This is a genomic window from Hyphomicrobium sp. (assembly GCF_019744875.1).
GTDB lineage: Bacteria > Pseudomonadota > Alphaproteobacteria > Rhizobiales > Hyphomicrobiaceae > Hyphomicrobium_C.
This window is the reverse complement of the sequence record NZ_JAIETU010000002.1, coordinates 1,130,272-1,185,786: the sequence shown is the minus strand read 5'-3', so window position 1 is coordinate 1,185,786 and position 55,515 is coordinate 1,130,272. Positions and strand designations below refer to the sequence as shown.

At 65.2% G+C, this 55,515-nt stretch carries 54 protein-coding genes and 1 other RNA gene (2 of these 55 cut by a window edge); 32 read left to right on the top strand and 23 right to left on the bottom strand.

Annotation, left to right across the window (positions count from 1 at the left end; all coding sequences use genetic code 11):
* A protein-coding gene (gene hflK, locus K2Y42_RS05620; RefSeq protein ID WP_291149508.1) for an FtsH protease activity modulator HflK crosses the window boundary here: on the bottom strand, window positions 1–94 show its 5' portion. 1,034 nt of this gene lie to the left of the window's left edge; 94 of the gene's 1,128 nt are visible here — the first part of the coding sequence; its start codon is at window positions 92–94; its stop codon lies off the left edge, out of view.
* 199 nt (window positions 95–293) lie between these two features.
* Entirely contained in the window at window positions 294–797 is a 504-nt protein-coding gene (locus K2Y42_RS05615) for a dihydrofolate reductase (protein ID WP_291149505.1), read from the bottom strand.
* Window positions 798–934: 137 nt separating this feature from the next.
* On the opposite strand from K2Y42_RS05615, the gene K2Y42_RS05610 reads away from it, so the two are divergent.
* Window positions 935–1,327: a hypothetical protein gene (locus K2Y42_RS05610; protein ID WP_291149502.1), complete on the top strand. Its 393-nt coding sequence runs from the start codon at window positions 935–937 to the stop codon at window positions 1,325–1,327.
* A gap of 2 nt (window positions 1,328–1,329) precedes the next feature.
* Here K2Y42_RS05610 and K2Y42_RS05605 read toward each other — a convergent pair whose 3' ends face one another.
* On the bottom strand, window positions 1,330–2,148 hold the full coding sequence (locus tag K2Y42_RS05605; RefSeq protein ID WP_291149499.1) for a thymidylate synthase: 819 nt from the start codon (window positions 2,146–2,148) through the stop codon (window positions 1,330–1,332).
* 59 nt (window positions 2,149–2,207) lie between these two features.
* The gene (locus K2Y42_RS05600; protein ID WP_291149495.1) at window positions 2,208–2,969 is read right to left on the bottom strand and encodes a CPBP family intramembrane glutamic endopeptidase; all 762 of its coding nucleotides are present in this window, start codon (window positions 2,967–2,969) and stop codon (window positions 2,208–2,210) included.
* 82 nt (window positions 2,970–3,051) lie between these two features.
* On the opposite strand from K2Y42_RS05600, the gene ssrA reads away from it, so the two are divergent.
* The 3 genes from ssrA to K2Y42_RS05585 all read left to right on the top strand — a co-directional run bounded on the left by ssrA (window position 3,052) and on the right by K2Y42_RS05585 (window position 4,601).
* Window positions 3,052–3,441: a transfer-messenger RNA gene (gene ssrA / locus K2Y42_RS05595) on the top strand.
* Window positions 3,442–3,492: 51 nt separating this feature from the next.
* On the top strand, window positions 3,493–4,203 hold the full coding sequence (locus tag K2Y42_RS05590; protein ID WP_291149491.1) for a ClpXP protease specificity-enhancing factor SspB: 711 nt from the start codon (window positions 3,493–3,495) through the stop codon (window positions 4,201–4,203).
* 104 nt (window positions 4,204–4,307) lie between these two features.
* Window positions 4,308–4,601: a hypothetical protein gene (locus K2Y42_RS05585; RefSeq protein WP_291149488.1), complete on the top strand. Its 294-nt coding sequence runs from the start codon at window positions 4,308–4,310 to the stop codon at window positions 4,599–4,601.
* A gap of 38 nt (window positions 4,602–4,639) precedes the next feature.
* On the opposite strand, the gene K2Y42_RS05580 is transcribed toward K2Y42_RS05585, so the two are convergent.
* Window positions 4,640–5,053 (bottom strand): hypothetical protein, encoded by a 414-nt coding sequence (locus tag K2Y42_RS05580; RefSeq protein ID WP_291149485.1) that lies wholly within the window; start codon window positions 5,051–5,053, stop codon window positions 4,640–4,642.
* A 266-nt stretch (window positions 5,054–5,319) separates the two neighbouring features.
* On the opposite strand from K2Y42_RS05580, the gene K2Y42_RS05575 reads away from it, so the two are divergent.
* Window positions 5,320–5,628: a hypothetical protein gene (locus K2Y42_RS05575; RefSeq protein WP_291149482.1), complete on the top strand. Its 309-nt coding sequence runs from the start codon at window positions 5,320–5,322 to the stop codon at window positions 5,626–5,628.
* A gap of 110 nt (window positions 5,629–5,738) precedes the next feature.
* Here the strand turns inward: K2Y42_RS05575 and K2Y42_RS05570 are convergent, their stop codons facing one another.
* Window positions 5,739–7,304: an EAL domain-containing protein gene (locus K2Y42_RS05570; protein ID WP_291149479.1), complete on the bottom strand. Its 1,566-nt coding sequence runs from the start codon at window positions 7,302–7,304 to the stop codon at window positions 5,739–5,741.
* A gap of 224 nt (window positions 7,305–7,528) precedes the next feature.
* Between K2Y42_RS05570 and fumC the strand changes: the two genes are divergently transcribed.
* Window positions 7,529–8,944: a class II fumarate hydratase gene (gene fumC / locus K2Y42_RS05565; protein WP_291149477.1), complete on the top strand. Its 1,416-nt coding sequence runs from the start codon at window positions 7,529–7,531 to the stop codon at window positions 8,942–8,944.
* Between the two features lie 98 nt (window positions 8,945–9,042).
* On the opposite strand, the gene K2Y42_RS05560 is transcribed toward fumC, so the two are convergent.
* Entirely contained in the window at window positions 9,043–10,068 is a 1,026-nt protein-coding gene (locus K2Y42_RS05560) for an aldo/keto reductase (protein WP_291149475.1), read from the bottom strand.
* Between the two features lie 180 nt (window positions 10,069–10,248).
* On the opposite strand from K2Y42_RS05560, the gene K2Y42_RS05555 reads away from it, so the two are divergent.
* A complete protein-coding gene (locus K2Y42_RS05555; RefSeq protein ID WP_291149472.1) occupies window positions 10,249–10,470 on the top strand; it encodes a DUF4169 family protein in 222 nt (73 codons plus the stop codon).
* Window positions 10,467–10,715 (top strand): ribbon-helix-helix domain-containing protein, encoded by a 249-nt coding sequence (locus K2Y42_RS05550; protein ID WP_291149468.1) that lies wholly within the window; start codon window positions 10,467–10,469, stop codon window positions 10,713–10,715. The genes K2Y42_RS05555 and K2Y42_RS05550 overlap by 4 nt, the downstream gene beginning before the upstream one ends.
* Window positions 10,716–10,721: 6 nt before the next feature.
* On the opposite strand, the gene K2Y42_RS05545 is transcribed toward K2Y42_RS05550, so the two are convergent.
* Complete coding sequence (locus K2Y42_RS05545) at window positions 10,722–14,840, bottom strand: AsmA family protein (protein ID WP_291149465.1); 4,119 nt, start codon at window positions 14,838–14,840, stop codon at window positions 10,722–10,724.
* A 349-nt stretch (window positions 14,841–15,189) separates the two neighbouring features.
* Here K2Y42_RS05545 and K2Y42_RS05540 point away from each other — a divergent pair, with 349 nt between their 5' ends.
* Complete coding sequence (locus K2Y42_RS05540) at window positions 15,190–17,733, top strand: UvrD-helicase domain-containing protein (RefSeq protein WP_291149463.1); 2,544 nt, start codon at window positions 15,190–15,192, stop codon at window positions 17,731–17,733.
* Window positions 17,734–17,785: 52 nt separating this feature from the next.
* Here K2Y42_RS05540 and K2Y42_RS05535 read toward each other — a convergent pair whose 3' ends face one another.
* Both K2Y42_RS05535 and K2Y42_RS05530 read right to left on the bottom strand, forming a co-directional pair.
* The gene (locus K2Y42_RS05535; RefSeq protein WP_291149461.1) at window positions 17,786–18,001 is read right to left on the bottom strand and encodes a hypothetical protein; all 216 of its coding nucleotides are present in this window, start codon (window positions 17,999–18,001) and stop codon (window positions 17,786–17,788) included.
* Between the two features lie 108 nt (window positions 18,002–18,109).
* Entirely contained in the window at window positions 18,110–18,856 is a 747-nt protein-coding gene (locus K2Y42_RS05530; RefSeq protein WP_291149459.1) for a protein-L-isoaspartate(D-aspartate) O-methyltransferase, read from the bottom strand.
* Window positions 18,857–19,092: 236 nt separating this feature from the next.
* Here K2Y42_RS05530 and K2Y42_RS05525 point away from each other — a divergent pair, with 236 nt between their 5' ends.
* The 5 genes from K2Y42_RS05525 (at window position 19,093) to K2Y42_RS05505 (ending at window position 22,918) form a co-directional block, all read left to right on the top strand.
* On the top strand, window positions 19,093–19,647 hold the full coding sequence (locus tag K2Y42_RS05525; RefSeq protein WP_291149456.1) for a polymer-forming cytoskeletal protein: 555 nt from the start codon (window positions 19,093–19,095) through the stop codon (window positions 19,645–19,647).
* Between the two features lie 114 nt (window positions 19,648–19,761).
* Window positions 19,762–20,619: a 23S rRNA (adenine(2030)-N(6))-methyltransferase RlmJ gene (gene rlmJ, locus K2Y42_RS05520; protein ID WP_291149454.1), complete on the top strand. Its 858-nt coding sequence runs from the start codon at window positions 19,762–19,764 to the stop codon at window positions 20,617–20,619.
* A 341-nt stretch (window positions 20,620–20,960) separates the two neighbouring features.
* Window positions 20,961–21,176 carry a cold-shock protein gene (locus K2Y42_RS05515; RefSeq protein WP_291149452.1) on the top strand — a complete coding sequence of 72 codons (216 nt, stop codon included), beginning with the start codon at window positions 20,961–20,963 and terminating at the stop codon, window positions 21,174–21,176.
* Between the two features lie 185 nt (window positions 21,177–21,361).
* Window positions 21,362–21,688, top strand: coding sequence for a hypothetical protein (locus K2Y42_RS05510; RefSeq protein ID WP_291149449.1), 327 nt, complete (start codon window positions 21,362–21,364; stop codon window positions 21,686–21,688).
* Window positions 21,689–21,964: 276 nt separating this feature from the next.
* On the top strand, window positions 21,965–22,918 hold the full coding sequence (locus K2Y42_RS05505) for a hypothetical protein (protein WP_291149446.1): 954 nt from the start codon (window positions 21,965–21,967) through the stop codon (window positions 22,916–22,918).
* A gap of 120 nt (window positions 22,919–23,038) precedes the next feature.
* On the opposite strand, the gene K2Y42_RS05500 is transcribed toward K2Y42_RS05505, so the two are convergent.
* The 4 genes from K2Y42_RS05500 to chpT all read right to left on the bottom strand — a co-directional run bounded on the left by K2Y42_RS05500 (window position 23,039) and on the right by chpT (window position 25,909).
* Window positions 23,039–23,836, bottom strand: coding sequence for an ABC transporter permease (locus tag K2Y42_RS05500; protein WP_291149443.1), 798 nt, complete (start codon window positions 23,834–23,836; stop codon window positions 23,039–23,041).
* A complete protein-coding gene (locus K2Y42_RS05495) occupies window positions 23,833–24,456 on the bottom strand; it encodes an ATP-binding cassette domain-containing protein (RefSeq protein ID WP_291149440.1) in 624 nt (207 codons plus the stop codon). Before K2Y42_RS05495 ends, K2Y42_RS05500 begins: the two co-directional genes overlap by 4 nt.
* A gap of 120 nt (window positions 24,457–24,576) precedes the next feature.
* The gene (locus tag K2Y42_RS05490; protein WP_291149438.1) at window positions 24,577–25,038 is read right to left on the bottom strand and encodes a response regulator; all 462 of its coding nucleotides are present in this window, start codon (window positions 25,036–25,038) and stop codon (window positions 24,577–24,579) included.
* 232 nt (window positions 25,039–25,270) lie between these two features.
* Window positions 25,271–25,909, bottom strand: a complete 639-nt coding sequence (gene chpT, locus K2Y42_RS05485) for a histidine phosphotransferase ChpT (RefSeq protein ID WP_291149435.1) — start codon at window positions 25,907–25,909, stop codon at window positions 25,271–25,273.
* A 258-nt stretch (window positions 25,910–26,167) separates the two neighbouring features.
* Between chpT and cysQ the strand changes: the two genes are divergently transcribed.
* From cysQ to K2Y42_RS05465, 4 genes are all read left to right on the top strand, one after another.
* A complete protein-coding gene (gene cysQ, locus K2Y42_RS05480; protein ID WP_291149433.1) occupies window positions 26,168–27,010 on the top strand; it encodes a 3'(2'),5'-bisphosphate nucleotidase CysQ in 843 nt (280 codons plus the stop codon).
* Between the two features lie 178 nt (window positions 27,011–27,188).
* Entirely contained in the window at window positions 27,189–28,199 is a 1,011-nt protein-coding gene (locus K2Y42_RS05475; protein ID WP_291149430.1) for an EipA family protein, read from the top strand.
* 208 nt (window positions 28,200–28,407) lie between these two features.
* Entirely contained in the window at window positions 28,408–29,898 is a 1,491-nt protein-coding gene (locus K2Y42_RS05470) for a hypothetical protein (protein ID WP_291149427.1), read from the top strand.
* 305 nt (window positions 29,899–30,203) lie between these two features.
* Window positions 30,204–31,502: a nucleotide sugar dehydrogenase gene (locus K2Y42_RS05465; RefSeq protein ID WP_291149426.1), complete on the top strand. Its 1,299-nt coding sequence runs from the start codon at window positions 30,204–30,206 to the stop codon at window positions 31,500–31,502.
* A gap of 94 nt (window positions 31,503–31,596) precedes the next feature.
* Here K2Y42_RS05465 and K2Y42_RS05460 read toward each other — a convergent pair whose 3' ends face one another.
* From K2Y42_RS05460 to K2Y42_RS05445, 4 genes are all read right to left on the bottom strand, one after another.
* Window positions 31,597–32,838, bottom strand: a complete 1,242-nt coding sequence (locus tag K2Y42_RS05460) for a hypothetical protein (protein ID WP_291149425.1) — start codon at window positions 32,836–32,838, stop codon at window positions 31,597–31,599.
* Window positions 32,839–33,098: 260 nt separating this feature from the next.
* Complete coding sequence (locus K2Y42_RS05455; protein ID WP_291149421.1) at window positions 33,099–34,268, bottom strand: DegT/DnrJ/EryC1/StrS family aminotransferase; 1,170 nt, start codon at window positions 34,266–34,268, stop codon at window positions 33,099–33,101.
* 95 nt (window positions 34,269–34,363) lie between these two features.
* On the bottom strand, window positions 34,364–34,948 hold the full coding sequence (locus K2Y42_RS05450) for an acyltransferase (protein ID WP_291149417.1): 585 nt from the start codon (window positions 34,946–34,948) through the stop codon (window positions 34,364–34,366).
* Window positions 34,949–34,953: 5 nt separating this feature from the next.
* Window positions 34,954–36,003: a Gfo/Idh/MocA family oxidoreductase gene (locus K2Y42_RS05445; protein ID WP_291149414.1), complete on the bottom strand. Its 1,050-nt coding sequence runs from the start codon at window positions 36,001–36,003 to the stop codon at window positions 34,954–34,956.
* A gap of 423 nt (window positions 36,004–36,426) precedes the next feature.
* On the opposite strand from K2Y42_RS05445, the gene K2Y42_RS05440 reads away from it, so the two are divergent.
* Window positions 36,427–36,852: a sodium/substrate symporter small subunit gene (locus tag K2Y42_RS05440; RefSeq protein WP_291149411.1), complete on the top strand. Its 426-nt coding sequence runs from the start codon at window positions 36,427–36,429 to the stop codon at window positions 36,850–36,852.
* Entirely contained in the window at window positions 36,849–38,774 is a 1,926-nt protein-coding gene (locus tag K2Y42_RS05435; RefSeq protein ID WP_291149406.1) for a hypothetical protein, read from the top strand. The genes K2Y42_RS05440 and K2Y42_RS05435 overlap by 4 nt, the downstream gene beginning before the upstream one ends.
* Before the next feature lie 25 nt (window positions 38,775–38,799).
* On the opposite strand, the gene K2Y42_RS05430 is transcribed toward K2Y42_RS05435, so the two are convergent.
* Together K2Y42_RS05430 and K2Y42_RS05425 are read right to left on the bottom strand one after the other, a co-directional pair.
* Window positions 38,800–39,723 carry an alpha/beta hydrolase gene (locus K2Y42_RS05430; RefSeq protein ID WP_291149403.1) on the bottom strand — a complete coding sequence of 308 codons (924 nt, stop codon included), beginning with the start codon at window positions 39,721–39,723 and terminating at the stop codon, window positions 38,800–38,802.
* A gap of 99 nt (window positions 39,724–39,822) precedes the next feature.
* Window positions 39,823–42,003, bottom strand: coding sequence for a lytic transglycosylase domain-containing protein (locus tag K2Y42_RS05425; protein ID WP_291149400.1), 2,181 nt, complete (start codon window positions 42,001–42,003; stop codon window positions 39,823–39,825).
* 498 nt (window positions 42,004–42,501) lie between these two features.
* Between K2Y42_RS05425 and dapA the strand changes: the two genes are divergently transcribed.
* The 4 genes from dapA to K2Y42_RS05405 are packed head-to-tail and all read left to right on the top strand — an operon-like array spanning window position 42,502 to window position 45,007.
* Complete coding sequence (gene dapA, locus K2Y42_RS05420; protein ID WP_291149398.1) at window positions 42,502–43,392, top strand: 4-hydroxy-tetrahydrodipicolinate synthase; 891 nt, start codon at window positions 42,502–42,504, stop codon at window positions 43,390–43,392.
* A 21-nt stretch (window positions 43,393–43,413) separates the two neighbouring features.
* Window positions 43,414–43,893: an SsrA-binding protein SmpB gene (gene smpB / locus K2Y42_RS05415; RefSeq protein ID WP_291149395.1), complete on the top strand. Its 480-nt coding sequence runs from the start codon at window positions 43,414–43,416 to the stop codon at window positions 43,891–43,893.
* Window positions 43,894–43,898: 5 nt separating this feature from the next.
* Window positions 43,899–44,474, top strand: a complete 576-nt coding sequence (locus tag K2Y42_RS05410; RefSeq protein WP_291149392.1) for a peroxiredoxin — start codon at window positions 43,899–43,901, stop codon at window positions 44,472–44,474.
* Window positions 44,471–45,007: a peroxiredoxin gene (locus tag K2Y42_RS05405; RefSeq protein ID WP_291149390.1), complete on the top strand. Its 537-nt coding sequence runs from the start codon at window positions 44,471–44,473 to the stop codon at window positions 45,005–45,007. The genes K2Y42_RS05410 and K2Y42_RS05405 overlap by 4 nt, the downstream gene beginning before the upstream one ends.
* Before the next feature lie 40 nt (window positions 45,008–45,047).
* Here K2Y42_RS05405 and K2Y42_RS05400 read toward each other — a convergent pair whose 3' ends face one another.
* The 3 genes from K2Y42_RS05400 to K2Y42_RS05390 all read right to left on the bottom strand — a co-directional run bounded on the left by K2Y42_RS05400 (window position 45,048) and on the right by K2Y42_RS05390 (window position 46,991).
* The gene (locus K2Y42_RS05400; RefSeq protein ID WP_291149387.1) at window positions 45,048–45,464 is read right to left on the bottom strand and encodes a DUF3775 domain-containing protein; all 417 of its coding nucleotides are present in this window, start codon (window positions 45,462–45,464) and stop codon (window positions 45,048–45,050) included.
* Window positions 45,465–45,574: 110 nt separating this feature from the next.
* Window positions 45,575–46,270, bottom strand: a complete 696-nt coding sequence (locus tag K2Y42_RS05395) for a uracil-DNA glycosylase (RefSeq protein WP_291149384.1) — start codon at window positions 46,268–46,270, stop codon at window positions 45,575–45,577.
* Between the two features lie 109 nt (window positions 46,271–46,379).
* Window positions 46,380–46,991: an NYN domain-containing protein gene (locus tag K2Y42_RS05390; RefSeq protein ID WP_291149382.1), complete on the bottom strand. Its 612-nt coding sequence runs from the start codon at window positions 46,989–46,991 to the stop codon at window positions 46,380–46,382.
* Window positions 46,992–47,445: 454 nt separating this feature from the next.
* Between K2Y42_RS05390 and rpoZ the strand changes: the two genes are divergently transcribed.
* The 8 genes from rpoZ to K2Y42_RS05350 form a co-directional block, all read left to right on the top strand.
* Window positions 47,446–47,874, top strand: coding sequence for a DNA-directed RNA polymerase subunit omega (rpoZ, locus tag K2Y42_RS05385; RefSeq protein WP_291149380.1), 429 nt, complete (start codon window positions 47,446–47,448; stop codon window positions 47,872–47,874).
* A 118-nt stretch (window positions 47,875–47,992) separates the two neighbouring features.
* Entirely contained in the window at window positions 47,993–50,248 is a 2,256-nt protein-coding gene (locus K2Y42_RS05380) for a bifunctional (p)ppGpp synthetase/guanosine-3',5'-bis(diphosphate) 3'-pyrophosphohydrolase (protein ID WP_291149378.1), read from the top strand.
* A 33-nt stretch (window positions 50,249–50,281) separates the two neighbouring features.
* Entirely contained in the window at window positions 50,282–51,058 is a 777-nt protein-coding gene (locus K2Y42_RS05375) for a pyridoxine 5'-phosphate synthase (RefSeq protein ID WP_291149369.1), read from the top strand.
* 302 nt (window positions 51,059–51,360) lie between these two features.
* Window positions 51,361–52,140, top strand: a complete 780-nt coding sequence (gene lepB / locus K2Y42_RS05370; RefSeq protein ID WP_291149367.1) for a signal peptidase I — start codon at window positions 51,361–51,363, stop codon at window positions 52,138–52,140.
* Between the two features lie 39 nt (window positions 52,141–52,179).
* Window positions 52,180–52,887, top strand: coding sequence for a ribonuclease III (rnc, locus tag K2Y42_RS05365; protein ID WP_291149365.1), 708 nt, complete (start codon window positions 52,180–52,182; stop codon window positions 52,885–52,887).
* Complete coding sequence (era, locus tag K2Y42_RS05360) at window positions 52,880–53,821, top strand: GTPase Era (RefSeq protein WP_291149363.1); 942 nt, start codon at window positions 52,880–52,882, stop codon at window positions 53,819–53,821. Before rnc ends, era begins: the two co-directional genes overlap by 8 nt.
* A 2-nt stretch (window positions 53,822–53,823) precedes the next feature.
* Window positions 53,824–54,189 carry a hypothetical protein gene (locus K2Y42_RS05355; protein ID WP_291149361.1) on the top strand — a complete coding sequence of 122 codons (366 nt, stop codon included), beginning with the start codon at window positions 53,824–53,826 and terminating at the stop codon, window positions 54,187–54,189.
* Window positions 54,190–54,338: 149 nt separating this feature from the next.
* Window positions 54,339–55,515 carry the 5' portion of an inorganic phosphate transporter gene (locus K2Y42_RS05350; protein WP_291149354.1) on the top strand. Its footprint extends 428 nt past the window's final position, so 1,177 of the gene's 1,605 nt are visible here — the first part of the coding sequence; the start codon lies at window positions 54,339–54,341; its stop codon lies beyond the right edge, outside the window.

Genomic DNA, 55,515 nt, shown 5'->3' with positions numbered 1-55,515 from the left:
CGGGCCCCTGGCCCCACGGTCCGCCGCCCCCGCCGCCGCCTTTCCAGCCGCCTCCGTTGCCGCTGCCGCCGCCGCTTTGATTGCTCCAAGGCATAGGATCTCAGCCCTTCGATTGTGGATGATGGCCGGAATGGCGGCCTCTCTCCCGGAGAGGCACAGCATCAGGTTCCGGATGGAAGACAGAGCCTCGCTTATAGGGGAGGTCCCCGAACGAAGCAAACCCGCCCCATGAGATTGGTTTTCGGGCGGTATCCGTCAAGGCGCTGAGGGGCTCGGGCCGCCAAAATCCCGCGCTATGGCCGATCGAGCACCTTAAGGGTTGCGGTGACATCGTCCTTCTCGCCGCGTGCGAGCGCCGCGCGCTCCACCTCCACCCATTCGGAAAGGTCCGCCTCGGGAAAGGAGACGTCGCCGTCCGGGCTTGCGTGGACCTCGGTCCAGTAGATGCGATCCGCGACCGGCAGTGCCGCGCGGAAAACGGCGGCGCCTCCGATAACCATGATCTCGTCTGCGCCGCGCGTCAGGGCGAGCGTGCGCGCGAGCGTCATGGCGTCGGCGAAGCTTTCGACGACCGTGGCCCCCTCAGGCTCGAACATGGGGTCCGTCGACAGCACAATGTTGTCGCGCCCGTCGAGCGGCTTCTTGAGAGACTGAAACGTCTTGCGGCCCATGATGACGGGCTTGCCCATCGTGAGGCGGCGGAACGTCTTGAGGTCCGACGAAAGCCGCCACGGCAGTTGGCCACCCCGGCCGATGATGCCGTTCTCGGCGACAGCAACGATGAGCGATGTTTTCAAGTCGAAATCATCCTTGGGCTTACTCAGGCGAATTGAGCGTCTTGAGACTATCTGTGTTGAGAACTATTCGATTGGCATGGTGGCAACGAGAGAATCAATGCGTGCTCATGATGCAATTCTAAACACGGTAGCCTCAGATGCGCGATTTCAAGCTATGCCTCATTGCCGGTTCGATCATGCTGATTTCGGCTTGCGCGAAATCCCCCGAAAGTATCGCTCCGGCCTACATTAGCGAAGTCAACTATCAGCATTGGAGCTGTGCGCAGCTAGGAGAAGAGAGCGGGCGACTGAGCCAGGCGCTTGCACAGGCGTCAACTCAGCAAGAGAACGCACGCACTAACGATACAGTCGGCATTATCCTGATCGGATTGCCCGTTTCCAGCCTGTCCGGAGACAACATCGCTCCTGAAATTGCACGGTTAAAAGGTGAGACAGAAGCGGTCCGCAAAGTTTCGATCAGCAAAGGATGTGCAGGCGCAGGCTTGAGTAATACAGCCGCTTCCAACATCATCACATCCAGCACGCGATAGGTTCAAACCGCCACCGGCGCGGCGATGTGGGGGTGGGGATCGTAGTCTTCGAGCGTGAAGTCCTCATAGCGGAAGGCGAAGATCGAGCGCACGTCGGGGTTGATCGTCATGCGCGGCAGCGGGCGCGGCGCGCGGGAAAGCTGCAGGTCCGCCTGCTCGATGTGGTTGGTGTAGAGGTGCGCGTCGCCGAACGTATGCACGAAATCACCCGGCTTGAGGTCCGTCACCTGAGCCATCATCATCGTCAGCAGCGCATAGCTCGCGATGTTGAACGGCACGCCGAGGAAGATGTCTGCCGAGCGCTGATAGAGCTGGCACGAGAGCTTCCCATCCGCGACATAGAACTGGAACAGACAGTGGCACGGCGCGAGCGCCATGTCCGGGATGTCAGCCGGATTCCAGGCCGAGACGATGATGCGCCGGCTGTCCGGATTGGTCTTGAGCGTGTGCACGGCGTCGCTGATCTGGTCGATCGTGCGTCCGTGTCCTGACGGAGACGGGCCACAATCAGGAACCGCCCAGCTCCGCCACTGCTTGCCGTAGACCGGCCCGAGGCTGCCGTCGGCGCGCGCCCACTCGTCCCAGATGCGCACGCCGTTGGCTTGGAGATATCCGACGTTGGTGTCGCCCGCGAGAAACCAGATCAGCTCGTGGATGATCGATTTGAGATGCAGCTTTTTGGTCGTGACGAGCGGGAAGCCCTCCGACAGGTCGAAGCGCATCTGATGGCCGAACACGGAGAGCGTGCCGGTCCCCGTCCTGTCGGACTTGGCCGTGCCTTCGGTGCGCACGCGGCGCAAAAGGTCGAGGTACTGCTGCATTCAAAACCTCCTAGCCCGATTCCGGACCAAGATCACTGTGGCACCCTTGGTCATCTGGCTCACGGCGCAAAAAGCGCAATGACCGTAAGCGAAAACGCGTTGATGACCCCGTGCGCCACAATCACCGCGCGCAAGGATCCGGTGCGCTGCATGATCCAGGACAGCCCGATTCCGGCCAGGAACACGCTGGCAAGCCCGGGCCACGTATAGCCCCAGTGCAAAAACGTCCACAGCAGCGACGAGATCGTGGCCGCCGGCCAGAACCCGAGCCGCGTCTTCGCCAGCGCCGACAAGAGAAAGCCCCGGAAGGTCACTTCCTCCCACAGCGGCGCAAGCACGACGGCGATGATCACCACGCCCCACCAGAGCGGCGACCTCAGGCCTTCGAGCAGCCAGGCGCTGTCGCTGAACAGCCCGATCCCGGCTAGTCGGTAGAACAGGATTTCGAGCGGGAGAATCAGCACCACCAGCATGAGCCCAAGCCCCGCCGCCGTGGCAAAGCCGGTCTGCGGAGCCGCAAGCTGAAGCGCGGACCGCCGCGCCCCCTTCCAGCCCGCAGCCGCCCAGACGACGGCGAACGAGAGGATCTGCCCGAGCATCATCTGCGCCATCATGAGCGGCGACGAGAGCGGCGGCAGCCCCTCCGCGGACGTTGGTTCGGGCGCCGCGGCAATCCCCATGCTCTCGGCGATAGGCCCCAGCACCCAGAGCACGAGCGGCGCGAAACTGGCCAGCATGGCCACCAGCAGCGCAGGGCCGGGGTGCCAGGGCGTCGCCGGCCGATAGGCCGAGCCGGGAGCGGGGTCGGACGTCGCCGTCATGAGAGGTGTTCCCTGCAGCGGTGGAGAGTGTCACGGGTGCTGAAAGCGGGAGCGAGGATGCCTTGAGACTCCGTGGTCGCAGGCACTTTCAATTCAAATGCTCCCAGCCTATATTTGGTCTGCCGGATTCGTCCGGCTATGGCGATAAATGGACGTCGTAATAAGCCGTTCGGACCCGGGGGCGGTACCCGGCGCCTCCACCAATAGCTCACTCCCCCGCATGTACGGTACCCGTCATGTGACCAGTGAGCTACTGATGGGGGCGAACTAGGATCGACGAGGGTGTAAAGGGCGCGCTTTTGCTCGGCATGATACCGCCGTCATCGGGTCATTCAGAATAGTTGCCAATGACAACTATGCTGAGGCTGCTCTCGCTGCGTAATGCGGCGCGAAATGCCTAACTACTAAAGTCCTCGCTCCTAGCCGAGCAAGGCGCGGTCAGGGGAGCACCGGGCAACAGAAGCTCCCCACTCATTCAGCGTCGCTGGACTATTGAGGCGCGATCGGGACGAAACGGCACGGCATGACGGTTGAGTCTACGATCGACTACGAAGGACTTGCGCAGGAAGCGATGCGCGGCGTCGTGCGCCAGGTTCTGGTGCGCACCGCCAAGTCCGGTTTGGCTGGCGACCATCATTTCTACATCTCCTTCGACACGGAGGCTCCTGGCGCGTCGCTCTCGAAGCGGCTCAAGGAGAAGTATCCGCGCGAGATGACAATCGTGCTTCAGCACCGCTTCTGGGACCTCGTCGTGAGCGAGGACCGCTTCGAGGTGAAGCTGACGTTCGACGGCATCCCGGAGCGTCTCGTCGTGCCCTTCGCGGCCATCAAGGTGTTTTTCGATCCCTCCGTGCGGTTCGGCCTGCAGTTCGAGGATCCGAACGCCATCGAGAGCGGTTCGCCCGGCAACTCGATCGAAAGCCTGACCCCGCGCGCCGGCGCGACCCGGCCGGCCCGCAAGACCGCGCGCGGCACGAAAAAGCTCCAAAGCGTCGACAAGCGCGACGAGAAGGCGGCGGTCAACGGCCTCAAGCCCGACGCCGATGAGCCGTCGCAGCAGGCGGCCGACCCGGTTGCCGCGAACGCGCCGGGCCAGCACGCGACATCTCACGCCGCTTCTGGCGACGACGACCTCGGCCATGACGGCCCCGCTGAAAGCTCGAACGACGCCGATGCGCCCCGCAAGCCGGGCGGCGCCGAAATCGTCAGCCTCGACAAATTCCGCAAGAAGTAACCGTACCTGCTCGGCGAAGGCGGAAGGCGAGGCCTGCCGCCCGCTCGCCCGTTGCGCGCGGCCCGCAAATGCCGCAAGCTCTCCGCAGACGGACGGAGGCTTCCATGAGAATTCTGAAGAACATCGGCATCGCGATTTTTGTGCTGATCACGGCGATCTACGCCCTCGACACCTTCCTGCCGCCGTCGAACAGGGAACGCCCCGTCCAGACCCTGACGTTCAACGGCAAGACCGTCCATCTCGTTCTGAGGGGCGAAGGTCCGATCAGTTACAAGACCGAGACGGCCGACGGCACTTTGATCGTCAACGGCAACAAGCTCGATCTCTCGGATGGTAATGAATTCACCATCGCCTTCATGCCGGATGGCAAGTTCGGATTGAGAAAGGGCGCGCCCTGAGAGGCACGCCCTTCTCTTCAGTTACATCATTCGGAAGCTTAGCGGCGTCCTAGCGGATGCTCGAAGCGCTCGCGCGCCCAGCGGTGGCCGTGGCGGTGCCCGCCGTCGTAATAGCCGCGATCGTAGTAGCGTGCCCGGTAGGCCCGGCGCGGATAATAGTCGTAGCCGTCGTAGTAGCTGCGATAGCCATACGGGCGATAGCCGTAACCGCCGTATCCGTAGTCGCGATAGCCGTACCCGTAGCCGGGTCCGATGTAGATGCTGATGCCGCGGCCCACCTTCACGACATCGGAAGATTGAGCCGGCGCAGGAGCTGAGGCGAAGGGAGCGGCCTGAGCCGACGTGCTGAGGGCCGTTGTGCTGAGACCCGCTGCGCCGAGCGCCGCGATCCCGGCAACGGCCGCGGCCATTGCGCCGCCCAAGCGTTTGCTCAGACGTTTGAGAGTGAACATTTCGATCTCCTGTCTCCGCGCGAGCGTAGAGCCGCCGCAGATAAAAACGTGGTGATCCCATGAACGCAAAACCAGTCCGATAGTTCCTGAAATCCGATGCCGCACGCGTATGCCGCAGATGAACGTTCGTTCAGGTAGATGAACCGTAAGTGACTGAAAAAATTTCGAAAAATAGCAACGGATGCGCGCCGGTGCCGGCGTTCTTCTCTGTGCAGGCCCGAGAAACCGCAGTGCGGCGGGCAGAGAGAAACAGAGTGGAGAGACCTATGAACACGAAGATCAAAACGGCCATCTTGAGCGCAGCCGCCGCCCTCGTCCTGACCGCAGGCGCCGCAAGCGCAGCCCCCGCCAAGCACTATAACAACGGCTGGGGCAAGCCGGGCCCGTCTCATGTTTTTAAGAAGAAGGGCATCAGCGGTGCCGAGCGTGCCGCCATCGCACGCAGCGCAGCCAACCTCGCGTCCCTCAAGCGCCGCGTGATGCGCGACGGCCGGGTGACGACCATCGAGCGCATCCAGCTCCGCAACGCTGAGCGCCGTCACGCCTCGCTCGTGCAGCGGTTCTATCGTTCGTAGTTCCGAGCCTGAGCCGATCGGCACCAGCCGATAGGAGCAATGGAGAGGGCCGCCCCGTCGCGGCCCTCAGCCATGTCTAGATATGGGGAGATGCCGACGCCGGATAGCGTCTACGCGGCCTGCATTGCGGGTTCGGCTGCCGCCTGATGGCGCGCGAGGAAGTCCGCGAAGGCGTCGATCGCGAGCGGCCGGGAAATCAGGTAGCCCTGCGCGTAAGCCACGCGGTTCGTGCCGGCCAGGAGATCGAGACGCTCCTGCGTCTCCACGCCTTCGACGACGATCTCGCGGCCCGACGATGCCATCATGTCGATCGCCAGCACCATCATCCGCGCCATCATGCTGTCGTCGGGCGCCATCGCGAACGACCGGTCGAGCTTGACTCCGTGAACGGCCAAGGTGGCGATCCTGTGGAGGTTGGAATAGCCGTTTCCGAAGTCGTCGACGTAGGTCCGGATCCCCTTGCGGGCCAGTGTTTCGATCTCGGCTTGGGCGTGATTCACGTCGAGTGAATCGCTCTCCGTGATTTCGATTGCGACCGTGAACCGATCGCGGTCCCGTTCGAACGCGTTGAAGACCTCAGACAGCTTCTGGCAGTCGAGGTCGCGCGGAAAAATATTGAAGTTCACCTGCAGACGCGTGTCTGCTCCGAGCGCCGTCGACAGCTCGTGATAGGCGCGATCCGCGATCATTTTCGTGAAGTCGAGCGTCCTGCCGGATTTCGCGACAATATCGATGAACGTATCCGGCGAGACGACAGACCCGTCGAGGTCGCGCCAGCGCGCCAGCACTTCGCATCCGGAGATCTTTCCGGTCCTGATGTCGAGAATGGGCTGGTAGGAACAGACGACGGAATTGCTGTCGAGTGTGCGCAGGAAGCGCGCTTCGAACGACCAGTAGTCTTCGATCAGCCGGCGCACGTATGCGGCGGGCGCGATGGCGTAGAAGCCTAGGAGAGCGATGACCAACGCGACGATTTCAGGCATCGCCGTCAGGTGGCCGGGAAGATTGTCGACCATCGCGAAGCAGTAGGGATGGTTGGTTCCGCAGGCGACCTTGCGGATGTCGGAAAGCGATCCCGGGCCCGCAACGGAAGCCCGATAAAGGCCGCGCTTGCCGGCGAGGTGATGCACGGAGGACGAGGAAATGACGAACTGCTGCTGCGTGCCCTCGATGTCGCGTGCAGCGAGCAATTGCAGGGGCACAACGATCGCAAACGGTTCCTGGTAGACGATGTGCCCGTACATGTCGGGGCGGCCGATTGCATCGAGGCGCTTGCCGATCCACATCGACATCTCGCCGTGCGCGATGCCGGCAACATCGGGCAATCCGAGCCATTCTGGCGCCGCCGCACGTTCTCGCAGGCTGGTCGAGCAGGTCACGCGGCCGCCGGGCGCATAAATGAATTCGTTGAGGCCGTCAGGCACGAACGCGACGCGCTGCAGCTCGCGTATGAACTGCGGCGAGCAAGGCTCCGACGTCGCCGATTTTCGCAGTTCGGCGAAGGCCGACATGACGTTCCCATGCAGCTTTTCGAGGCTGCCGAGCGTGTGCTGGACCTCCGTCTGCAACGAGTTCGTGAGATGCGCGCGCCAGATCACCGCGCTCACCGCGATGAGGACAAGCGTGATGGCAAGCCAGATCCCGCCCCCGACGAGGCGGAAATATCGTTCGCGCAAGAAAATGTTAACCAGCGAAGGTGAAGGCATGGTGCCCCAGGCGACAAACGGTCCCCCCCAGAGGACCAAAGGACAGCATGCCCGGAGGTCGTTAAAATATCGGGGTCAGTCGGCCAGAAAGCCCAAAATTGCGGCCTATTGCTCGTAAGTCCATCAGCCTTGGTGGGCGCGCGTGCAACATGGTATGGCAACGGCCGATCGCATAGTCACACCGGAATCCTGCCATGACCGCCAGATCGACCTCGTCGTCTCCCGCCACCCGGATCGAAACCGACACGTTCGGCGAAATCCACGTTGCCTCGGACAAGTACTGGGGCGCCCAGGCTCAGCGGAGCCTCGGCAACTTCAAGATCGGCTGGGAGAAGCAGCCTGCTCCGGTCGTTCGCGCTCTCGGCATCGTCAAGCGCGCCGCGGCAGAGGCGAACATGGCGCTGGGCAAGCTCGATGAGGGCATCGGCCAGGCGGTCGTGCGGGCGGCGCAGGAGGTGATCGAGGGCAAGCTCGATGCGCACTTCCCGCTCGTCGTCTGGCAGACGGGCTCCGGCACGCAATCGAACATGAATGCCAACGAGGTGATCTCGAACCGCGCCATCGAGATGCTGGGCGGCGTCATGGGCTCGAAGAAGCCGGTCCATCCGAACGATCACGTCAACATGGCGCAATCGTCGAACGATACGTATCCGACCGCCATGCACATCGCCTGCGCGGAGGAAATCCATCACCGCCTGCTGCCCGCGCTGCAGTACCTGCGCAACGCGCTGAACGACAAGTCCCACGCCTGGGCGCGCATCATCAAGATCGGCCGCACGCATACGCAGGACGCAACGCCGCTGACGCTCGGCCAAGAGTTCTCCGGCTACACGCAGCAGATCGAGAACGGCATCCATCGCATCGAGCAGACGCTGCCTGCGCTCATGCAGCTTGCCCAGGGCGGCACCGCGGTCGGCACCGGCCTCAACGCGCCGAAGGGCTTTGCCGAGATGGTGGCCGAGCGCATCGCCGCCATCACGCAGCTTCCCTTCACGTCGGCGCCGAACAAGTTCGAGGCGCTTGCCGCTCACGACGCCATGGTATTCTCGCACGGCGCCATCAACACGGTGGCGGCGTCGCTGTTCAAGATCGCAAACGACATCCGCTTCCTGGGCTCGGGCCCCCGCTCCGGTCTCGGCGAGCTGTCTCTTCCGGAAAATGAGCCCGGATCGTCCATCATGCCGGGCAAGGTCAACCCGACCCAGTGCGAGGCGATGACCCAGGTCTGCGTGCAGATCTTCGGCAACAACGCCGCGCTCACGTTTGCCGGAAGCCAGGGCCACTTCGAGCTCAACGTCTTCAACCCGGTGATGGCCTACAACTTCCTGCAGTCCGTGCGCCTGATGGCAGACGCGGCCATGTCCTTCACCGACAACTGCGTCATCGGCATTGAGCCGCGCGAGGACAACATCAAGGCCGGTCTCGACCGCTCGTTGATGCTCGTGACGGCGCTGGCCCCGAAGATCGGCTACGACAACGCGGCCAAGATCGCCAAGACCGCGCACAAGAAGGGCACGACGCTGCGCGAGGAGGCCGTGGGCGGCGGCTACGTCAGCGACGCAGAGTTCGACGAGATCGTGCGTCCGGAGAAAATGATCGGACCCGAGTAGCCTGGGCAGCGACGGGCCCCGGCCCGAAATGCGCACGCGAAAATGCGCAACTGTCATGCGGCGATGAGCGCCGCATGACAGCCGCCGCGTGCCGTTCGTTACACCGGCGCGGGGTTGCGCTCCGTGAAGAAGCGCTGGTGCCAGTAGGGATAGGCGAGCGTCACGTCGCTCGCCGCATCGAGCTTGGCCACTTGCTCCTTGGTGAGCGCCCAGCCGACCGCACCGAGGTTCTGCTTCAGTTGCTCCTCGTTGCGCGCGCCGATGATGACGGACGAGACGGTCGGCCTCTGCAGCAGCCAGTTGAGCGCGATCTGCGGCACGGTCTTGCCGGTTTCGGCCGCGACCTCGTCCAGCGCGTCGACCACCTTATAGACGTAGTCGTCCGACACGGGCGGCCCGGCATCCGCCGTCGCATGGAGCCGGCTCGTTTTGGGAAGCGGCTGTCCACGCCGGATTTTGCCGGTGAGACGGCCCCAGCCGAGCGGGCTCCACACCATGGCGCCGATGCCCTGGTCGAGACCGAGCGGCATCAGCTCCCATTCGTAGTCGCGGCCGATGAGCGAATAGTAGGCTTGGTTGGCGACATAGCGCGAATAGCCGTGGCGATCCGCGGCCGAGAGCGACTTCATGAGATGCCAGCCCGAGAAATTGGAAACGCCGAGGTAGCGGATCTTGCCGGCCCGCACGAGATCGTCGAGCGTGGAGAGGGTCTCCTCGACGGGTGTCTTGGCGTCGAAACCGTGCAACTGAAAGAGATCGATGTAGTCGGTGCCGAGGCGCTTCAGGGAGGCATCGATGGTGCGGATGAGGTGGAAGCGCGACGAGCCCACGTCGTTGGGATCATCGCCGAAGCGGAACGTGGCCTTGGTCGAGATCAGCACCTTGTCGCGGCGCCCCTTGATGGCGCCGCCGAGCACCGTCTCGGACTCGCCGTTCGAATAGATGTCGGCGGTATCGAACATGGTCAGCCCCGCATCGAGGCAGACGTCGATGAGCCGCGTGGCCTCTTTGACGTCCGTCGTGCCCCAGGCGCTGAAAAACTCGCCCTTGCCGCCAAACGTCCCGGCTCCAAAACTGAGCGCAGGGACCTTGAGGCCCGACGCGCCGAGGTGACGATATTCCATGGGATGCTCCTGAGAGGGTTTCGTGCGGGGTGAGAGGGTTTCGTGCGGGGATGTAGCAGACTGCCGGGCCGTATATATGGAGCGTCATCCGTCACTTCCAGTCGCGGGCAGCGCATCAGCGTTGCGTCCCGGAGCGGCGAATCCGTGCTAATCTTTCAGCGCTCTGTTGGATTTTTCCCCATGTCCGCCGACCTCATCAACCTCCGCAAGGCCCGCAAGGCGCGCGATCGCGTGGCCAAGGAAAAGCAGGCTGGGGAAAATCGCGTCAAGTTCGGGCGCACGAAGGCCGAGCGCCAGCAGGCCGAAGCGAGCAAGGATCTGACGCTCCGCCGCCTCGAGGCTCACAAGCGCGCAACGGGCAACAGCGGCGAAAATCCTCCGCCCGGAGACGATGAGGCATGACCCGCCCGGTCAAGCGCTCGTTCTCCATTCGCGGCCACCGGACGTCGATCTCTCTCGAGCATGCCTTCTGGGAGGCCTTGAAGGATGCCGCGGCGCGTGAGCGCATTTCGCTGGCCGCCCTCATCGCGCGCATCGACGAGACGCGCGGCGCGGCGGGCCTGTCCAGCGCCGTGCGTGTCTGGATCCTGCACGATGTGCGCGCCGCCGCCGCCGTCACGAGCTACGACGGCGGCAATCGCGACTGACTGACGTCAATTGAGCTGCTGGAACGGTTGCCACGCATCGTCCACGGGCCGCTTGCGGCGCGGCCGCTGCGTGGCGGGCGAGGGCGCTGCCTGCGGTGGCGGCGCGGCAGCTTCGAGGTCGCCTGCGGGCCGTGCGTCCTGCGGCGGGCGGGCGAGCGTATCGTCGGTGATGTCGGCCCCAGTCGGATCGGCTCCCGGCGCGGGCGCATCTCCGGGTGGCGCGCCGTCGGGCGCCAGGCCGTTCTGCGGCGCCGGGGGCGGTGCCGTGCGTTCCTGATCGGCTTCGAGCGCCTTGCGCCGCTCGGCTTCGATCCGCGCCTGCTCTTCCTCCTGGGCTTTGCGGCGCGCGGCATCTTCGCGTGCGCGCTGCTCGTCGAGCTTGCGCAGCCGTTCGAGCTCACCGACGTCCATCTCCATCTTGCGCACCACAAGCTCCCGCTCGAGGCTGCCCGCTGACACGGTCGGGACGAGATCCGCAAACTGGCTGAGCTTGCCGGAATACACGACAGTAACGGGCGGCAGCACCGCGCGCTCAGGCGAGGCCGCGAGCGCGCCGTCGAGCTTTGGCTCGATCTGCCATTCGCTGTCGATTTTCATGGTCGCGAGTTCGACGGCGGTCGCAAACGTAGATCGGCCGTCCTTCATCTCAATGCGCACCCGTTCGAGCTTGAGCGCGCCGTCGCCGATCAGGACCGGGATGGTGATTTTGCCGAGCTTGACCTCGCCGCTCTTCAGCGCCTCGCGAATGGCATCGGAAAGTGCTGCGCCGCTATTGGGTCCCTGGCCCGTCAGCGCCGACCGCGCCACCATCGAGACCGCGGCCGGAGAGTTGCCGGTCAGCGTCGCATCGCCGATCGTGATCTCGCCCTTTCCGGTCAGGGTCGAGAGGACGGCGGCGGGGCTGAGCGCCCGGCCGGAGAACGTCACGCCGAACGCGGCGGCGTCGCCCGGCGGCAGAGCGTCGTCGGCCCCATTGGTGCTGGGTTCGAGCGGCTTGCTGTCGATGTCGATCCGGAGAGCGCCGGACACTTCGACCCCTGCCGCCGCCTTCGCGATGTCGAGATGAGAGAGCATCCGCCCGCCCACCGCCTCGCCCGTGAGCTTCGTCACGTTGAGCGCGCCGGGTGCGAGGGTCGCCAGGAGGCGCGCGTTGCGAACCGTAAGCCCCGGTTCGATCTCCAGCGCCCCGATCTTGAGATCCACCGTGCCCGAAAGCTTGTCGAGCGGTGCGAGGTCGAACGTCTGCTCCGGCCAGACGATGGTCGGGGGGGCTGCCTGCGCTTCCGCCTGCTGCTGGCGCGCGTTGGCGCGCGGCGCCGGTGCCGGCGCGGGGGTAATGGAATTGAGGATGTCGGCATCGGTCGACTTGCCGAGCACCGGCCACAGCAGCGAAGCTATCGTTGTCTTGTTGGTGGTGATCTTGGCGTCGATCGTCTGCGGCCCGCCGTCCTTGGAGCTCAGCGAGACTTCGCCGGATAGAATGCCGCTGCCGATCGTCAGCGTGTCGCTGGTCAGCACCAGCTTGCCCGGGTTGCGCTGGATGTGGACCGCGCCATTCAGGGCGCCGGCTGCCATCCGGTCCGAGTTCGCGAGCCCGCTGAGCGCCAGCACCGTGCGGGCATCGGCGGCGGAAACCTGCAGGTGGCCATCTGCGGTGGACTGACCCGGCGCGGGCAACCGCAGCTTTCCGCGATAGCCGAGCGAAAGACCGTTGCCGGTCGCGTCGACGAGCGTGAGCAATCCGTCGGCCGGCACGCCGGTCGCCTTGAGGATCGCCCGCCCAACCTGAACGGCGGGAGGCTGGCCTGCAGCAGCGGCCGGTGTCGGCGGAGCGGGCTCCGTCGCGACCGGCTTGGCGCCGAACAAGGTCGCGATCACGCGCGCGATGTCCTGGCTCTCGAGCGACATCTGCGCGTCGAGCGGCGCGGATCGCCATTTGCTGCGGTCGCCGTCCAGCCGCACCGTGGCGTTCACGCGCCCGCCGCCGACCGTACCGTCGAGCGAAAGCGTGCTGCCGTCGGTCGGCGCACCGGCGAGCTGCAAGGTGCCCGCCACGCGGAAGGGCGCGAGGGCCGCGACACGGTCGAGGTCGGCCGTCCAGTCGGGATCGACGTCGAGCAGCGTCAGGAACGCGCGCGCCGCCTCCGGGTTGGGCGCGGATACGAGCCCGTGAATGGCCCCCTTGGGATGCGCAGGCACGTCACGCGCTTCGCCATCGGCTTCGACCGTGAGCCCCTGCGGGGTCGAGAACTTGAGGCGCGGGATCGAAAGCGTTCCGCGCTCCAGCCGGATGCTGGTGTCGACGTCTTTCAGGATCCGGCTGCCGTCGACCAGCTCGGCAACCTTGAGGTCGAGCGAGAGATCGGCCGTCTTGGGATCGAGCAGTTTCGTGACGGCGGTGTCGGGAGCGGCGCCCGCAGGGTCTGCGGCGGGCGCGTCGGTGCCGAGCAAGAGCCCGCGCATCACGTTGAGGCCGATCAGCCCGGGCCCGATCTGCGCAACGTCGATGCGCGGCCCTTCGACGGTCATGACGAGTTTTTTCTGCTCTCCGAGATCGATCTTGAGATCGCCCGCGAGCGGCGTATCGGCGAACTCGAACGCCGCATTCGACAGCGCCAGTGTGCCGTCTCCGAGCGCGAACTGCCCATCGAGCGAGAACGCCCCGTCGTTGCGGTCTGCGGCGAGCGTGGGATTGGCGAATCCCCAGGCGAGAAAGCGCAGCAGGCTTTTGCCGGAAACGAACAGCGAGCCGTCGAGGCGCGGCACCTTGCCGGACGGCGTCAGGATGCCGTCGAGCTCGAGCCGCACGCCGCCCGGCAGGTCGGCGCGCACGCCCTTCAGCTCCAGCGGCCCCCCGGCGCGCGACGCCGCAAGGCGCACGTTGCTGATCGGCTCGCCGCCGAGCGTCAGTTGATCGAATTCCAGCCGTGCGTTGGTGTCCGCCTCCTGCGGCAGGGCCGCGGCGAGTGCCTCGAAGTAGCCGCGCCCGGCTTCGAGCGGAACCTTTGCCTCGCCCGGCGGCGAGATCTGGTCGAGGTCGAGCCAGCGTGAGGCGAGCGAGAGGTCCACGCGCATGCGTTGCGCCCAGTCGAACACCGCTTCGCCCGTGATGAGCTGCGGTGTCGCGCCGGCATCGAGCGAGACGGCGATGTCCTTGAGTGCCACCGCCGTTGTCGATCCCGTCAGCTTGGCCTTGAGATCGAAGCCGCGCGAGCCGTTCGCGGCCGGAGCTGCACCCTTTTGTGCCTCAGATACGACAGCCGGCGGAGCGGCGACGTTGGGCGAAGCCGGCCCGGTTTGCGCGCCCGCCGCAGGCTCCGGCTCAACAACAGGATCGGCCGCGGTGACGGGCGCTGGCTTCGGCCCATGTCCCAGGGCGAATTTCGCCGTCAGGTCACCGTCCAGAGTCGGCTTTTCCTTGATGTCGCTCAGCCGTCCGTCGAACACGTAGCTGTTGGAGGTCGCGGGAACGTCGATGGCGGTCTTGAAGCGCAGCACGCCGTCGGTATCCATCTTCGACGTCGCGAGCTTGATGTGGCGCAGTGTGCCGCCCCAGTTGGCGCTGCCGCGGAATTTGAATGGGCCTTCGAGAGCCTCGGCCGTCAACTCGCCGTTGACGTCGTCCAGGCGCGCCAGCTCGTTGCGCTGCGGGCCGCTGATGATGACCGCCCCGTCATGGACCTGCACCGACTGCAGCGCCACGTCTTTGGGCACGAAACGGACCGCGTCGGGCGAGAAGGCCAGCGTCCGCCAGTTGCCGCTTCCCTGCTCGTTGGTGGACAGGCTGACGACGGGCCGGCCCAGCTCGACGCGATGGGCTTCCAGCACGCCGCGCAGAAGCGGCGGCACGGAAAGCCACATCGTGAAGCTCTCGACCCGGATGATGGAGTTGCCGCCGTCGGCGCCGAGATCGGCGATGCGGAGCTTCTCGAAGCTGACGAACGGCGCCGGCAGCAGGCGCACGTTGACGGCGCCGCCCACGCGCACCTCGCGGCCCAACACGCGCGAAGCCTCTTCTTCGAAGACGCCGCGATAGCTGTTCCAGTCGATGAAGCGCGGCACGGCGAAAAGAACCGCCAACGCGGTGATCAGAATGCCGCCGAGATAGAGGAGAGCGTTGTTCATCCGCGTCTTGTCTGCTCAAGATCCATTGGAACTGCGATCGCGAAGACGCGGGCCGCAGCCGCGCGCCGCCAGCCAGCACGCCACGGCGCGGCTGAACCGCGCAACAGACCTGCTTGCCCCCCGGCGCGGTCGACAGCAGACCGCTCTGGCAACGCCGTGTGCAACCGGCGACGCCGCCGCGTCACCATAGCCCAACAGTGACCACAAGTGTGACCCCCAATTGGGGCATTTTCCTGTGGGCACACGGGAGTTAGGTGGCCAACGCAAAAAGCCGTCCTATATTTTTGTCATGTGGGCACTTTTGCCCGCCCCGTTGCCGCCCACTGCTGGGTGCTATAGATCGAACCCGATGTCGCAAAACGATAAACGAGCCGCCCAGGACGGGGACGGCGATCTCCCGCCGTTCGATCTGCCGATGGCTCCGAACGCGGCGGCCCCGCGTGCGCAGGGGCTGGAGCGCGCCCATGGGAGCGACGCCGAGCAGAGCCACGACGCATTCAACGATGCCCCGCCCGAACGCCGCTCCATCTCCGAGCGCGCCCGCGCGAGCGCCATGCCGCCTTACCTCAACGGCCTCAATCCCGAGCAGCGCGCCGCGGTCGAAGCCCTCGACGGCCCCGTGCTGGTTCTCGCGGGCGCAGGCACCGGCAAAACCCGCGTTCTGACGACGCGCATCGCCCACATCCTGGCGACCGGCCGCGCCTACGGCAGCCAGATCCTCGCCGTCACGTTCACGAACAAGGCCGCGCGCGAGATGAAGACGCGCATCGGCACGCTTGTCGGCGGCGCTGTCGAGGCCATGCCGTGGCTCGGCACGTTCCACTCCATCGGCGTCAAGATCCTGCGCCGTCACGCCGAGCTGGTCGACCTGAAATCCGGTTTCACCATCCTCGACACCGACGATCAGCTCCGCCTCATCAAGCAGGTGATCGACGCAGAGGGACTGGACAAGGACCGCTGGCCGGCGCGCCAGCTCGCGGGCCTCATCGACAGTTGGAAAAACCGCGGCCTCACGCCCGCGAAAGTGCCCGCCGGAGAGAGCTTCGGCTTCGCCGGCGGCAAGGGCGCGCATCTCTATGCCGCCTACCAGAAGCGCCTGAAGGAACTCAACGCGGCCGACTTCGGCGATCTCCTGCTCGAAACGCTCCGGTTGTTCTTGGAGCACCCGGATATCCTCGCCGACTACCATCGCCGCTTCCGCTACATCCTGGTCGACGAGTACCAGGACACCAACGTCGTCCAGTACCTCTGGCTGCGCCTGCTCGCCCAAGGCTCTCCGAATGTCTGCTGCGTCGGCGACGACGATCAGTCGATCTACGGCTGGCGCGGCGCCGAGGTGGACAACATCCTGCGTTTCGAGACCGACTTCCCCGGCGCCAGGATCATTCGCCTGGAGCGCAACTACCGCTCGACGGGACACATTCTCTCGGCGGCCTCGGGCCTCATCGCGGCCAATAAGGGCCGTCTCGGCAAGACACTCTTCACCGACGGCGAGCGCGGCGACAAAGTCACCGTCATGGGCGTCTGGGACGACGAGGAGGAGGCGCGCTCCATCGTGCGCACCATCGAGGAGCAGCGCGCGGCTGGCCAGCGGCTGAACGAAATCGCGATCCTCGTGCGCGCCTCGTTCCAGATGCGCGCCTTCGAAGACCGCTTCGTCACGACCGGTCTGCCCTATCGCGTCATCGGCGGCCCGCGCTTCTATGAGCGCGCCGAGGTGAAGGACGCGCTGGCCTATCTGGAAGTGACGCACAATCCGTCGAACGACCTCAAGTTCGAGCGCATCATCAACGTCCCGAAGCGCGGCCTCGGTGACACCAGCGTCGAGCGCATCCACGCCCTGGCCCGCGCCCGCGCCGTGCCGCTGTTCCGCGCCGCCCGCGAGATCATCGAGACCGAAGAACTCGCCGGCAAGGCGCGCAAATCGCTGTCCGACCTCGTGCACGCCTTCGAGCGCTGGCGCGGCCTCTCCGACGGCATGAAGCACACCGAGCTGGCCGAGCTCATCTTGGACGAGAGCGGCTACACCGCGCACTGGCAGAGCGACAAGAGCCCGCAAGCCCAGTCGCGGCTCGAGAACCTGAAAGAACTTGTGCGCTTCATGCACCAGTTCGAGACGCTGGAGAGCTTCCTCGAGCACGTCAGCCTCGTCATGGACACCGAGCAGGGCGACGACGGCGACCGCGTCAGCCTCATGACGCTGCACGCCGCCAAGGGCCTCGAGTTCAACACGGTCTTTCTTCCCGGGTGGGAGGAGGGGCTGTTTCCCCATCAGCGCTCGCTCGACGAAAGCGGCGAGAAGGGCCTCGAAGAGGAGCGCCGCCTCGCCTACGTCGGCATCACGCGGGCCCGCAAGCTGGCCAAGGTGTCGTTTGCGCAGAACCGGCGCACACGCGGCCTCTATCAGTCCGCCATTCCGTCGCGTTTCGTGGACGATCTGCCGGAAGGCGATACCGAGGTCATTGAAACGAAGAGCCCGTTCGGCGGCGCCTATCAGAATTTCGGCAATCCGTTCGAGCAGGGCGGCTTTGGCCGGGCGCCGTATGGCAAGAGCCGCTTTGACGACGCATCACCGCGCTTCGGGGCGAGCTACGACACGCCCGGCTGGCAGCGCGCCAAATCGCATGAAGAAGCAAAATCCGCCAACTGGTCGCGCGATGCGGACCGCCAGAAGCAGGCGGGTATGCGGCCCATGCGGCCGCCGATCACCATCGAGGGCGAGCTGATCGCATCATCGGCGGCGAAGGGGGCCGGCTACACGGTAGGCGCGCGCGTCCGCCATCAGAAGTTTGGCCCCGGCACCGTCACCGACGTCGACGGCAACAAGCTCACGATCGAGTTCGATCACGCCGGCCGCAAACGGGTCGTCGACAGCTTCGTCGCGCGCATCTAGCCCGCTCGGCCGCGCCCAACCCTCACGCCGTAGCTCCTCATGCTCCCACCATTTAAACCGGTGTCACCTTCGTGACGAAATGACAGGGGCGGTACTTCCGCGTGTCGATCTTGACGCGTGAGCCGACCGGCATCGGCGGTTGCCCGCGCGTATCGAGAAACAGCACTAGCCCACTGTCCGTAATCACCTCGGCTGTGCTCGTTGCCCACAGGCGTACCGTTCCGCTGAAGGTATGTAGCTCCGGTTCGAACCGGTCCAGGTCGTCCATTTCCCGTCGTCTCCATCGGATCAGCTGAGAGCGCTCGAAATTTGAAGCTGAAGCCATCGCCGCGCAAGCCCGGCTTTGGTGGTCATGGCAATTGCCCTTGGGTATTTGCTAAACGTCCTCGGACGTAAGCGGAACAAAGCATACGGGAATAATTTCCCTCTGCACGGACGATTGATCGCTCCGCATTTCGACAACAATGAGTTGCTGCGCGCTTTCCCCGACCGGCAGGGCAAGGCGCCCGCCCGGCCGCAATTGGCGCACCAGGGCCTCGGGCACCCGGGCCGGAGCGGCGGCGACGAGGATGGCGTCGAAGGGGGCCTCGTCCGGCCAGCCGCGATGACCGTCGCCGATGCGCGTGGTCACGTTCGAAAGTCCGAGATCGGAAAATGTGCGCGCTGCCCGTTCGGCGAGCGGCGCGACGATTTCCATCGAGAACACATGTTGCGCGAGCCGCGAGAGGATAGCCGTCTGATATCCGCAGCCGGTTCCGATTTCGAGCACCCGCGCGTCGGGCGCCAGATGCAGCAGCTCGGTCATGAGCGCGACGATGAACGGCTGCGAGATGGTCTGGCCGTAGCCGATCGGGACGGGAACGTTGAGATAGGCGCGCGCCCGGTCTTGCTCAGGAACGAACAGGTGGCGGGGTACCGCGAGCATCGCATCGCGCACGCGAGGTGAAAGCGAGCCCGCTTCTGGCATGTGGGCATACCTCGCGAAGCACTGACCGATCGCGATCACCATCGCCTCGCGCGCTGAAAAATCAGCGTCTGGCGCAGGGATTTCTGCGCCGCATGCCGGCGTCGCCGCAATGGTGGAAGCGTGCGTGGCGAGCGTCTTATCGTCGTTTGCGCTCATGGTGTCTCCAGCGATCTTGGGCGTCGATCGTCTGCAGTTGTCGTTCACCTCAGACAAGACATGAGACCTCGCGCGGCGGGCTGCAACCCGCGTCCTGCAACCATCTGAGAAGTGCGCGATAGAAGTCGTGCGCGATCGATCAACTCGCTCGGAGCAAAACTTTGGACATGTTTTCGACCAACTCCCAACGCATGGAAGGCGTGTGCGGATTATGGTTAGCGTCAAGGAGATGAGTAATGGTTTTCAATCGCAAGCCCGAGCCCGTTCCAGTCGAAGCCCCCGCACCGCAGCTCCGTCGCCTTGATCGCAACATCGGCGTCGAGAAGCAGCACCTGCATGCAGTCGCGTCCGCCGGGTCCGATACGCAGTCCGTCATCGGCAACGATCTCTCGATCGAAGGCCAGACGATCACGATCCGCTGCAAAGGCTCCCTCAAGGTTCTCGGCAACATCCAGGCCGATCTGCACAGCCGCCAGCTCGAAGTCGGCAAGGAAGCCGTCATCAACGGCGCGATCGCGGCCGAGACGGTCGATGTGTTCGGCCGCGTATCCGGCGCCATCATGGGCACGCACGTCGTTCTTCACGCCGGTGCCGAGGTCGACGGCGACATCCACAGCCACCTGCTGTCGATCGAGCAGGGTGCGGTGTTCGACGGCCGTTCGCGCCGCGTGCGCGATCCGGCTGAAATCGCCCCGCAGCTCGAACGCAGCCCCGGATCGGAAGCCGCAGGTCAGTCCTCGGCCCCCCAACCCTACGCCACGCAGACCTATCAGCCGCCGCTCGCTGGCTGAGGTATCGCGCGCGACGGCGCCGGCCGCTCGCGCGCGCCCATGAATGTGCTACCAAGCGCCGGGGATGGCGCGGCTTCGAAGCCGTGGCGTCCCCGGATCGTTTTGGGGCATGGCATGAACTATCGACACATCTATCACGCTGGAAATTTCGCCGACGTCCTGAAGCATGCCGTGCTCGCGCTCGTCATCGAGCACCTGAAGCTCAAGCCGCAGCCGTTCCGCGTCGTCGACACGCACGCCGGCATCGGCCTCTACGATCTCACGAGCGTCGAAGCGCAGAAGACGGGCGAATGGCGCGACGGCATCGGCCGCATCCTGGCCAGCGAGCCGCCGGCTCAAGTGGCCGAGATCCTCGCTCCGTATCTCGGCGTGCTGCGCGAGTTGAACGAGGGCGGCGCGCTGAACGCCTATCCTGGCAGCCCGCTACTCGCGCGCCGGCTGATGCGCCGCGGCGATCGGCTCGTCGCGAACGAGGCTCATCCGGAAGATGCGGAAGCGCTGGCCGCGCTGTTCGCAAAGGATCCCGCTGCCAAGGTCATGACGATCGACGGCTGGGCCGCACTGAAAGCCCTGTTGCCGCCGAAGGAACGCCGCGGCGTCGTGCTGATCGATCCGCCGTTCGAGGAGCCCGGCGAATTCCGCCGCCTGCTGGAAGGTCTTTCCGCCGCGCATCGGCGGTTCGCCACCGGCACCATCATCATCTGGTATCCCGTCAAGGACACGCGCGCCGTACGCGCCTTTCAACGCGACGCCGCCGCGCTGGGATTGCCGAAGCTGCTCTCGGTGGAGCTCTACGTGCGCTCCCCGCATCTCGAAGGAGAGTTGTCGGGCACGGGGCTTCTCGTTTTAAATCCTCCGTACACTCTCGAAGAGAAGCTCGCCCGTCTACTTCCGTATTTCGTGCAGACACTCGCGCGCGCGAAAGGTGCGGAAAGCCGCATGACATGGCTCACCGGCGAGCGCGTCGCGTAACATCCTCGTGAGATCGCAGGATTACGTTTGAACGTCGCGCCGCGAGGGTTGCGTGCCCCGCATCTTTTCGGAATACTTCGAAGCTCCCGGCGATGCGTGTTCGTCTTCGAAAGACGCATCAAAACCAAGAACACTGTGCGGGCACGCTCGCGCAGGAAGGCCGAGGTTCGAGTGGACGTCATTCGAGTGACTACAACAGCCCGAGTGAATCCGAGAGCGCGCAAGATCGCGCGTTCGAAAGTTTCGATCTCCCATCGAAGGTGAGGCCGGTTCGCCCGGCTGAAGCATTGCCCGCGCTTCTGCCGGTCTCCAAGAACCGACGCGGGCTGTGGAGACGTGAGATGCGCCAGGTTGGAACTGTTAAATTTTACAACGATCAAAAAGGCTATGGCTTCATCAAGCCGGACAGCGGGGGGAACGACGTGTTCGTGCACGTCACGGCAATCGAGAGGTCCGGCATGGGTGCGCTGGCGGAGGGCGCGCGCATTTCCTTCGATACGGAACCGGACAAGCACGGCAAGGGGCCGAAGGCCGTGGATCTTCAACGGGCCAATTGAGTCGCCGAATTCTGGCACGCGGTTCGGCCGCGTTGTCTCCGTGCAACGAGACCGCGGAAAACCATCGGTTCCGCGTGCTTTCCTGTGCATGACGGATAGGCGGGGCGCAGTAGTTGGGGCAGAGTCCCCGCGGTTCTGCCAATTAAACGCACGAACTGCTGCGTTCATTCTTAGGGAGAAGATCAATGCTCAAAGCTGTGCGTTCGACGATGGCGCTCGCAGCCGTCGCGGGCTTCGCGTTCACTGCAACCGTCGCTGAGGCCAAAGAGTGCGTCCGCAAGGGCGCCGTCGGTGAAGCCGGAAGCCAGCAGGATGCGAAGCTGCAGGTCGATGAAGCTCTTCTCCAGGCCGTCGATTGGGGTGCCTGGGCTGCGTGGATGGGCTCCAACAACAAGGTCGGCGCGGCCGCGAATCTGCCGGGCTACACCTACGGCGCCCGCAGCTACAGCTGCAAGCAGGGCGGCTCGTGGGGCTGGACCTGCCGCGGTTCCGCCACAATCTGCAAGCTCTAAGCGTCAGGCAAACCCGACGTAATGATGCCGCGCCCCCACACCGGAGGCGCGGCATTTTTCATGGAAACAACGAGGATTGGCGCGAACTGCGCCGCTTTGTGTGAGGATAGTGAAGGGTAAATTACTCTTCGCGCGGAGGGGAAAACCACTTCGGGATTTATTTCGGCCCGTTAGTAAAGCTGCGCATAATGTCGCCAAGCGCTCTAGGCATGCTCGAAGGACACGGCTATAGCAGCGTGAACACCAAATGAAATTCGGCCGTTACGGAGAAACTTGATGGGTTTCGTGTCCAGGTTCGCCCTCGCAACTGCACTGACGGGCGCTCTCGCTTTGGCAAATCCGGCCATCGCGGGATGCAAACGCATGGGCTTCACCGTCAATGACTACGGCAAGGATGGCCCGACGCGCGACGCCAAGGATCTGCTCGACAAGCACATCGCCACGTGGGCGGCGGAGCAGGGCATCGAGAAGTACACGGTCGGCAAGAAGGATGTCGACTGCGAGCTCTACTTGAACCTGATCGTCGTCGACGAGCACACCTGCACCGCCAACGCGACCGTGTGCTGGGGACCGGACATCAACAAGGTTCAGGACGCGAAGGCGCCCAAGAAGCCCGCCGCCAAGAAGGAAGAGACCGCTTCGACGAGCAAGCCTTCCGACGCCGCAAAGGAAGCCAAGCCCTCCGACGAGAAGGCGAAGGAGACGGCCTCGACCGGCTCTTCTTCTGAGAAGTCTTCGTCCGAGAAGAAGTCCGAGGACACCGCCGCCGCGCCGAGCGAGTCTGACGCGACCGAGCAGAAGGCCGCTGAGACCAAGCCCGCCGAACAGCCGACGGCTGTCGAGACCGGCACCATCCCTGTCGCGCCCGCTGCTGCCGCAGCGACCGCAACCGCCGCAGGCGCAACGACGGCTGAGCCCGCGAAGGTCGAGCCCGATGCATCCGCGAATGCACCGGCTAACAATGCTGCCGCCGCCGCCGCAGAATCGGCCGCTGCTGCCGCCGAACGCGCCGCCGCTGCCGCAGAGCGCGCAGCCGATGCCGCCGAGCGTGCCGCCGCCGCACTGACCGCCCAGGCGCAGGCAGCACCAGCCGCACCGGCCGCAGCCGCGCCGTCGACGCCGCCCACCGAGAGCGCACCTGCCGCGACGGCAACGACGCCTGACGCATCTTCGACGTCTTCGTCGACGGCAACCACCGCTCCTGTCGCGCCCGTGACGCCGACGCCCTAACTCTTCAAGGCGTCGAGCGCTCTGCGCGACGGCCTGGAACGATTACGCCCGCCCACGAAAGCTCCTGCGAGCCGCCGTGGCGGGCGTTTTTCTTGGCGGTGGTGCGGCTCTTATTGAAACCTAGGGCGAGGACAGCCGGTCGAGCCTGAGGCGGTGGCGCTCGTCGGTCAGCAGCATCACGGAGCCGATCCCCGCCGCGACTACGGCGAGCCCGGTAGAACCGGCGATGAGCATCAGGATCATCACCTGATACTTGGCCGCCGAGACGGGATCGACCCCGGCCAGGATCTGTCCCGTCATCATGCCGGGCAGCGAGACGATGCCCGTGGCGGCCATGGCGGTGAGGATCGGCATCGATCCGGTGGTGAGCGCGCGGCGCAAGCTCGGCCGCAGCGCCTCGTAACGGCTTGCCCCGAGCGCCAGCCGCGCCTCGATGGCGAGCCGGTCGCGCACGGCCGACGTGCTCATGGTGTCGAGCACGAGGCTCGTTCCGGTCAACGCATTGCCGAGCATCATGCCGAAGATCGGCAATACATAGCGCGGCGCATACCAGGGGTCGGGCCCGATAACCGCGACCATCGCGAAAATCGTAGCGATGAGCCCGGCCGCGAACGGCGCGCCCGCGCCAAGCGCCAGCACCGCCATGCCGCCGACGCGCCGCTCCTGCCGAGCTATGACTTCGTATCCGGCGGCGCCCGCCATGAAGAGCGCGAACAGAACGGTCCAGACAGGATTGTCGAGCGCGAAGATCCATTTCAACGCCAGCGCGACCACAGCGAGCTGCACGATCATGCGAACGGCCGAGATGGCGATCGTGCGCTCGAGTCCGAGACGGAACCAGATCGACACCGCACCGTTGGCGATCAGCAGCAGCGCGGCGATCGCAAGATCGGAAAATCCGAGATCGATGTACGTCATGGCTGTGCGCCCTTTCCGCCGCTTGTCGAGCGTTTGAGGGGGCCGAGCTGGAGCCGCGCGTGGGCGAGGCGTCCGACCAGCGCCGCGTCGTGGCTGGCGATCAGCACGCATCGTCCGGCCAGCAGTTGAAAGCGGATCAGCTCCTCGACGAGCGCGCTCGAGGCGACATCGAGCGGCCCTGTCGGTTCGTCGAGCAGCAGCACCTTGGGCTCGTCGATGAGCGCGCGCACCAGCGCGATCCGCTGGCGCTCGCCGGTCGAAAGCAGGCTGACGGGGCGGTCGAGAACCTCCTGGTCGAGGCCGAGCGCCGAAATGAGCCGCGCCGCGCGGGCTTGGGCCGCGGCCGTGGTGGGCAGCGTAGCGCGGGGCGTATCCGCCCACCAGCCGGGTTCGGCGGCAACATAGCGGGCCAGCTTGCGCCAGTCCGTGGCCGCCACCTCGCCACGCTCATGTCCGTCGATGAAGAGATGTCCCTCGTTCGGGTCGAGGTCGGCGATGGCCCGCAGGATGCGCGTCTTGCCGGAGCCGGATGGCCCCTCGATGGCCAGGCATTCTCCACCCGTGACGGCGAACGACAGCGGCGGAAGCTGTCCAATTCTGAGGTGCTCGACTCGCAGCAAAAGATGTCCTCACCGGAGATCGCGGAAGGGACGCTTTAGCAAGCGGCAAGGCGCGAGGCCAGTCTCAGGAAGAACGAGGAGGCGCGGGACGAGGGGCCGGAACGATCCGGGCGTGCCCTGTTAGGGCCGCATCGAGGATGCGGATGCGGGCATGTGCACGTCGCTATGCCCGTATCCGGACCCGCCGGCTGTGGGCGACGGCCCGCCGACCGTGATGGGGGCGAGCGCGGCGTTCCGCATCGTCTCCGTGAACGATTCGCGGTCGAACGGCTTCAGGAGGTAGGTATGTGCGCCGGCCGCGAAGGCTTTGCGGATATCGGCCGGATCGTTCTCGGTCGTGATGTAGATCACGAGCGGGCGATGCTCGATGCCGGAGAAGCGAAGCGCCGAGAGGAATTCGACGGTCGTCTTGCCCGGCAGCCGCCAGTCCAGCAGCACGGCCGCAATGTTCTGGGTGCTGATCACATGCAGCGCTTCGTCGGCGTTCCGGGCTTCTACCACCTCGCACGACAACGATTCGAGGTAGTGCCGCGCGACTTTGCGGACAACCTCGGAATGATCGGCGATGAGACAGCGCTTCATCAGAGCCTCGAGCGCGCGCTCTTCCCCTGCGGGAAGGCGATCCATCCGCGTCGCGCGCGGACCAAGTCATTTGTGATGTAAAGGAGTTAATGACTGGTTGAGGAAGCCGCTCGAATGCAGTCTTTGCGTGGTCGCGGCTGACCCCTAAGGGTGCACTATCACCCTTGTGCGGATGCGTATTTTCCACTCCCCACGGGGGATGTTCCGCGCGCTGGGGGCGCGCGCTTAGAAGTTAACCGAGGGCGGACAGTAGGATGTCCTGCCCGTCCTTGACGATCGACAGCGTCATGCCTGCCGTCTGCGCCAGCCGCCACGTGTAGTAGCTCTGGATGGTCATCGCATCCAAGGGGGGCACGCCTTCGCCGGAAATGAACTCCCCGAGGTGCATCGGCGGGCGCGCGCTCGTGCCCTGGCAGCGCAGCACGAAGTTCGGGCTCTCGTTGGTGCCGGACATCAGCACGGCGATCTCGCCGCCGCGCGGGAGCGCGGTGATGGCGACGGCGATGAGGTTGAGAAGCAACTTGACCTTGTCCTTGGACATATGGCCGCCGAGGCCCTGCCAGACGAGCTTGTGCTTGCCGGCGCCGAGGAACCCCCGGGAAATCTGCTCGGCGGTGCCGAGGTCGATGAGCGATCCGGCCGATCCGGCGGCGCCGAACGCGAATCGCGCGAACTGCAGGCGGGCCGATGCCTGCTCCGTCACGTTCCGGATGACGCTGAGCGCATAGGCCTGCGCCTCGGCGTCGTCATCCTCGCTCAGGATTTCCAGACCGTTGTAGATTGCCCCCACCGGGCCGATGACGTCATGGCAGATCTTGCTCGAAATGAGGGCAGCAAGCTCGAGATCGGTGGGATGAACGCGATCAGTCATAGAAAAACCCCCTGGCGATCGATCTGCATGTAGTCTCGTGTCGTGGTTCGGCCCTTCCGGGGCCGGCCGCGCGCAGGATCGAGGGCGCGTCCGGGCTTGTGTGTTCTGATACACGGCGCCCGGTGGATCTGCAAAGCCCGATCCGGCAATGACGATTCGCACGGCGGACATTGAGCGGCATATGAGTCTTGACGGACACGCAGGATCGCGGCGGGCGCGCCGGATGGGGTTACAGGAAACGAATCGGGGCGCTGTCCGATGAGGGCGTTCGACTTTCCCGCGCTGGCCGAAAGCCTCCTTCCCGTCGTGCTCGCGGCCGGGCAAGCGCAGATGCGCTACTACCAGTGCGGCGTCGCCGTCGAGACGAAGCCGGATTCGTCGCCCGTCACCGTGGCCGACCGCGAATCGGAAGCTCTGCTCCTGGAGGGCCTGTGGAACGCCGCCCGTGGCGTGCCCGTCATTGCCGAGGAGAGCATGGCGCTCGGTGCGGCCCCGGCCAAGAGCCGCTCGTTCTTTCTGGTCGATCCGCTCGATGGAACGCGGGAGTATGTGAACCGCGTCGGCGAGTTCACCGTCAACGTCGGTTTGGTGGTCGATAGCGCGCCGGTGTTTGGCATGATCTACGCACCGGCCTTGGGAGATTTGTACGTCACCCTCGGAGAGGGCCGTGCCGTCGAGGCGCACGTTCCCCTCGACGAGCCCAACGCCACACTCTCTTCGCTGCCGCTGCGCGACCTGCGCACGCGCCAGCCGAACCCGGAGTCACTGACCGTCCTCGAAAGCCGTTCGCATCGCACGGCCGAGACCGAGGCGTTCCTCACCGGCTACACCATCGGCGAGGTCAAGCGGTCCGGATCTTCTCTCAAGTTCTGCCGGATCGCGCGGGGCGACGCGGACTTCTATGTCCGCCTCGGCCCGACCCGCGAATGGGATACGGCAGCGGGCCAGGCCATTCTGGAGGCGGCAGGCGGAAGCGTGACGGATCTATCCGGCAAGCGCCTCTCATACGGCAAGGCCGAAGGCGGTTACGGCAATCCGCACTTCGTAGCCTGGGGACGCGATCCGATCGCCGCGCGCACCAAAGCAATTTCAGATCGCTGAAAAGCTTTTAGCCCGTGAGGCTTGTCGTGTCCGGCTGTCGATCCGTGTCCGCACGGCGTGCGATCTAGCCACACTTTGGTAACACTTTAAGGAAAGAATCGCGGTCGGGTTCGGTTCGTTTCACCGCGCAGCGCGCGCGTCTCCGCCTGTCTGCGAGATCCAAGGATTTCGATAACCCATGACAACGTTTGTCTGCCTTCGCCGCTGGTTCGCATCTGCCGGATCGGCGCTGATAGTGTTCGCAGTCGCAGCCCCTGCGATGGCCCAGGACGGCCCTTGGCGCGCGCCGGATTCGTATGACAACGGGTCAAACGGGTCATATGACAACGGCGGCTACGGCGGCCGCGCTCAGCCTCCCGCCAACGACGCCTATGTGCCGCGCGGCGATTCCGGCGGCGGCTATCGCCAGAACGGCGACCAGTACGGCGACAGGGGCGCCCCGCGCGACACCTACGGCTCACGCCAGAACGACGCCTATTCGCCGAATTCCGGTGGTGGCGGAGGCGGCTATGGCGGAGAGCAGCGCCGGCCCGATCCCTATGCGGCCGGAAACGACACGTATTCGCCGACCCGCGCCCGCCAGAATGAAGCCTACGGCAATGCCCCCCCGCAATCCGATCCGGGCGGATACGGCGAGCCTTATGCTCCGCCGCCGGGTGAAGGCGCGCCCGGCTACAGCCAGGGCGGCCCGCCGCCGTCCGACGAAAAGCACTATTCGCAGAACGAGATCATCCAGGCCGGACACGGCTTCTTCGGCGCCATCAGCAAGGGTCTGGCAGAGGCCGTGGAATACGCCTTCAAGAGCCAGGGCCGCCCGAACGGATACATCCTTGGCGAAGACGCCGGTGGCGCCTTCGTGGTGGGGTTGCGCTATGGCGAAGGGCGCCTGTTCACGAAGGACGCCGGGGAGCACAAGGTCTTCTGGCAGGGTCCGACCGTTGGCTACGACGCCGGCGCGGAAGGCTCGAAAACGATGGTCCTTGTCTACAACCTTCGCGATCCCTCGGAAATTTATGAGAGATTCGGAGGCGTGCAGGGCGCTGCATATTTGGTGGGCGGCGTCTCCGTGCAGTTCCAGAAGTTGAACGACGTCACGCTCGCGGTCATTCGTTCCGGCGTTGGACTGCGCCTCGGCGCCAATGTCGGGTACTTGAAGTATACCCGTGCGCCGACATGGAATCCTTTATAGTGAACGGATGAACCCGCGCTGGCGTATCGGACTTGCGCCGGATATCGCGGGCGGCTTTAGTCGCTGAGCGCCAGTCGCCGCAGCTTCGTTGTGGCGACGTGGAGCAACGGTTGGCGCACGGGATGCTGGCGTACGAAATGTTGTCGTTCGAGATGTCGTTCGAGACGGTGGCGGTCGAGATGAAAGGAATGGCCAGAGGGATGCGCTGGTGATTACGATCCAGTCGGCCATGCTGGTTGCGCTCGGATTCTTTTCGGCAGGCCTCATCGGCTTTCTGCTGGCGCCTCTCTATGGCCGCCGGTCCGCGCGCCTCGCCACCGAGCAACTCCACGCCACGATGCCTTTGACGTCGATGGAGATTGCCGCCGACAAGGACCGCCTGCGCGCGACCTATGCGCTGACCATCCATAAGCTCGAGCAGAAGGTGGAGCGGGCGACGTACTCGGCCGCCCGCCAGCGCGTGGAGCTCAGCCGCCGCGACGCCAGCATCAGCGATCTCGAAGGCGAGGTGGGACGGCTCCGCTCAGCGCTCGAGGAGCACGAGAACGCGCGCCGCGTCCTTGAGCAGACCATCGCCGACCGCATGCCCAAGGTCGAGTATCGCCTGAACGAGACAAAGAAGCTGCTCACACAGCGCGATCGCGAGATCGGCAACCTGACGCAGACATCGGGCCGCCAGTCGCAGGCGCTGGATGAGGCCACGCAGATCAACGCCCAGCAGCGCGACGAAATTCACCGCTTGAATGCGACGCTCGCGGCCCGCGCCGCGCGCAACCGCGAAACCCTCGCCGACCCCCGCTTCGACGGCGAAGTGGCGCTGCGGTCCGAGATCGAGGCCCTGCGCACCAAGACGCGCGAGCAGGCGTCCGTGATCAGCAAGCTGCAGGGCACCCTCTCAAAGTCCGCCGCGCGCATCGAGCAGGGGGACGCCGTGTCCGCGTCCGCCGGGGGACTGTCTGCGCAGCCGTCGCCGGCTTCGGGCGAAAAGGCGGCCGAGAGCATGGAAGCCGCGGCGGAGATCAATCGCCTGCGCAAGGATCTCGTGGACGCGGAGAACGCGCTGCGCTCGGCGCGAGGCATGGCAGAGGCGGGCAACGCCGGCCAGGCCGCGCGCGAGACCGAGATCCGCACCCTCAAAACCGTCAACGAAGACCTCGCCGCCGAGGCGGCGCGCCTGCGGGCCGCGCTTGCCACTTATGAAGCGGAAGACGTCGACGACCGCACCATGAAGGAAAGCAAAGTCGCGATGCGCGCGCGCGTCAGCGCGTTGCAGGCTCAGGCCGAAGAGCAGTCCGGCACCATCCAGCGCCTGCGCGCCGAGATCGCCGCGGCCAATGAAAAGCTGGCGCGCCAGGCTGCTCATTTCATGGACGAGATGCGCCGCCTCGGCGCCGGCACCCTGCCGACCTCGGGCGCGCGCCGCGAAGCGAACATCCGCCCCAAGCAGCCCCTGGTCGAACGCATCAACGCGCCGCGCCCGCCGCGTCCGGAAGAAACCGGCATGCGCCGCGAGGGCGAGGATCAGCGCGTGAGCGGCTTCCTGCGCGCGCTCGACGGCGTGTCGGAGGTGACGAACGGGGCTGCCGCATCCAAAGTCGCTTCGCCCGATACAGCCGCAGCAGACGGCGACGTCCGCAAGCCCGTCCGCCGCGCCAGCCTCATCGAGCGCATCACGCGGGCCGAAAAGCCAGTGGCCTGATCCGGCCCGGTTTCGACGGCGCGAAATCTCCGGCATTGCCCACCAAATCGGTGCCCCAAAGCGCCGGCTTTCCGGCTGCGTCATTCTGTCGGGTTTGCCGGCCGCCTCGTGACAATTTCGCGGCTATTTCCATGGCGGCCCTTACGGTCTAATGGTGGGCACGGGCGGCCGCCTGGAGCGGGGGCGATCGCGTCGCATTTACGATTTTCCGCGGCTTTCGCCCGCCAAGTTTTCGGTTGCGGAAAAGTCAGAAATGCAAATATAGCCGCACCGCATTCGTCTCCCACCTGATCAGGACGCACCAGATGCAACTTCGCGAGAAGCTAGCCGCCAAGAAGGCTGTCATCGGCATTCTCGGTTTGGGATACGTCGGCATCCCGCTGGCGCTGCGGTTCAGCGAAGTGGGCTTTCCAATTCTGGGCTTCGATATCGATCACGATCGCGTCGCTGCATTGAATGCCGGCAAGAGCCCGATCAAGCACATCACCGGCGCCGACATTTCCGCTATGGTGGGCAACGGTTTCGAGGCGACGGCCGACTTCTCCAGGATCGCCGATGTTGACGCGATCGTCATCTGCGTGCCGACGCCGCTCAGCAAGCATCGCGAGCCCGACCTGTCGTTCATCACCGGCACGATGGATACGATCACGCCGCACCTTCGCAAGGGGCAGATCCTCTCGCTCGAGAGCACCACGTATCCGGGCACGACCGCCGAGGTGCTTCAGCCCTATATTGTCAGCCGCGGTTTCAACATCGGCGAGGACTACTTCCTGATTTTCTCGCCCGAGCGCGAGGATCCCGGCAATCCCAACTTCTCGACGCGCTCCATTCCGAAGATCGTCGGCGGCACGACCCCCGTTTGCCGCGAGCTTGGCGAGCTTCTTTACGGCGCCGCGGTCGATCGGGTCGTCCCCGTATCCTCGACGCAGGTCGCAGAACTCACCAAGCTCCTGGAGAACATCCACCGATCGGTCAACATCGGCCTCGTCAACGAGATGAAGGTGATTGCCGACCGGATGGGTATCGACATTTTCGAGGTCATCGATGCCGCCGCGACCAAGCCCTTCGGCTTTACCGCGTATTATCCCGGCCCCGGCCTCGGCGGACATTGCATCCCGATCGATCCCTTCTACCTGACCTGGAAGGCGCGCGAGTACGGACTGAGCACGCACTTCATCGAGCTCGCCGGTGAAATCAATCGCGCCATGCCGGAGTGGGTGGTGACCAAGATCGCCGACGCTCTGAACGATCGCGAGAAGTCGCTCAAGGCCAGCCGAATCCTGGCTCTCGGCATCGCCTACAAGCGCGACGTCGACGACATGCGCGAGTCGCCCTCCGTGATGGTGATGGAAATCCTGCGCAGTCGCGGCGCCATCGTCGAGTATGCCGACCCGAACGTGCCCGTGTTCCCCAAGATGCGTGAGCATCGCTTCGACCTAAAGTCGGTGCCGCTCGATCCCAAGCAGATCGCCTCGTACGACTGCGTCGTGCTCCTGACCGATCACTCCGACTTCGACTACGACATGATCCAGAAGAGCGCGCGCCTCGTCATCGACACGCGCGGCAAGTACCGGGACGTCTACGAGAACGTCGTCAAAGCGTAGCTTTCAAGGGCTTTCCCGCGAGGCGTGGTCTCGCCCCAGAGGATCGCGAGGCCGCGCCTGCGCAGTCTTCGCGTCACGTCAGACTTCGTATCCCTCAGGCTGCGCTGCTGCCGCGCCGTCTCGCAAACAACGCGAAGAGGACGCCGAGCAGGCCTCCGGTCGCCCCCGCGGCGAAGAGAGCGGGAACGGCATAACCCGGCAGGAAAGATCCGGGAACGAACGGCCCCGCGCTCGGGGTGTAGAGCGACCTGAATTGCGTGCGCAGGCTTGCGTCGGCGCGCGCCAGGAGGTCGTCGTACTGCTTCACCAACTCCTTCAGCGCTGTGGTTGCCTGCTCGCGCGGGATGCCGAGATCGGCGATCGCTTGTTCGCTCGTGACGATGTCGAGTTCCTTTTGCAGCGCCGAGGCTTCGAAAGCCGTGTCCTGGCGCTTTTTTAGGGTCTCGTGAATGAACTCGTTGGACGAGGCGCGTTCCGCCAGTTGCAGAATTTCCGCAATGCCAGATTCACCGAGCTGCAGCGCATCCTTGGAGAACGCGCCCGCGCCCTCGGTGGAAGGCACCGACTGGCGCGGCCTCAGCAACTTGTCGAGGGCCGCGTCGTACTGCGCAACGTTCCGCATCAGCTCGGCGAGCCTCTGGCGGGTCACGGTTGTGTACGCGATGCCCACGCCATCCTTGGCCTGGAACGCGACGGCTTTGATGGTGCCGAAGTAAATGCTGTCGAACGTGCTGAGACGCTCGGCCAGGGTCGCGACCGAGACACCCTGTTCGCTCATCAGCCCCGAGAAGCGGTTGTCTTCGGCGAGCGCCTTCAGGCCCTTTCGCATGGTGTCCAGCGCCGCATCGACAACGAGGACGCTCGCGACCGAGCCCATTTTCTCATCCGCCGGCGGGATAGAGACCGGCGTGACGCCGTCATTGGCGAAGATGTTGAAGCGCGTCGAATAGACCTCCGTCCAGATCTCTGGCAGCGCGCGCGCAATGGCCATGCCGGCAGCCGTGTCGAGACCCATCAGGGAGTGGTTGATATCGATCTGAACCGACGACTGGATCGCCGCGCGCAGCTCGTTCTGGTATTCGGTGTTGATCGCGGTGAGGTCGGTCTGCGTCAGATTGCGCGCCTCGAGCCGGCGCTGGTAGTACCGCTGCATTCCCGCGATGATCGGCGATCCGTATGCGGCCGTGAAGGCCGCGCGCATCTTGATCTTGGGATCGATCTGGAAGCGCCGGCGCACCTCCGAGAGAACTTCCGGTGCCACGATGTTCTGCGGCGAGAATCTCGCTCCGCCCGGATAGCGCTCGTTCGTGATACCGTTGAGGTCGATGAAATACACGACCGGGCGGTTTACTCGGACCGCCGATGCCGTGATGTAAATGGCCGCAATTGCCGTGGCTATCGCGGCGCAAAAGAAAATCCATCCCCGACCGCGCCAAATCCGTGAAAGAATATCGGCAATCGAAACTTCATCGGTCGGTTCGGAAACTTGCGCCATTAATCTATTCACCAGAGGTTGCGATTTCCGATGGGTGCCGTGATGGTTATAGCAGTTTAGAGAAACGGTAAAGCACGGGGAATCTGCACAGTTTTTGCCCGCTACGTAGTGCCGCTCTTGCGGATCCCGCCCATCGCGCCGCAGAGGGCGTCAACCACGCGATCCATATCAGAGTCGCTGAGGTCCGGGCCCATCGGCAGGCTCAGGACGTGGCGCGCCGCCCAGTCGGAAACGGGCGTCTCCCGGTCCGCGCAGAGGTCGCGGTAGGCCGGTTGCTTGTTGAGAGGGAGCGGATAGTGCACGGCGGTCGGAATTCCCGCACCCTGGAGCGCTGCCTGCACCCGCTCGCGATCCGGCACGGCGATCGTGTACTGGGCGTGCACGCTTGTCCGCCCGGGCTTGACGGCAAGGCTCCGCACTGCGCGGGCCGGCTCGCGCCAATCACCGGCCGTCAGCGGAAGCGCGCCCGGGACATGGGCAAGGATTTCGCGCGTGTAGCGGGCCCCAATGGCCTCGCGGCGCGATACTTCCCACGAAAAACGCGTCAGCTTCGCGAGCACGATGGCACACTGCAGCGTATCCATGCGCCCGCCCACGCCGATGCGCGTATGCACGTAGCGCTTGCTCTGGCCGTGGATGCGGATCTCGCGCGCCGCCTGCGCCAGCGCGTCGTCGTTCGTGAAGAACGCGCCGCCGTCGCCGTAGCAGCCGAGCGGTTTCGAGGGAAAGAAGCTCGTGCAACCGATCGTGCTCAGCCCGCAGCTCTGCCGCCCGTCGAGCGTTGCCCCGAAGCTCTGCGCTGCGTCCTCGATGACGGGAATATTGCCATGGCGCGCGGCGACAGCGTTGATCGCGTCGAGATCCGCCACTTGGCCGTAGAGGCTCACAGGCATGATCGCCTTCGTGCGCGGCGTGATCAGCGCCTCGATCAGAGCGGCATCGATGTTCAGGGTGTCCGGCTCGATGTCCGCGAACACGGGTGTTGCGCCGAGCAGGGCGATCACCTCGGCCGTGGCCACGAACGTGAACGGCGTCGTGATCACCTCGTCGCCGGGCCCGACGCCGAGTGCCATCAAGGCAATCAGCAGCGCCTCGGTACCGCTCGCCATCGTGACGCAATGCCTGGTGCCCACGAACGCCGACAGTGCAGCTTCGAGCTCCACGATTTCCGGCCCCATGATGTACTGGCCGTGGGCGAGAACGTCTGCAATGCGCCGGTCGATCTCGGGCTTGATGGCGGCTTGCTGGGTCTTGAGATCGATGAACTGCATGGCGCTCGTTGCTGCGGAAGGGCTGGACCGATGTGATTTGGAAATAGTGTGATCGAGAAATTGGATGAAGAAACAATCGGCTTTTGCTGGATCGTTCAGTCGGGCGCCGGTTGGCAGATGTCGTTGCGGAGAATATATCGGCGCCCCGTCGCCGGACACGCAGCCTCCTCCCCGTCGCCCGAAGCGGGCAGGTCCAGCCGCTCGCCGTGCTCGCTCATCCAGCCGATGCGCTCGCCCGGCACCCCGACCATCAGCGCATAGTCGGGAACGTCGCGGTTGATCACGGACCCGGCGCCGACGAATGCGTAAGCACCGATCGTGACGCCGCATACGATCGTCGAGTTCGCGCCGAGAGTTGCCCCGCGCCTGACGCGGGTGTCTCGGTACTCGCTCTTGCGCGACACGTGGGAGCGCGGATTGTAGACGTTCGTGAACACCATGCTCGGCCCGCAGAACACGTCGTCCTCGATCGTGACGTTGTCGTAGACCGACACGTTGTTCTGGATCTTGACGTTGTTGCCGATCGTCACGCGGTTGCCGACGAACACGTTCTGGCCGAGCGAGCATTCGCGGCCGATGACGGCGCCGCCCGAGACGTGCACCCAGTGCCAGATCCGCGTGCCGTCGCCGATTTGAGCGCCGTCGTCCACGATCGCGGTCGGATGCACGGAAAAGGACACGGGGCTCAATACTCCAGAGGCAGAGACACGCGCCGCCCATCCCGCGCGGAAAGATACATCGCGATCAGAAGCTCGAGCGACTTGAGCCCTTCGCGCCCATCCGTCTCGGGCTCGGCCTCGCCGCGCAGGCAGTTGATGACGTTGTTGTAGTAGAGCGGATGCCCGTGGCCGTACACGCTCGTCGTCTCGTAGCTGGCCTGGGTAATGCTGTCGTCCTCGGGGGCCTTGTCGGCGAACTCCCAATGCTGGATTTCGTTGGCGGCCCGCCCGCCGATGCGAACCGTGCCGGTCTCGCCGAGGATCGTGATGCTGCCCTCGAGATTTTTCGGATAGGTCAGCATCGTCACGTTGAGCGTGCCGACGGCACCGCTCCGCCAGCGCAGCGCCGCAACGCCGGTGTCTTCGACCTCGATGTCGCGCGCCAGCGTTCCCGTGAACGCCGCCACGCTTTCCACGGGGCCGATCAGCCATTCGAGCAGGTCGATGTAGTGGCTTGCCTGGTTCATGAAGGCGCCGCCGTCGAACTCCCACGTGCCGCGCCATTTGGCGCTGTCGTAGTATTCCTGCGGCCGCGACCAGAACACGTTGACCGACACGGAGTAGATGCGCCCGAACCGGCGCTGTTCGATGGCCCGCTTGAGAAGCTTCAGCGTGGCGTTGTGGCGGTTCTGCTTGACGACGAACAGGTGCACGCCCGCCGCGTCGCACGCATCGACCATGGCGAGGCCGTCTTTCCAGCGCGTCGCCATGGGCTTTTCGGTCACGACGTGGAAGCCCGCTTGTGCGGCCTGGATGGCTTGCTGCGGGTGCAACCCGCTCGGCGTGGTGATGACGACGCAGTCCGCGTTCGCGCTGGCGAGCATCTGCGCATAGTCGCTGTAGGGCGTGGCCTGTGTCTGCTCTGCGGCGGCACGAAGGGCGGGTGCGGCGGGATCGCAGACGGCGACGAGCTCGCAGCGGTCGGCATGGGCTTTGATGGCGCCGATGTGATTGTGCGAGATGCGCCCACACCCTGCGAGGGCGAAGCGTATCTTTCTGTCGGTGATCGGCGTCATCGGGCTACCCTGGCGGCTAGGCGAAGTCTCCGGTCCGCAGAAGGGACAAAGGCGGGTCCGGATCCTGACCGCTTTCGGAGATCTCAAATCGAAATAAGGCAGTGCGGCGAGACAGCTTTGCGAAACGGACGGCGCTATCGAAAGCCGCAGCGGCGCACACCGCTAATACTGGCAAAGTTCCAGTCGCGCCAGCTCATAAACTCATAAATTCATGAGAGGAAACATGAATGCAGCCGGTGTGAGCGACCGCTCGGGCGCGAACGCGACGCCTGACGCCAGCGCGCCGGACCGACGCCTGCGCCCTCGGTCTCAAATTGGCCTGAAAGCAGAGAGCTTTGGGTCCATTCGAGGCCGCAGGAAGGGATTGCGGAATGGCGCGGACGGCGTCGATAGTGGGGCCGGACGAGGCGAGGGAGTAGGTGGGTGATTGAACTCGGATTGGGCGCGCTGCTGATCGCGGGCGCCATTGTGGTTGCCATGGGCACGGCCTCGGCCGCCCTCGGCATCGTCGATCTTCTGCCCCTGCTGGGGTACGGCGGCGTGGCGCTGGTAGCGGCGCTGGGAGCCTTGCTGTGCGCAGCCGGCCTCACGCGCCGCGCGCTCAAGCGCGGCACGGCACACCGACATGGTTTACGGTCCGGCCGGTTAACGGCCACGGCACTGATCGTGGCAGTGGGTCTCGCCATCGGCTTGCCGCTCGCGGCGGACCTCTTGAACCTGGTGCGGATCGAGGGCTTCCCGCTCGGCTACTATCTCGCGGCACAGGGCGTGCTGATCGGCTTGGTCGTGCTGGCCTTCGTGTGGGCCGGTCGCCAGAACCGCATCGACGCCGAGGAGCCGGGCCCGTGACGCAAGCATCCGTGACGCAAACATCCGCCGCGCCTCCCGTAGCGTTTCCCTTGGTGTCCGGCCTCGCGGCGGCCGCGCAGGCCATGCCCGTCGCGCTGATCGCAGCCCTGCCCGGATTGATCTACGTCGCCGGTTTCGATCATCTCGCCTATTGCATCGGCCTCCTCGCCGGCATCGTGCTGGGGGGCGTCTGGGTGGCGCCCAAGCTGGCCGCGAGCGGCGCTGCGAGCGCCACCGAAGCGCTTGCCATGAGGTTCGGCGTTACGGTCGCGCGTCTCGCCGCCGCTGTTGTCGTTCTGGTGGTTCTCTCGCTTCTTGTCGCGGAATTCGCGCTCGTGGACGCGATGGCAAACGCTTTGGAAGTCCCGGGCTCCAGCGCCATTGTCGCGATGCTGGCGCTGGGAGTGCTCGGCGCGCTGCTGCTCGGAGACCGTCTTTTTCGCGCCGTTGCGGCGATCGCATTCGTTCTCCTTTCCGCAAGCCTGCTCATCCCGCTCGCGCTGCTGGCTTACAAGGCCCACGGCGCAGGCTTCCCCCTGACCGACTACGGCCGCACGTTCTCCGAGATCGCCACGCTGGAAGAAAAGCTCCTGGGCGCGGGCCTCGTCGACTTCGACACGTTCAGCGGCCATGTTTCAGCGTTTCTGAAAATGACCCCGCTCGATATGGTCGCGCTGATCATAACGCTGGCGCTGGGCGTCGCTGTCTTTCCGCCGCTTCTCGCCTCCGTCGCGTCGGCGCGCAAACCCGCGGCCGCACGCCTCGCCGGAGCGTGGACGGCGCTGCTCGTGATGGTGGTTCTGCTCTCCGCGCCCGCGCTCGCCGCATACGCCAAGCTCGAGATCTACGGAGCGCTGACAAGCGCCACGCCGCTTTCGAAGCTTCCGCCGTGGCTGGAGGCGCCGATGCACGCCGGCCTCGCGCGCATTCACGGCACTTCCGTCGACCTGCTTGAGAGTGCGGCCTTCGCTGTTTGGACCGGGGCCGACACCGCGTCATCCGTTTCCGGTTTGCTTTTGAACGAAGCGGCGAGGACGCAATGGGCAGCCCTTGATCCTGAAACGCGGGAGGTCGTGTTCGGGGCCGCGCGAACGCTGGCGACGGAGCCGGGCGCGTCAGCCTGGGATCTCTACCAATCGGTCGTCATTCCGGCGGCCGCCCGGGCGCAGGGCAATGCGGATCTGACGCTCTCGCAGGCGGCCCTCGCCATCGAGCCCGCCGGACTACTGCTCGCATTGCCCGAAATGACCGGTGCGCCGCGTGTTGTGCTGCCGCTGATCCTGCTCGGCCTCGGCTCGGCAGTGCTGGTGATGGTGATGACTCTGATGCGCACCCTGCTTTCGCTCCGCGCCACGGTGGTCGCACGCCTCGAGGGGCCCAGTTGGCGAAGGATCGCGCTTGTGGTGATCGCGAGCGCGGTCTCGGCCATCGCCGCAGCCATCTCGACGATCGACAAAGAGCTGCTCACGACAGCCGTTGTCGGGTCTCTCTCGCTGGCCGCGGCCGGCCTCTTTCCGGCGGTCGCGATCGGCCTCTCCTGGCGGCGCGCCACGGCATTCGGCGCAGCCGCCGCCATCGTCGCCGGAGCCGGGCTCGCGCTTTACTATGAGGCTGGGACAAAGGCGTTTCCGGCCGCCTTCTACGAAACGTGGCCAGCCCTTTCGAACGCCAGCGAACCGGCGATCGAGGAATACAACGCCCTGACCGAAGTCTGGCGCGAGGCAGAGCAAGGAGATGCCAAGGACGCCGCCGGAACCGCACTCGACGATTGGGCGCGCGGCACGGCGACAAGGCCTGGGCTTGCCAACTGGCGCGGCATCGACGGGGCGGTCTCGGCCATCTTCGCCGTGCCCGTGGGGATCGTCGTGCTGATCTTTGTAAGCCTGCTCACGCCGCGGCGCCGGCAGGCGCTGCCCAGCTAGAGCAGGCTCAACTGGCAGTCCCGGCTCAGCCGTAAGCCAGCCGCGGCTGCCAGTGCGATGCTTCGCTGGCCGCCAGGAACTGCGCCACCACCTCGATGCTTTGCGCGTCGCGCAGCAGCGGAGCATGCCCTTCGCCCGGAACGAGATACGACGAAAGCTGCGGGTGGAGCCGGTGCATCGCCTCCACCGTTTCCTCTGACAGGATGTCGGAATTCTCGCCGCGGATCACCAGCACCGGCACCCGCCGCAAGCCTTCGAACTGAGGCCACAACTGCGGGATCGGCCCGTCCAGCACCGACATCGCGTTCGCGAGCGCCGGATCGTAGCCGGGAGCGGGGCGCCCCTTGTGCTCGTTGAACCACTGGCGCGCGACAGCGACCCACTCGTCCTTGCCGACATTGGGGAACGCGCGCCGGCACATGTCTTCGACGAGCGCCCCGGCGTCCGTCCACGATGCGGGCAACGGAATGCGCCCGACGTATCCGGCAATGCGGCTGAGGCCCTTCTGCTCGATGACCGGGCCGATGTCGTTCAGCACGACAGGCCCCACCGCGCGCGGCCGCAGCGCCGCCAGCACCATCGCGATCAGTCCCCCGCGCGACGTGCCGATGATGGCCGGCCGCTCGAGCCCCGCGACGATCATGAAGTCGAGCACGTCCACCGCTTCGAGCGGCACGGCGTAGTTGCGCCAGTTTTTGTCGGAGTCGGATTGCCCGCGCCCCCGGTAGTCGAGCGTGAAGACATCGCGCGCGCCGTCGAACCGCTGCGACAGCGCCTCGGCAAGAACGTGGAAATCACGCCCGTTACGGGAAAGCCCGGCGAGGCACAGGAGCGGCGTGCGCTCCGCGCCATTGCTGCCGAACACGGCCGGATAGTGCCGCCCGCAGAGCCGAAGCCCGTCATGGGTCGTGAAATAGATCTCGCGATACGACTGCGCTCTGCTCGTCATGCTGCTTACCCCGGCTTTTCGATCCCGCATTGGCCGCCCAGCCGCCGCGAGACCACAACATTACATGGGACTCATAGCTACGCGTAACTCGTCATCTGCTCATCCGTCGGATCGCGACTTCGACGCTCCCCCCGCGACACGCGCGCGGTTGAGATCGTCTTCGAGCCGCAACGGTGCCCGCTCCTCGCCGAGGCGCGCGCGGTAGATCTGGATGTTGGCCAGAACCTTGGCCACGTATTCCCGCGTTTCCTGGATCGGAATGCGTTCGATCCAGTCGATCGGGTCCACTTTCGGGTCGCGCGGATCGCCGAACTCGCGGATCCACTGGCGCGCCCTGCCGGGCCCCGCATTGTAGCCCGCCAGCGTCAGAATGTAGGAGCCCGAAAAGTCCGCCATCCGGTCGCCGACGTAAGCCGACGCCAGCATCGTATTATAGGATGGGTCCGACAAGAGCCGGTTGATGTCGCACTTGATCTTGTAGTCTCGGCACACGTGCTTTGCGGTCACAGTCATGACCTGCAACAGGCCCTTGGCGCCCGCGCCCGAGACGATCAGCGTGTTGAACTCCGTCTCCTGGCGCGCGAGCCCGAGCAGCATCGCCGTCTCCGGCGGGCTGCGCAACGGCGTGTAGGCCGGGAAGGGATGCACCGGATAGGCGTAGTAGTAGAGGTTGTGCCCCTGCGCGATGGCGGCCTTGCCGACGCGCACCGCCGACTGCGTATCACCCATCGCTTCGGCCAGATGCGCCACCAGCGCCATCTCGGCTTCGCTGTCGTCGAAGTGCTGGCGAAGCTGCACGATGAAGGCGCGCATGATGCTGGCGTCGAGTCCGGCGCGCTTGGCGATCACGACTGCACGAACCGCATCCAGCGCGATGAAGCGCCTGATCTGGTCCTCGGTCGGGTCTGCCGGAGGCGACGTCGTGATCGCGAGTGGACCCGGCTCGAGCTTCTGCCTGGCGAGCAGGGCGTGGAAGGCGTCCGGGTCTTGCAGCGCCTGCTTGTAGTACTTCGCCGCGGCCGCCTTGTTGTTCAGCGCGTCCGCCGCCCGTCCCAGCCAGTAGCGCGCTTTTGCGCGGCTGAGCGGCCCGTCCGCCGCCTTGTTCATGGCCAGGAAGTGCCGTTCCGCCCCGGCCGGGTCCTTGAGGAAGCGCAAGGCGATCCAACCCGCCATGAACGCCTGTTCCTTGGCGGGGTTGGCGCTGAGCGGCCCGGCCTCGCGCACCAGCGCGTAGGCGAGCTTGGGGTTGCCGTCCTTGAGCGCGTCATAGGCGTTCTGGCGCCGCTCGGTCCACCACTCGTCCGGCGCGACGATCAACGCTTCCTCGGTCGGCGCACCGAGCAGAAGCTTGGCGGCTTCGTCGGTCTTGTCGGCGCGCCGCAGCGCCTGGATGCGATGAAACACAAGGCCCCAGTCCGGCACCTTTTCTGCCGCCAGCGATTCGATGCGCTTGCGTGCGCCGTCCGAACCGAGAAACACGGCCAGCCTCGCCTCGGCCTTGATCTGCTCGACCGGGGGAAGCAGCGGAATGACGCGCCGCACGATCGTCGCGCGCGCAGCCTTGTCCGTTTTCCAGCGGATGTCTTCCATAAGCAGCCGGTCGAGGCGCCACTTGTGATCGGCCGGCGTCAGCAGCGATCCGAACCGCTGCAGGAAGCCGGGCTCGAGGTTCGCCGGCATCATCTTCTCGCGCCACGCCTCGGCGGCAAGGCGGCGCGCCTCGTCCGTGTTGCCTTCGGCAAGATTGGCGGAGGCGAGAGCGGCAAATCCCACGCCGCTCGCGGGCTCGCGCGCCACGAAGAAGCTCTTGATCTCGCCCGAGCTGCCGCCCTGGGTGAAAAGCGCTTCCTCCATGCGCTGGGTCAGCGTCGTGCGGTCGGGCCACGCGGGATTGGCCTCCAGGAAGGCGCGCACTTCGGCGGGCGTGCCGAGGCCGCGCCGCAGGCGGTACCAGTCGATGAGCTTGCGCGCGACGGGGTCCGAGATCTGCGCCTTGATCGCGGCCGCCGCGTCCCCGCCTTGCCCGCCCGAGGAGAGCGCCTTGAACGCCTCGCGCACCGCGTCGGCATCCGCTTTGCTCACGTCGGCGGAAACGAGGGGCGCCAGCGCCTTGTCCAGGCGCGCCATGTAGGCGCGCTCGCTCTTCGAAGGATTGGCGGGTTTCGGCAGCTCTCCGAGCGCCACGGCCGGCGACAGGCTGCGCAGGAGCGCGACCGCGATCAGCAGTCCGCCGAACAGCCGGCTGACGAGCTGGACGCGCCGCGCGCCTCTGCTGGCCACGCCTGTGCTGGCCGCGCCAGCACTGCGTCTACCCCTGCTGCGTCCCGAGGTCTCGGTCAACGATTGTCCTGCCACGCGTATCCTCGCTGCGGGCCGATGCCCGGCCGCAATAGTCCACATTTTCAGGCGTTGCGGCCCGTGTAAGGGTCTTTTTACTTGGCCGGAAAAGCCGGTTCGTCAAAGCGCCGCGTCGGCTTGCAGGCTGCCGTCTGAGCGCATAATGTCCACCATCCCAGCCGCAATTGAGACGCGAGGCCGAGACGGACGACCAACGGAAGGGTACAAACTCGGGCGCGAGCGTTCAAGGTGCCCCGAGACCGTCCGCGGGCCCGAGACTGTCTGAAGTTGGAGACGTCTGAAGTTGGGGCGTGTCTGAGGGTAGAGCGTGTCTGGCGGACCAGTCTATCACGGGGCGTGATTATGCCTCGGGAGACTATGGGCTGAAGTAGCGGTGACGGGCGCATGCCCCGTCGCGAATTCGAGAATCGAGAGAGCGGAATGTTCAAAGGCTCCATTACGGCGCTCATCACGCCATTCAGGAACGGTCAGCTTGACGAGGAGGCTCTGCGCAAGCTCGTCGAATGGCAGATCGCGGAGGGCACCCACGGCCTCGTGCCGACCGGCACGACCGGCGAAAGCCCCACTTTGAACTTCGACGAGCATAAGCGCGTGATCGAGATCACGGTCGAAACGGCACGCGGGCGGATTCCCGTCATTGCCGGCACCGGATCGAACTCGACCGATGAAGCGATCGAGCTGTCCACGTATGCCGAGCGCATCGGCGCGGACGGCATCCTGATCGTCAATCCCTACTACAACAAGCCGAACCAGGAAGGCCTCTACCAGCACTTCAAGGCCATCAACGACAAGGTCGGCATCCCGATCGTCATCTACAATATTCCGGGCCGCACCAACGTCGACATGTCCGTCGAGACCATGGCGCGCGTGTTCCAGCTCAAGAACGTGTGCGGCGTGAAGGACGCGACGGGCAATCTCGCGCGCATCTCCCAGCAGCGCGCGGCGATGGGGCCGGAATTCAATCAGCTCTCCGGCGACGACGTGACGGCACTCGGCTTCATCGCCCAGGGCGGCCACGGCTGCATTTCGGTGGCGTCCAACATCGCCCCGCGTCTCTGCGCCGACCTGCACAACGCCTGCATGAAGGGCGATTTCGCCACCGCGCTCAAGCTGCAGGACCGCCTCGTGCCGCTGTTCGACGCGATGTTCGTCGACACCAATCCGGGCCCCGTCAAGTATGCCGCCTCGCGCCTCGGCCTGTGCACGGCGGACATGCGCCTGCCGCTCGTGCCCGTCACCGACCAGACGCGCAAGGTCGTCGATGCCGTCCTGAAGAAGGTGGGGCTGCTGGACGCGGTCGCGGCCGAATAGCGATCGCAGGATAACAAAACAATGTCGGCCAAGACGGACGACGGCCGCAAAATCATTTCCGAAAACCGGAAAGCGCGCCACGAGTACTTCATCACGGACACCTGGGAAGCCGGTATCGAGCTGAAGGGCACCGAGGTTAAGAGCTTGCGCACGGGGCAGGCGAACATCGCGGAGAGCTACGCCTCGTTCGAGGACGACGGCAGCTTCTGCCTGATCAACGCCTACATTCCCGAGTTCCAGGATGCCGGCCGCTTTTTCCAGCACGAGCCGCGCCGCAAGCGCCGCTTGCTGCTGCACAAGAGCGAGCTTGCCAAGCTGTTCCAGGCCGTCGAGCGCAAGGGCATGACGATCGTGCCGCTGGAGCTTTATTTCAACGCCCGCGGACGCGCCAAGCTCAAGCTGGCGATCGCCGAAGGCAAGAAGCTGCATGACAAGCGCGAAACCGCCGCCAAGCGCGATTGGAACCGCCAGAAGGCGCGCATCATGCGCGAAAAGGGCTGAGGCCGATGGCGGGTGATCGCGCCCTCCACGACGTGGATTGGTCGACGCTTCCCGTGCCCGAAGACGACGGCGCGGCGCGCCACCTTCCCGGGCGCGCGCTTCCCGATCTGGAGTTGGCGGCAACCAGCGGCGCCGCGATCAACCTTGCGCGGCTCGCCGGACGCACGGTGGTGTTCGCCTATCCGATGACGGGAACGCCGGGCCGGGCGCTGCCGGACGGCTGGGATGCAATTCCCGGCGCGCGCGGTTGCACACCGCATGCCTGCGCCTTCCGCGATCTGCACCAGGATCTGAGCCGGGCCGGCGCCGCCTTCGTGTTCGGTTTCTCGACGCACACGGAGAGCGAGCAGCGCGAAGCAGCGGGCCGCCTTCACCTCCCGTTTGCACTGCTGTCCGATGCGAGCCTCAGCCTGACACGCGCCCTCGACTTGCCGGCCATGGAGGTGGGCGGCAAGACGATGATCAAGCGCTTGGCGCTCATCGTGCGCGATGGCGCGATTGAGCACGTGTTCTACCCCGTGTTTCCGCCGGATCGGAACGCGGGCGATGTGCTCGCCTGGCTGAAGGCGCATCCGGCATGAGCACGCCGTGGCCCTATCCCGCACCCGTTGATGATGGCGCCGCGGCGCACCTCGTATCGGGTTTCGCATTGCCCGACATCGCGCTCTCCGAAACGTCGGGCGGCGTGATCAGTCTCGCGCAGTTGCCCGGCCGCTGGGTCGTGTTCGTCTATCCGTGGACCGGCCGTACGGGCCTCTCCAATCCACCCGATTGGGATCACATCTCCGGCGCGCATGGATCGACGCCCGAGGCGGAAGGCTTTCGCGATCATCACGAGAGATACCGCGCCGCAGGCGTCGGCGTTCTCGGCATCAGCGGACAGAGCCCCGCCGATCAGCAGGAGTTCGCCGCGCGCATGGCGCTGCCGTTTCCGTTGCTGTCGGATGCGTCAGGCGCGCTTCGCGATGCCCTGCGCCTGCCGTCCTTCGAGACCGGCGGCGTGACATATCTCAAGCGCCTGACGCTCATTGCGCGCGATGGCCGGATTGAGAGAGCGATCTATCCCGTCCACCCGCCGCACACACACGCGGTGGATCTGCTCGCGGATCTCTAGAGGCACCGGTTTTTCGACAAGAAGCACGACAAGAGAGAATCTATAGATCGCTCTCGATATCGCCCGGCGAGAAGCCGAGCTTTTCGAGCCCTTCCTCGAGATAATCCGAAAGCAGTGGCAACCCGAGCAGATAGCGCGCCGTGGCGTTGATCTGCTCCGAGCGCGCCGTCTCCACCGCCTCGTCGAGTTCCTCGGGTTCGAACGTGCCGCGCCCGATCCAGGCCAGCGCAACGAGGGAGGCCTGCTCGTCGTCGTTGAGCGCGTCGATGAAGCCTACGATCTCCGCCGCGGTCGGGTCGTCGGCGAAGTCTTCCAGGATCGCGCTCGGATCCTCGGCCGCGTCGCCTTCCTCGGCCGTATCGTTCCACGCCCCCACCTTGGCGTCGTACTCGCGCGCCTTGATGATCACGTGCGCCACCTTCTCCGGCGCAATGTCGAGTTCGGGCTTGCTGGCCATCGTCGGTCCTCGCGAACGGTGCAGGGGGCGAACGACGGTCACTCCTGCGGGGTGGCTGGATGATAAGCGTCTGACGGCAAACGTGAAGGGGGAGATGCGCGGCTTTTAGCTCACGACTGCGGCAACGCGTCGAGGTAGGCGCGCACATCCCGGAACACGTCGTGGAACATGGCCGTGGTCAGCCGCTTCGTATTCGTGTTGAGCCGCGAGCAGTGCAGGCTGTCGAACATCGCAAGCGGGGCAGACCCGCGATGTCCGCCGACGTCGTGTCGCGCGCGGTGCTGAAACGGGTGGGACGCTTTGCGCAGCGCCAGCGTCGCCAGGGTCTGGTCGTGGGCGACGCGCCCCAGCACCAGAAGCGCTTTCAGGTTCGGCAGCGCGCCGAGGCGCGACGTGAAATAGCCGCGACACGTGTTGATCTCTTCGGGCAGCGGCTTGTTCTGGGGCGGCACGCAGCGCACGGCATTGGTGATCATGCAGTCGACGAGTTTGAGACCGTCGTCGGGCGACGCCGCATAGGTGCCGCGCGCGAAACCGAATTCGATCAGCGTCGAATAGAGGAGGTCACCCGCATAGTCGCCCGTGAACGGCCGTCCCGTGCGGTTGGCGCCCTTGAGTCCGGGAGCCAGCCCGACGATCAAAAGCCGCGCGTTGGAGGATCCGAACGAGGGCACCGCGCCGTTGAACCAGGCAGGCTCGGCACGCGCCGCCTGCTCGCGGTAGGCAACGAGCCGCGGGCACAGCGGGCAGTGCCGCGGCGCCTCGGGAGGGAAGGGTGCTTTGGTGGATGCGGGCGCGAGAGCCATGGCGGACGTGACTGCTGATAAGGAAACGATCCCGCAGTCATGAACCGGGCCCGCGCGCGAACGCAAGCGGTATTGGCCGCTTGGCGCGCAGGCGAGCCCGAGCCGGTTCTTAGACTTCTTCCTGCGAGGCTTCGCTCTCGTGGAAATCGCGCGGGCTGTGACGCTGGCGCGTTTCACGCGTTGCCCGCGCCGAGGAGTCGCGGCCGATGAGCTGCTCCAGATCGGCGAGGTCGATGAACTGGTCGGCCTGACGGCGCAACTCGTCGGCAACCATCGCTGGCTGCGTCTGCAGCGTCGACACGACGCTCACGCGCTTGCCCTTCTGCTGCAGGGCGGCAACCAGCCCGCGGAAGTCGCCATCGCCCGAGAACAGCACGATATGGTCGAGCGTGTCCGAGAGGCGCATCGCGTCGACGGCCAGCTCGATGTCCATGTTGCCTTTGATCTTCCGGCGGCCCTGGGCGTCGGTGAACTCCTTGGTCGGTTTGGTGACCATGGTAAATCCGTTGTAGTCCAACCAATCAATCAGTGGGCGGATAGAAGAGTATTCTTGGTCTTCAGAGAGCGCCGTATAGTAAAGCGCGCGCACCAGTTGCGCCTTCTGCCGGAACAGTGCGAGCAGGCGCTTGTAGTCGACGTCAAATCCCAATGCCTTCGATGTCGCGTACAGATTCGCGCCGTCGATAAAGAGAGCCACACGTTCGCCTTGATAAAAATGCATTTTTTTCTTCCTTAATGGAGCTAGCAGCGGGGCAGAGCCGCGCGCGCAGCCGAAATTAGGCCAGTGAAGGACTAAACTTTGGTACGAGGCTCTGATCTGTCAACCGTCGCAATTTGTACACCAATACTCTTGCTCCGGGAACGGCAAACGCCCCACCTCAGTCCTGTAACGATTTCAGTCGGCATATACAGCAATTTTCACTAAAAGTATATAAAATTTCATAAGCGGAAATTAAACGCCTGAATTTTATAGGGTGTTAATATTAACGACACCAGTGTCGCAGGCCGGGCCTTGCAGCCGCCGAGACGCATAATTAGCGTCCTCGACCTTGCCCCCTGGCGTTTTTCGTGTCACTTAGGCCCCATGGAACGCGTGCGCCGAGCCCCTGGGCTGCGGGAGCCGTAGGTTTCGGTCTTTCAATCTTCAGGTCATTGACACGGAAGGGTGCGAGCGAATGGCACGCGTCACAGTCGAGGATTGCGTCGACAAGGTCCCGAACCGCTTTGAGCTGGTGCTTCTGGCCGCCCACCGCGCGCGGGCGATCGCCAACGGCGCAGCGATCACGATCGATCCCGACAACGACAAGAACCCGGTGGTTGCGCTGCGCGAGATCGCCGAGCGCACCGTCCCGGCCGAGGACATGCGCGAGTCCCTCATCCACTCGATTCAGAAGAACGTCGAAGTGGACGAGCCGGAAGCGGGTGCAGCACCCGTGCTTCCGCAGGAACGCCGCAGCCCGATCCTGGGCCGCGACGAGCAGTCCGCCGACAATCAGGTCGATGTGCTGACGGAAGAGCAGCTCCTGCGCGGTCTCGAAAGCATGACACCCTCGGAGCCGTCCTCGAACGGCGGCAGTGGCGGCCCGCGCGAGCGCGGACGCTGAGACGAGATCGGCCGGCGTTCTATCGCCGGCCTGAACTGCGTCCCTGCCCGATGATGCGCTGGAAGCGAAGCGGGGCGCCATCTACGATAGCGGTCGGCGCTGGAAGTATGTGCGACCCATGATGCGGCAGTACGAGCTCGTCGAGCGAGTACAGAAATACGACCCGACGGCAGACGAGGCGCTTCTCAATCGCGCCTACGTTTATGCGATGCGTGCGCATGGCTCGCAGAAGCGCGCGTCGGGCGCGCCCTACTTTTCCCATCCCCTCGAAGTAGCTGCGATCCTGACCGAGCTCAAGCTCGATGACGCGACCATCGTCACCGCGCTGCTGCACGACGTCATCGAGGACACCGACGCCACCCGCGCCGAGATCGACCAGTTGTTCGGCGCGGAGATCGGCGCGCTCGTCGACGGCCTGACCAAGATCAAGCGTCTGGACCTGATGTCCAAGAAGGCGGAGCAGGCCGAGAACTTCCGCAAGCTCCTGATCGCGATTTCGAGCGACATCCGCGTGCTGCTCGTCAAGCTCGCCGATCGCCTGCACAACATGCGCACGCTCGAGCACATGAAGCCCGAGAGCCGCAAACGCGCCTCCGAGGAAACGCTCGAGATCTATGCGCCGCTCGCCGGCCGCATGGGCATGCAGGCCCTGCGCGACGAGCTGGAGGAGCACGCATTCCGCTGGCTGAACCCCGAAGCCTACAAAACGGTGACGGAAAAGCTGGAGGAGCTGCGCGCCAAGAACGAGGGTCTCGTGGACGAGATCGCGACCGGGCTCCACACGATGCTGGCCGACGTCGGCATCGCGGTGGAAGTGTCGGGTCGCGAGAAAAAGGCCTACTCCGTCTGGAGCAAGATGGCCAACAAGCAGATTGGCCTGGAGCAGCTTTCGGACATCTACGCCTTCCGCGTCGTCGTCGACACCATCGACGATTGCTACCGCGTGCTCGGCATCGCGCACACGACGTGGCGCACCGTGCCCGGGCGCTTCAAGGACTACATCTCGACCCCGAAGCAGAACAACTACCAGTCCATTCACACGACCGTGGTCGGTCCGCGCCACCAGCGCGTCGAGCTGCAGATCCGCACCCGCGCCATGCACAGCGTCGCCGAGTACGGCGTCGCCGCGCACGCGGCCTACAAGGATGCCCAGAAGCAAAACGAGAAGCACAACGGCAGCGCTTCGAGCGCGCTGGTCTTCACGGACAAGGAGAGCGGACCCTACCAGTGGCTGCGCCGGCTGGTCGAAACGCTGCTTGAAGGCTCGAACCCCGAGGAGTTCCTCGAGCACACCAAGCTCGAGCTGTTCCAGGATCAGGTCTTCTGTTTCACGCCCAAGGGCCGCCTCATCGCGCTTCCTCGCGGCGCCACCCCGCTCGACTTCGCTTATGCCGTGCACACCGATGTCGGCAACGCCGCCGTCGGCGCCTACGTCAATGGCCGTCACGTGCCGATCGACACCCGCCTGCGCAACGGCGACGAGGTCGAGATCCAGACGTCGAAATCGCACACGCCGCCGGCCGCCTGGGAAAGCCTCGCCGTCACCGGCCGCGCGCGCTCCGCCATTCGCCGCGCCGCGCGCGATGCCATCCGGCGTCAGTACGCAGAGCTGGGCCGCCGCCTGCTCATTTCCGCGTTCGATCGCCTCGGCGAGTCCTATTCCGACGAGCGGGTAAAAAGGGTGCTGCCCCGCCTTCTGCACAAGAGCCTCGACGATCTGCTGGCCGCCGTCGCCCGCAACGAGATCAAGACCGAGGACGTGGTGCGCGCCGTCGTGCCGGAAGTCGTCGCGGCAACGAAAGCCACGCCCGCCCGGCCCGAAGGTCCCGCGAAATCCGCCAAGGGCTGGCTGAGACTGACGCGCGCGGCCACGAGCAAGCTGCGTCTCGGCAGCTCGTCCGAGCCGGAGGCGCTGACCACCGGCCGCGTGCGGGGCATCCCGATCCGCGGCGTCAAGAACGACATGCCGGTGCTGTTCGAACCCGGCGGCGCCGTGCCCGGCGACCGCATCGTCGGCGTCCTCGCGCCAGGCGAAGGCATCCGCGTGTTCCAGATCTCCTCGCCGCAGCTCCAGGAGTACGAGCACGAGCACTGGATCGACGTGGCCTGGGACGTCGACCCCGAAAACCCCGAGCGCTTTCCGGCCCTGATCAGCGTCACCGCGCCGAACCGGCCCGGCACGCTGGCCGAGATCGCCAATGTCATCGGCCAGTCGGGCGGCAACATCGACAATCTAAAGATGCTGCGGCGCGCGTCCGACTTCACGGAGCTGCGCATCGGCCTCGAGGTCTGGGATCTCAACCATCTCAACCAAATCATCGCCGGCCTGAAGTCAAAAGCCGTGGTCAGCAAGGTCGATCGCGTGTTTGAATAGCCATCTCGTCCTTGAGCGGCATTTGGAATGGACATGACCCGCCCGCACAGCCCCATCCGTCTCGGTGTCAACATCGATCACGTGGCCACCATCCGCAACGCGCGCGGCGGCCGCCACCCCGATCCGCTGCGCGCCGCCCACCTTGCGGTCGAAGCGGGTGCGGACGGCATCACGGCGCATTTGCGTGAGGATCGCCGCCACATCTCGGATGCGGACATCGCCCGCCTCAAATCCGAGCTGACCCGCCCGCTCAACCTCGAAATGGCGGCAACGGCAGAGATGGTCGCCATCGCGCTCCGCCATGTTCCGAATGCGTGCTGCCTCGTGCCCGAGCGGCGCGAGGAGCGCACGACCGAGGGCGGCCTCGACATCGTCGGCCAGCAGCGCCAACTCGTGCCCGTCGTCGCCGAGCTCAAGGCGGCCGGCATTCGCGTGTCGCTGTTCGTCGAACCCGACAGCCGCACCATTGCCGCCTCCGCCGCCGTGGGCGCCGACATCGTCGAGCTTCACACCGGTCGCTATTGTGAGTTTGCCGCCGAGGACAACGCCAAGGGTGCCGCCGCCGAGATCGCGCGCATCGCCAACGCCGCCTCCGAAGCGGCAGCCCTGGGGCTCGAGGTTCACGCTGGCCACGGGTTGACCTTCAACACGGTCGCGCCGCTGGCCCGCATGCCCGAGATCGTCGAACTCAACATCGGCCATTTCCTGATCGGCGAGGCGATCTTCGGTGGCCTGCACGGCGCCGTGCGCCGGATGCGCGCCCTGATGGACGAAGCCCGCCAGAAAGTCTCGGGCCGGGTCAGCGCGTAATCGCCCGGAAAGCAGTTGACGTGAAAGCAGCCGGCGTGAAAGCGGGCGCGCCGGACGCGGCGCCTCGTTTATTGGCGTCATTAATCTGCCGTCTGGCCGTCCGAGGTTTGCAAACACGGGCGCACAGCGCCCTTGGAGTGGCATTTCAAGTCCATACGGGTCGGCGTTTGGGGTGCGGTGTCTGAAATTCCGGGGGGCGGCTCCGCGCCGCACCGGTTTGCACGTTGCCCGCTAAGTCGCTATAGCGGGCGGAGTTTGACAGTCGCTCCTCGGCCGCGCCGGGGGTGGCAAGGGAGCAGGAGATGAGCCTGGGCACGAACTCCAAGGCCGATGCGGGGTCCGGCTGGGCCGAAACCGCGAAAATCGTAGTGCAAGCCCTCGCCATTGCGATGGTTGTCCGGGTCTTCTTCTATCAGCCGTTCAATATTCCGTCGGGGTCGATGAAGTCGACGCTGCTGATCGGCGACTACCTGTTCGTCTCCAAGCTCTCGTACGGCTACAGCCGCTTCTCCTTCCCGTTTAGCCCAGACATCTTCTCGGGCCGCGTGTTCGCCTCCGAACCGAAGCGCGGCGACGTCGCCGTGTTCCGCCTGCCGCAAGATGAGTCCATCGACTACATCAAGCGCGTCGTCGGCCTGCCGGGCGATGAGATCCAGATGAAGAGCGGCGTGCTCTACATCAACGGAACCGCCGTGCCGAAGGTCTACAAGGACGAGTTCAAGAACATTGAGTGCGACCGCTATTTCCGCCATTGCCGCGACGTCGTCTACAAGCGCTACGAGGAAACGCTCCCCGAAGGCATCAAATACACCGTGCTCGATCTCGAGCAGGGCGGTGAGTTCGACGATACGGACGTGTTCAAGGTTCCCGCCGGTCACTACTTCATGATGGGCGACAACCGGGACAACTCGTCGGACAGCCGCGCAACGGTTGGCTATGTTCCGTTTGAGAATTTCATTGGCCGCGCCGAAATCATATTCTTCTCCGCTGCAGTGGATGAACCGGAGGCCATGCGGTGGCTGTCGCCATGGACGTGGCCGTTCGACATTCGCTGGTCCAGATTTTTCAATCTTGTTCGCTGACCTGTTCGCGCGGCGAGCCTGTTTCCGGATTCAGGCGTAATGTTCAAGGCGCGCAAGTACAAGGAGCTCGAAAAGAAGCTCGGCTATCGCTTCAAGAACGAAGCGCTGCTGGCCCGCGCGCTGACGCACGCCAGCCTGCGCGGCGCCAAGAAGGTTACGGAAGACAACGAGCGGCTTGAATTCGTCGGCGACCGCGTGCTGGGCCTCGCGATCGTCGAGCTGCTCTGGGAAACCTATCCGGCAGCAACCGAAGGCGAACTAGCCCGCCATCTCAATCGTCTCGTGCGCGGCGAGACCTGCGCCAAGGTCGGCCGCCAGCTTGGCCTCGGCGACTACCTGATGCTCTCCGACAGCGAGGCCGGCAGCGGCGGGCGGCTCAAGGCCACGATCCTGGCCGATGCCGTCGAAGCCGTGCTGGGCGCGATCTTTCTCGAAGCCGGGTTCAACAAGGCGCGCGACACCGTGCGCAGGCTGTGGGAGAACGAGGAAGTCTCGTTCGGCCAGGCAGCCGCCGATCCGAAATCGGCGCTCCAGGAGTGGGCGCAGGGCCAGGGCCTCGCGCTGCCGACGTATATCGAGGTCGAGCGCACCGGGCCGGACCACGCCCCGCGCTTTACCTCCGAAGTGCACATCAAGGGCCGCCTTCCGGCGCGCGGCGAGGGCGCATCGAAACGATCCGCCGAACAGGCTGCCGCCATGGCGCTGCTCGAGCGCGAAGGTGTGAGGGAGAAACGCCAAATTGGCTGAAACAGAAGCAGGCGGTCAGGGCGCGGGAACAGATGCAGACCGCCGCTGCGGCGTGATCGCCATCATCGGCGCGCCGAACGCCGGCAAGTCGACGCTCGTCAACGCCCTGGTTGGCGCCAAGGTCACGATCATCTCGCGCAAGGTGCAGACGACGCGCGTGCAGATCCGCGGCATCGCCATGCAGGACAAGAGCCAGCTTGTGCTGATCGACACGCCGGGCATTTTCGCGCCGAAGCGCCGCTTGGACAAAGCCATGGTCGCGAGCGCCTGGTCCGGCGCGTCCGATGCCGATCAGGTGCTGGTGCTGATCGATGCCGCGAAGGGCCTCGATGAGGATGTCGAGCAGCTCCTGACCAAGCTCGCCGGACAATCCAAGAAGCCGATCCTGGTGTTGAACAAGGTCGATCGCGTCGAGGACAAAGGCCGCCTGTTTTCGCTCGTCGAGCAGCTCACGGCCAAGCTGCCGTTCGAGCGCGTCTTCATGATCGCGGCGCTGACCGGCGACGGCGTGGCGGAGCTGAAACGCTATCTCGCCGAGCGCGTGCCGCAAGGCCCGTGGCTCTACCCGGAAGACGAGCTGTCCGACATTCCGGTGCGCCAGCTCGCCGCCGAGGTCACGCGCGAGAAGATCTACAACTACCTGCACGACGAGCTGCCCTACCAGATGACCGTCGAAACGGAATCCTGGAAGACGCTGCGCGACAAGTCGGTGCGCGTCGAGCAGGTGATCTTCGTCGAGCGCGACAGCCAGAAGAGCATCGTGCTCGGCAAGGGCGGCCAGACGATCAAGAAGATCTCGCAGGCCTCCCGCACGGAGCTGGCGGAAATCGTCGGCGCGCCCGTGCATCTCTTCCTGTTCGTCAAGGTGCGCGAGAACTGGGGCCAGGACCCGGAGCGCTACCGCGAGATGGGCCTCGAGTTTCCCAAGGACTGACCATGGCCTCGCGCCGCGTCCCGTGTGTGCTTGCGGGAGCGGTCGTGCTGGCCGTGGTGTTGGCAGCGCTGACGGCCGCGCCGCGCCCCGGGTTTGCCGCCGTGCGCCTCTGCGAAGAGACCGTGTCGAGCGGCATTGCCGCCGCGCCGACGGAAAAGGAAGCGCGCAAAGAGGCTCTGGCGGCCTGGCGCGCCAAGGCGCTTCAACACGGCGAGCCCTATGCAAGCTGGCGATTGGCGGCCGGCAAGCTGCTGAAATGTCTGCCCCGTCCGGGCGATGGCTACGAATGCGTGGCGCGCGCCAGCCCCTGCACGATCGAGCAGGCCCCGGACCGCCGCGAGCTGCGCCGCAAGCGCATCGGCGTATGAGAAGATTTGTTGCCTCTCTGATGGTCCGCCGCCGCACCATCGGCTGCGCCTAAGCGCCCGGCCCCTCAACGTTACGGCTGTCATACGACTGCAATGTACCGGGGGTGATTTACCGGCGTAGTTCGCCGATTTCATCACGAGGGGATTTCATGGTCGACGTCGTGGCTCCAGATACCGTTATCCGGCCAAAGCTGGATACGGAGCACAATTGGATTGCCGTCATTCTGTTTATGGGCCTGCTTGCGGGCGGCCTCGGCTTCGCAGCCTACAGCCTCCACAACGACGTGGTGCAGTCCGGCACGGAGGTGATCAACTGGCTGCCGTTCCTTCTGCTCGGCGTCGCGCTGCTGATCGCGCTGGGCTTCGAGTTCGTGAACGGCTTCCACGATACGGCCAACGCGGTCGCCACCGTCATCTACACGCATTCGATGCCCGCCCATGTCGCGGTCGTCTGGTCGGGCTTCTTCAACTTCCTCGGCGTGCTGTTCTCCACGGGCGCCGTCGCCTTTGGCATCATCTCGCTGCTTCCCGTCGAGCTGATCCTGCAGGTCGGCTCGGGCGCCGGCTACGCGATGGTGTTCGCGCTGCTGATCGCTGCCATCATCTGGAACCTCGGCACCTGGTGGCTTGGCCTCCCCGCGTCGTCGTCGCACACGCTGATCGGCTCGATCATCGGCGTCGGCATCGCCAACGCGCTGATGCGCGGCCGTGACGGCACTTCGGGCGTCGACTGGAACAAGGCGACCGATATCGGCTACTCGCTGCTGCTGTCGCCGATGTTCGGCTTCGTCTGCGCCGCGCTCCTGCTTCTCGCGCTCCGCTTCGTGGTTCGCAGCCCCGAGCTTTACGAGCAGCCCAAGGGCAACCAGCCGCCGCCGCTGTGGATCCGCGCTATCCTGATCGCCACGTGCACCGGCGTGTCCTTCATGCACGGCTCGAACGACGGCCAGAAGGGCATGGGCCTCATCATGCTGATCCTGATCGGCGTGGTGCCGACGGCCTACGCTCTGAACCGCACGCCGGAGCCGAGCCAGGTCGCCAGCTTCAAGACCAACGCTGCCGCCGTCGTTGGCATCATCGACAAGAAGACGGAAGGCCGTCGCATCGGCGGCGATCCCCGTCCGCTGGTTTCGGCCGCCATCGCGCTGCACGAGATCAACAACAACGCGCTGCCCGCTGTCGGCGACCTGATCAAGCACATCGTGCTCGACATCGACCAGTACGGCTCGTTCGCCAAGATCCCGGCCCAGGCCGTCGCCAACACGCGTAACGACATGTACCTCGCCTCCGAGGCGCTTCGCTTCATGCTCAAGGACACGAGCGCGA

Excerpts from the sequence above, each read along its gene's own strand:
- K2Y42_RS05580 (WP_291149485.1), bottom strand. The coding sequence starts at position 5,053 with ATGTTCACTCTCAAACGTCTGAGCAAACGCTTGGGCGGCGCAATGGCC.
- K2Y42_RS05585 (WP_291149488.1), top strand. The coding sequence starts at position 4,308 with ATGAGAATTCTGAAGAACATCGGCATCGCGATTTTTGTGCTGATCACG.
- lepB (WP_291149367.1), top strand. The coding sequence starts at position 51,361 with ATGAGCCTGGGCACGAACTCCAAGGCCGATGCGGGGTCCGGCTGGGCC.
- K2Y42_RS05600 (WP_291149495.1), bottom strand. The coding sequence starts at position 2,969 with ATGACGGCGACGTCCGACCCCGCTCCCGGCTCGGCCTATCGGCCGGCG.
- K2Y42_RS05395 (WP_291149384.1), bottom strand. The coding sequence starts at position 46,270 with ATGGCTCTCGCGCCCGCATCCACCAAAGCACCCTTCCCTCCCGAGGCG.
- K2Y42_RS05465 (WP_291149426.1), top strand. The coding sequence starts at position 30,204 with ATGCAACTTCGCGAGAAGCTAGCCGCCAAGAAGGCTGTCATCGGCATT.
- fumC (WP_291149477.1), top strand. The coding sequence starts at position 7,529 with ATGACCGCCAGATCGACCTCGTCGTCTCCCGCCACCCGGATCGAAACC.
- cysQ (WP_291149433.1), top strand. The coding sequence starts at position 26,168 with ATGAGGGCGTTCGACTTTCCCGCGCTGGCCGAAAGCCTCCTTCCCGTC.
- smpB (WP_291149395.1), top strand. The coding sequence starts at position 43,414 with ATGTCGGCCAAGACGGACGACGGCCGCAAAATCATTTCCGAAAACCGG.
- K2Y42_RS05430 (WP_291149403.1), bottom strand. The coding sequence starts at position 39,723 with ATGACGAGCAGAGCGCAGTCGTATCGCGAGATCTATTTCACGACCCAT.
- K2Y42_RS05380 (WP_291149378.1), top strand. The coding sequence starts at position 47,993 with ATGATGCGGCAGTACGAGCTCGTCGAGCGAGTACAGAAATACGACCCG.
- K2Y42_RS05575 (WP_291149482.1), top strand. The coding sequence starts at position 5,320 with ATGAACACGAAGATCAAAACGGCCATCTTGAGCGCAGCCGCCGCCCTC.
- K2Y42_RS05375 (WP_291149369.1), top strand. The coding sequence starts at position 50,282 with ATGACCCGCCCGCACAGCCCCATCCGTCTCGGTGTCAACATCGATCAC.
- K2Y42_RS05590 (WP_291149491.1), top strand. The coding sequence starts at position 3,493 with ATGACGGTTGAGTCTACGATCGACTACGAAGGACTTGCGCAGGAAGCG.
- K2Y42_RS05355 (WP_291149361.1), top strand. The coding sequence starts at position 53,824 with ATGGCCTCGCGCCGCGTCCCGTGTGTGCTTGCGGGAGCGGTCGTGCTG.
- K2Y42_RS05610 (WP_291149502.1), top strand. The coding sequence starts at position 935 with ATGCGCGATTTCAAGCTATGCCTCATTGCCGGTTCGATCATGCTGATT.
- K2Y42_RS05560 (WP_291149475.1), bottom strand. The coding sequence starts at position 10,068 with ATGGAATATCGTCACCTCGGCGCGTCGGGCCTCAAGGTCCCTGCGCTC.
- K2Y42_RS05390 (WP_291149382.1), bottom strand. The coding sequence starts at position 46,991 with ATGCATTTTTATCAAGGCGAACGTGTGGCTCTCTTTATCGACGGCGCG.
- K2Y42_RS05500 (WP_291149443.1), bottom strand. The coding sequence starts at position 23,836 with ATGACGTACATCGATCTCGGATTTTCCGATCTTGCGATCGCCGCGCTG.
- K2Y42_RS05510 (WP_291149449.1), top strand. The coding sequence starts at position 21,362 with ATGCTCAAAGCTGTGCGTTCGACGATGGCGCTCGCAGCCGTCGCGGGC.
- K2Y42_RS05410 (WP_291149392.1), top strand. The coding sequence starts at position 43,899 with ATGGCGGGTGATCGCGCCCTCCACGACGTGGATTGGTCGACGCTTCCC.
- K2Y42_RS05405 (WP_291149390.1), top strand. The coding sequence starts at position 44,471 with ATGAGCACGCCGTGGCCCTATCCCGCACCCGTTGATGATGGCGCCGCG.
- K2Y42_RS05605 (WP_291149499.1), bottom strand. The coding sequence starts at position 2,148 with ATGCAGCAGTACCTCGACCTTTTGCGCCGCGTGCGCACCGAAGGCACG.
- K2Y42_RS05505 (WP_291149446.1), top strand. The coding sequence starts at position 21,965 with ATGGGTTTCGTGTCCAGGTTCGCCCTCGCAACTGCACTGACGGGCGCT.
- K2Y42_RS05555 (WP_291149472.1), top strand. The coding sequence starts at position 10,249 with ATGTCCGCCGACCTCATCAACCTCCGCAAGGCCCGCAAGGCGCGCGAT.
- dapA (WP_291149398.1), top strand. The coding sequence starts at position 42,502 with ATGTTCAAAGGCTCCATTACGGCGCTCATCACGCCATTCAGGAACGGT.
- K2Y42_RS05525 (WP_291149456.1), top strand. The coding sequence starts at position 19,093 with ATGGTTTTCAATCGCAAGCCCGAGCCCGTTCCAGTCGAAGCCCCCGCA.
- K2Y42_RS05530 (WP_291149459.1), bottom strand. The coding sequence starts at position 18,856 with ATGAGCGCAAACGACGATAAGACGCTCGCCACGCACGCTTCCACCATT.
- K2Y42_RS05550 (WP_291149468.1), top strand. The coding sequence starts at position 10,467 with ATGACCCGCCCGGTCAAGCGCTCGTTCTCCATTCGCGGCCACCGGACG.
- K2Y42_RS05545 (WP_291149465.1), bottom strand. The coding sequence starts at position 14,840 with ATGAACAACGCTCTCCTCTATCTCGGCGGCATTCTGATCACCGCGTTG.
- rlmJ (WP_291149454.1), top strand. The coding sequence starts at position 19,762 with ATGAACTATCGACACATCTATCACGCTGGAAATTTCGCCGACGTCCTG.
- K2Y42_RS05535 (WP_291149461.1), bottom strand. The coding sequence starts at position 18,001 with ATGGACGACCTGGACCGGTTCGAACCGGAGCTACATACCTTCAGCGGA.
- K2Y42_RS05400 (WP_291149387.1), bottom strand. The coding sequence starts at position 45,464 with ATGGCCAGCAAGCCCGAACTCGACATTGCGCCGGAGAAGGTGGCGCAC.
- K2Y42_RS05515 (WP_291149452.1), top strand. The coding sequence starts at position 20,961 with ATGCGCCAGGTTGGAACTGTTAAATTTTACAACGATCAAAAAGGCTAT.
- K2Y42_RS05475 (WP_291149430.1), top strand. The coding sequence starts at position 27,189 with ATGACAACGTTTGTCTGCCTTCGCCGCTGGTTCGCATCTGCCGGATCG.
- K2Y42_RS05445 (WP_291149414.1), bottom strand. The coding sequence starts at position 36,003 with ATGACGCCGATCACCGACAGAAAGATACGCTTCGCCCTCGCAGGGTGT.
- K2Y42_RS05490 (WP_291149438.1), bottom strand. The coding sequence starts at position 25,038 with ATGAAGCGCTGTCTCATCGCCGATCATTCCGAGGTTGTCCGCAAAGTC.
- K2Y42_RS05540 (WP_291149463.1), top strand. The coding sequence starts at position 15,190 with ATGTCGCAAAACGATAAACGAGCCGCCCAGGACGGGGACGGCGATCTC.
- rnc (WP_291149365.1), top strand. The coding sequence starts at position 52,180 with ATGTTCAAGGCGCGCAAGTACAAGGAGCTCGAAAAGAAGCTCGGCTAT.
- K2Y42_RS05455 (WP_291149421.1), bottom strand. The coding sequence starts at position 34,268 with ATGCAGTTCATCGATCTCAAGACCCAGCAAGCCGCCATCAAGCCCGAG.
- chpT (WP_291149435.1), bottom strand. The coding sequence starts at position 25,909 with ATGACTGATCGCGTTCATCCCACCGATCTCGAGCTTGCTGCCCTCATT.
- rpoZ (WP_291149380.1), top strand. The coding sequence starts at position 47,446 with ATGGCACGCGTCACAGTCGAGGATTGCGTCGACAAGGTCCCGAACCGC.